Annotated in this window: 47 protein-coding genes; 29 read left to right on the top strand and 18 right to left on the bottom strand. The window is 62.4% G+C overall.

Annotation, left to right across the window (positions count from 1 at the left end):
* Both mutL and EOC93_RS08490 read right to left on the bottom strand, forming a co-directional pair.
* Positions 1-316 (bottom strand): DNA mismatch repair endonuclease MutL (mutL, locus tag EOC93_RS34710; protein WP_245461409.1); only part of this gene is annotated, 316 nt, incomplete at its 3' end.
* Positions 317-400: 84 nt separating this feature from the next.
* Entirely contained in the window at positions 401-1,303 is a 903-nt protein-coding gene (locus EOC93_RS08490; protein ID WP_127204363.1) for a LysR family transcriptional regulator, read from the bottom strand.
* 104 nt (positions 1,304-1,407) lie between these two features.
* Here EOC93_RS08490 and EOC93_RS08485 point away from each other — a divergent pair, with 104 nt between their 5' ends.
* The gene (locus EOC93_RS08485; protein ID WP_126106984.1) at positions 1,408-2,397 is read left to right on the top strand and encodes a zinc-dependent alcohol dehydrogenase family protein; all 990 of its coding nucleotides are present in this window, start codon (positions 1,408-1,410) and stop codon (positions 2,395-2,397) included.
* A gap of 21 nt (positions 2,398-2,418) precedes the next feature.
* Here EOC93_RS08485 and EOC93_RS08480 read toward each other — a convergent pair whose 3' ends face one another.
* Positions 2,419-3,327, bottom strand: a complete 909-nt coding sequence (locus EOC93_RS08480; protein ID WP_126106983.1) for a LysR substrate-binding domain-containing protein — start codon at positions 3,325-3,327, stop codon at positions 2,419-2,421.
* A gap of 91 nt (positions 3,328-3,418) precedes the next feature.
* Between EOC93_RS08480 and EOC93_RS08475 the strand changes: the two genes are divergently transcribed.
* From EOC93_RS08475 to EOC93_RS08455, 5 genes are all read left to right on the top strand, one after another.
* Complete coding sequence (locus tag EOC93_RS08475; RefSeq protein WP_127204362.1) at positions 3,419-4,969, top strand: trimethylamine methyltransferase family protein; 1,551 nt, start codon at positions 3,419-3,421, stop codon at positions 4,967-4,969.
* Between the two features lie 42 nt (positions 4,970-5,011).
* Positions 5,012-6,661, top strand: coding sequence for an ABC transporter substrate-binding protein (locus tag EOC93_RS08470; RefSeq protein WP_127204361.1), 1,650 nt, complete (start codon positions 5,012-5,014; stop codon positions 6,659-6,661).
* 120 nt (positions 6,662-6,781) lie between these two features.
* Positions 6,782-7,261, top strand: a complete 480-nt coding sequence (locus EOC93_RS08465) for a DUF3828 domain-containing protein (RefSeq protein WP_127204360.1) — start codon at positions 6,782-6,784, stop codon at positions 7,259-7,261.
* Between the two features lie 4 nt (positions 7,262-7,265).
* On the top strand, positions 7,266-7,826 hold the full coding sequence (locus EOC93_RS08460) for a hypothetical protein (RefSeq protein WP_127204359.1): 561 nt from the start codon (positions 7,266-7,268) through the stop codon (positions 7,824-7,826).
* A gap of 10 nt (positions 7,827-7,836) precedes the next feature.
* Positions 7,837-9,021 carry a mandelate racemase/muconate lactonizing enzyme family protein gene (locus tag EOC93_RS08455; protein WP_127204358.1) on the top strand — a complete coding sequence of 395 codons (1,185 nt, stop codon included), beginning with the start codon at positions 7,837-7,839 and terminating at the stop codon, positions 9,019-9,021.
* 23 nt (positions 9,022-9,044) lie between these two features.
* On the opposite strand, the gene queF is transcribed toward EOC93_RS08455, so the two are convergent.
* On the bottom strand, positions 9,045-9,506 hold the full coding sequence (gene queF, locus EOC93_RS08450) for a preQ(1) synthase (RefSeq protein WP_127204357.1): 462 nt from the start codon (positions 9,504-9,506) through the stop codon (positions 9,045-9,047).
* A gap of 113 nt (positions 9,507-9,619) precedes the next feature.
* On the opposite strand from queF, the gene EOC93_RS08445 reads away from it, so the two are divergent.
* Positions 9,620-11,665, top strand: coding sequence for an NADH:flavin oxidoreductase (locus EOC93_RS08445; RefSeq protein ID WP_127204356.1), 2,046 nt, complete (start codon positions 9,620-9,622; stop codon positions 11,663-11,665).
* 143 nt (positions 11,666-11,808) lie between these two features.
* On the opposite strand, the gene EOC93_RS08440 is transcribed toward EOC93_RS08445, so the two are convergent.
* Entirely contained in the window at positions 11,809-12,216 is a 408-nt protein-coding gene (locus EOC93_RS08440) for a hypothetical protein (RefSeq protein WP_127204355.1), read from the bottom strand.
* Between the two features lie 121 nt (positions 12,217-12,337).
* Here EOC93_RS08440 and EOC93_RS08435 point away from each other — a divergent pair, with 121 nt between their 5' ends.
* A complete protein-coding gene (locus EOC93_RS08435) occupies positions 12,338-12,766 on the top strand; it encodes a MarR family transcriptional regulator (protein ID WP_127204354.1) in 429 nt (142 codons plus the stop codon).
* A gap of 26 nt (positions 12,767-12,792) precedes the next feature.
* On the top strand, positions 12,793-13,035 hold the full coding sequence (locus tag EOC93_RS08430) for a type II toxin-antitoxin system Phd/YefM family antitoxin (RefSeq protein WP_126106975.1): 243 nt from the start codon (positions 12,793-12,795) through the stop codon (positions 13,033-13,035).
* 14 nt (positions 13,036-13,049) lie between these two features.
* Here EOC93_RS08430 and EOC93_RS34705 read toward each other — a convergent pair whose 3' ends face one another.
* From EOC93_RS34705 to EOC93_RS08420, 3 genes are all read right to left on the bottom strand, one after another.
* The gene (locus tag EOC93_RS34705; RefSeq protein WP_245458057.1) at positions 13,050-13,406 is read right to left on the bottom strand and encodes a hypothetical protein; all 357 of its coding nucleotides are present in this window, start codon (positions 13,404-13,406) and stop codon (positions 13,050-13,052) included.
* Between the two features lie 35 nt (positions 13,407-13,441).
* Positions 13,442-13,672: a polysaccharide deacetylase family protein gene (locus EOC93_RS34700; protein WP_245461413.1), complete on the bottom strand. Its 231-nt coding sequence runs from the start codon at positions 13,670-13,672 to the stop codon at positions 13,442-13,444.
* Positions 13,673-13,853: 181 nt separating this feature from the next.
* The gene (locus tag EOC93_RS08420) at positions 13,854-15,926 is read right to left on the bottom strand and encodes an EAL domain-containing protein (protein WP_126106974.1); all 2,073 of its coding nucleotides are present in this window, start codon (positions 15,924-15,926) and stop codon (positions 13,854-13,856) included.
* A 277-nt stretch (positions 15,927-16,203) separates the two neighbouring features.
* On the opposite strand from EOC93_RS08420, the gene EOC93_RS08415 reads away from it, so the two are divergent.
* Both EOC93_RS08415 and tdh read left to right on the top strand, forming a co-directional pair.
* Positions 16,204-17,391: a glycine C-acetyltransferase gene (locus EOC93_RS08415; RefSeq protein WP_095485679.1), complete on the top strand. Its 1,188-nt coding sequence runs from the start codon at positions 16,204-16,206 to the stop codon at positions 17,389-17,391.
* A gap of 52 nt (positions 17,392-17,443) precedes the next feature.
* Positions 17,444-18,478, top strand: coding sequence for an L-threonine 3-dehydrogenase (tdh, locus tag EOC93_RS08410; RefSeq protein ID WP_126106973.1), 1,035 nt, complete (start codon positions 17,444-17,446; stop codon positions 18,476-18,478).
* A 199-nt stretch (positions 18,479-18,677) separates the two neighbouring features.
* Here the strand turns inward: tdh and EOC93_RS08405 are convergent, their stop codons facing one another.
* Positions 18,678-19,160: a MarR family transcriptional regulator gene (locus tag EOC93_RS08405; RefSeq protein WP_126106972.1), complete on the bottom strand. Its 483-nt coding sequence runs from the start codon at positions 19,158-19,160 to the stop codon at positions 18,678-18,680.
* A gap of 145 nt (positions 19,161-19,305) precedes the next feature.
* On the opposite strand from EOC93_RS08405, the gene hmgA reads away from it, so the two are divergent.
* Genes hmgA through EOC93_RS08375 form a run of 6 tightly spaced genes read left to right on the top strand, consistent with a single transcriptional unit; the run spans position 19,306 to position 23,691 of the window.
* Positions 19,306-20,619, top strand: a complete 1,314-nt coding sequence (hmgA, locus tag EOC93_RS08400; protein WP_127204353.1) for a homogentisate 1,2-dioxygenase — start codon at positions 19,306-19,308, stop codon at positions 20,617-20,619.
* Positions 20,616-21,518, top strand: a complete 903-nt coding sequence (locus EOC93_RS08395; protein ID WP_127204352.1) for an MBL fold metallo-hydrolase — start codon at positions 20,616-20,618, stop codon at positions 21,516-21,518. Before hmgA ends, EOC93_RS08395 begins: the two co-directional genes overlap by 4 nt.
* On the top strand, positions 21,515-22,528 hold the full coding sequence (locus tag EOC93_RS08390; RefSeq protein ID WP_127204351.1) for a fumarylacetoacetate hydrolase family protein: 1,014 nt from the start codon (positions 21,515-21,517) through the stop codon (positions 22,526-22,528). Before EOC93_RS08395 ends, EOC93_RS08390 begins: the two co-directional genes overlap by 4 nt.
* Before the next feature lie 4 nt (positions 22,529-22,532).
* Positions 22,533-22,826 (top strand): hypothetical protein, encoded by a 294-nt coding sequence (locus EOC93_RS08385; protein ID WP_127204350.1) that lies wholly within the window; start codon positions 22,533-22,535, stop codon positions 22,824-22,826.
* A gap of 36 nt (positions 22,827-22,862) precedes the next feature.
* On the top strand, positions 22,863-23,150 hold the full coding sequence (locus tag EOC93_RS08380) for a hypothetical protein (protein ID WP_127204349.1): 288 nt from the start codon (positions 22,863-22,865) through the stop codon (positions 23,148-23,150).
* A gap of 1 nt (position 23,151) precedes the next feature.
* On the top strand, positions 23,152-23,691 hold the full coding sequence (locus tag EOC93_RS08375) for a DinB family protein (RefSeq protein ID WP_127204348.1): 540 nt from the start codon (positions 23,152-23,154) through the stop codon (positions 23,689-23,691).
* Here EOC93_RS08375 and EOC93_RS08370 read toward each other — a convergent pair whose 3' ends face one another.
* The 3 genes from EOC93_RS08370 to hppD all read right to left on the bottom strand — a co-directional run bounded on the left by EOC93_RS08370 (position 23,692) and on the right by hppD (position 25,476).
* Positions 23,692-24,066 carry a type II toxin-antitoxin system VapC family toxin gene (locus tag EOC93_RS08370; protein ID WP_095485688.1) on the bottom strand — a complete coding sequence of 125 codons (375 nt, stop codon included), beginning with the start codon at positions 24,064-24,066 and terminating at the stop codon, positions 23,692-23,694.
* Positions 24,063-24,290 (bottom strand): type II toxin-antitoxin system prevent-host-death family antitoxin, encoded by a 228-nt coding sequence (locus EOC93_RS08365; protein WP_095485689.1) that lies wholly within the window; start codon positions 24,288-24,290, stop codon positions 24,063-24,065. Before EOC93_RS08365 ends, EOC93_RS08370 begins: the two co-directional genes overlap by 4 nt.
* A gap of 70 nt (positions 24,291-24,360) precedes the next feature.
* Complete coding sequence (gene hppD / locus EOC93_RS08360; RefSeq protein WP_126106966.1) at positions 24,361-25,476, bottom strand: 4-hydroxyphenylpyruvate dioxygenase; 1,116 nt, start codon at positions 25,474-25,476, stop codon at positions 24,361-24,363.
* Positions 25,477-25,618: 142 nt separating this feature from the next.
* On the opposite strand from hppD, the gene EOC93_RS08355 reads away from it, so the two are divergent.
* Positions 25,619-26,086, top strand: coding sequence for an Lrp/AsnC family transcriptional regulator (locus EOC93_RS08355; protein WP_126107527.1), 468 nt, complete (start codon positions 25,619-25,621; stop codon positions 26,084-26,086).
* Here EOC93_RS08355 and EOC93_RS08350 read toward each other — a convergent pair.
* The 4 genes from EOC93_RS08350 to aztA form a co-directional block, all read right to left on the bottom strand.
* Positions 26,083-26,421, bottom strand: a complete 339-nt coding sequence (locus tag EOC93_RS08350) for a TIGR01244 family sulfur transferase (RefSeq protein WP_126106965.1) — start codon at positions 26,419-26,421, stop codon at positions 26,083-26,085. The two genes, EOC93_RS08355 and EOC93_RS08350, sit on opposite strands and share 4 nt — an antisense overlap.
* Before the next feature lie 234 nt (positions 26,422-26,655).
* Positions 26,656-27,576 carry a zinc ABC transporter substrate-binding protein AztC gene (aztC, locus tag EOC93_RS08345; RefSeq protein WP_127204347.1) on the bottom strand — a complete coding sequence of 307 codons (921 nt, stop codon included), beginning with the start codon at positions 27,574-27,576 and terminating at the stop codon, positions 26,656-26,658.
* A gap of 22 nt (positions 27,577-27,598) precedes the next feature.
* Entirely contained in the window at positions 27,599-28,474 is an 876-nt protein-coding gene (gene aztB, locus EOC93_RS08340; protein WP_126107526.1) for a zinc ABC transporter permease AztB, read from the bottom strand.
* The gene (gene aztA / locus EOC93_RS08335; protein WP_127204346.1) at positions 28,474-29,292 is read right to left on the bottom strand and encodes a zinc ABC transporter ATP-binding protein AztA; all 819 of its coding nucleotides are present in this window, start codon (positions 29,290-29,292) and stop codon (positions 28,474-28,476) included. Before aztA ends, aztB begins: the two co-directional genes overlap by 1 nt.
* A 216-nt stretch (positions 29,293-29,508) precedes the next feature.
* On the opposite strand from aztA, the gene EOC93_RS08330 reads away from it, so the two are divergent.
* A complete protein-coding gene (locus tag EOC93_RS08330; protein WP_095485694.1) occupies positions 29,509-29,853 on the top strand; it encodes a RidA family protein in 345 nt (114 codons plus the stop codon).
* A gap of 165 nt (positions 29,854-30,018) precedes the next feature.
* On the opposite strand, the gene hutC is transcribed toward EOC93_RS08330, so the two are convergent.
* Complete coding sequence (gene hutC / locus EOC93_RS08325; RefSeq protein ID WP_127204345.1) at positions 30,019-30,765, bottom strand: histidine utilization repressor; 747 nt, start codon at positions 30,763-30,765, stop codon at positions 30,019-30,021.
* The gene (locus EOC93_RS08320; RefSeq protein WP_127204344.1) at positions 30,762-32,114 is read right to left on the bottom strand and encodes a formimidoylglutamate deiminase; all 1,353 of its coding nucleotides are present in this window, start codon (positions 32,112-32,114) and stop codon (positions 30,762-30,764) included. The genes hutC and EOC93_RS08320 overlap by 4 nt, the downstream gene beginning before the upstream one ends.
* Positions 32,115-32,213: 99 nt before the next feature.
* Here EOC93_RS08320 and hutI point away from each other — a divergent pair, with 99 nt between their 5' ends.
* The 10 genes from hutI to EOC93_RS08265 all read left to right on the top strand — a co-directional run.
* Positions 32,214-33,449, top strand: a complete 1,236-nt coding sequence (gene hutI / locus EOC93_RS08315; RefSeq protein ID WP_127204343.1) for an imidazolonepropionase — start codon at positions 32,214-32,216, stop codon at positions 33,447-33,449.
* On the top strand, positions 33,446-34,981 hold the full coding sequence (gene hutH, locus EOC93_RS08310) for a histidine ammonia-lyase (RefSeq protein ID WP_127204342.1): 1,536 nt from the start codon (positions 33,446-33,448) through the stop codon (positions 34,979-34,981). Before hutI ends, hutH begins: the two co-directional genes overlap by 4 nt.
* A 220-nt stretch (positions 34,982-35,201) precedes the next feature.
* Positions 35,202-36,020: an N-formylglutamate deformylase gene (gene hutG, locus EOC93_RS08300; protein WP_127204341.1), complete on the top strand. Its 819-nt coding sequence runs from the start codon at positions 35,202-35,204 to the stop codon at positions 36,018-36,020.
* A 39-nt stretch (positions 36,021-36,059) separates the two neighbouring features.
* On the top strand, positions 36,060-37,730 hold the full coding sequence (gene hutU, locus EOC93_RS08295) for a urocanate hydratase (protein WP_095485699.1): 1,671 nt from the start codon (positions 36,060-36,062) through the stop codon (positions 37,728-37,730).
* Positions 37,731-37,738: 8 nt separating this feature from the next.
* A complete protein-coding gene (locus EOC93_RS08290; RefSeq protein ID WP_127204340.1) occupies positions 37,739-38,326 on the top strand; it encodes a HutD family protein in 588 nt (195 codons plus the stop codon).
* A gap of 246 nt (positions 38,327-38,572) precedes the next feature.
* Positions 38,573-47,134, top strand: coding sequence for a glucoamylase family protein (locus EOC93_RS08285; protein ID WP_127204339.1), 8,562 nt, complete (start codon positions 38,573-38,575; stop codon positions 47,132-47,134).
* 360 nt (positions 47,135-47,494) lie between these two features.
* A complete protein-coding gene (locus EOC93_RS08280; protein WP_127204338.1) occupies positions 47,495-49,267 on the top strand; it encodes a glucan ABC transporter ATP-binding protein/ permease in 1,773 nt (590 codons plus the stop codon).
* A 97-nt stretch (positions 49,268-49,364) separates the two neighbouring features.
* On the top strand, positions 49,365-50,126 hold the full coding sequence (locus EOC93_RS08275; protein ID WP_127204337.1) for a heme ABC transporter permease: 762 nt from the start codon (positions 49,365-49,367) through the stop codon (positions 50,124-50,126).
* Positions 50,127-50,342: 216 nt separating this feature from the next.
* Positions 50,343-51,023 (top strand): outer membrane beta-barrel protein, encoded by a 681-nt coding sequence (locus EOC93_RS08270; protein ID WP_095485704.1) that lies wholly within the window; start codon positions 50,343-50,345, stop codon positions 51,021-51,023.
* Between the two features lie 56 nt (positions 51,024-51,079).
* A partial coding sequence (locus EOC93_RS08265) for a sulfotransferase (RefSeq protein ID WP_127204336.1) occupies positions 51,080-52,596 on the top strand: 1,517 nt, incomplete at its 3' end.

The following is a 52,596-nucleotide window of genomic DNA, read 5'->3' as shown; positions in this document are numbered from 1 at the left end:
GCCGCGCCACCGAGCCGATCGACGGCAGCGCCTCGCCGCGAAAACCGAGCGAGCGGATGTCGTGGATGTTGTCGGCGAGTTTCGATGTGCAATGGCGCGCGATCGCCAGCGCCAGTTCCTTTTCCGGGATGCCCGAGCCGTCGTCGGTGACGCGGATCAGGTTGAGCCCGCCGCCGGCGGTGACGATCTCGACTCTGGCAGCGCCCGCGTCTAGCGCGTTCTCGACCAGTTCCTTGACCACGCTTGCCGGACGCTCGATGACTTCGCCGGCGGCGATCTGGTTGATCATCGTTTCGGAGAGCTGGCGAATGGGCATGAGGGCACTATAGGCGGATTCGCGGCCCATACGGGAGAGGTAGAATTAAGGAATCCGCGGCTTACCGCGAACGGACCGCGCTCTTCACGTCATGAGCCTGGGCAATCCAGCCGCCAGCGCGTCGACGGCAAGACGGACCTTCAGCGGCAAGTGAGGCGTCTGCAGCCATAGCGCATAGGCGTCGTAAAGAAATCCCGGCTGTTCCGGCAGCAGCGGGACAAGTGCGCCGGCCTGAATGCGCTCACGAACCAGCCAGTATGGCAGCCAGGCAAGCCCCATGCCGGCGGCCGCGACATCGGCGATCGCATCGAGGTCGTCGAGCCGCAAGCGGCTGACCGGCATGACCTCCAGCGCAGGCTGGCCATTGCGCGGAAACAGCCATGGTTGAACGACACGGCCCGAACGGCGGTAGATGATGGCCTGGTGGCTGCCGAGATCCCCTATCTGCTGTGGCCACCCGTGCATCTCCAGATAGGATGGCGACGCGCAGACGACCATGCGCTGTCGCGCGATGCGACGCGCCATCACGCCGGCCTGGTCTTCCAGATTGCCGGTCCGGATGGCAAGATCGCAGCCATCCTCTGCAAGATCGGCGAGGGGGTCGCTGAACGACAGGTCGAGTTCGAGCGAGGGATATTGCTGCGCCAGTTCCAGCAGGATCGGAGCAACGCAGCGCCGGCCGAAATGCACCGGCATGATGACGCGCAGCTTTCCGCGTGGTTCGGAAAGTTGATCGGCCGCGAGCGCATCCGCGGCCTCGGCTTCAGCGATTACCATTCGGCAACGCTCATAATAGGCGCGCCCGAAGTCTGTCAGGCTCTGGCGGCGAGTGGTCCGGTTGATGAGGCGCACGCCCAGACGCTCCTCGAGAAACCGAACATGCTTGCCGACCATCGGTCCGGACAGATCCAGAGCGGCAGCGGTCGCCGCGAACGAGCCCAGATCGACGGTTTTGACGAACACGGCCATGCTCGTAAGGCGATCCATATTCAAAACTCCCAGTTTCTACTGTTCTGTCCAAGCAGCTATTTATCTGCCAGACGGCCGCTGGCATAGCCTATTCGGTTCAAATACTTTGGAGTTATGACCGGATGGCACGTGTTGTTCGTTTTCATGAGCATGGTGGTCCCCAGGTTCTGCGCATCGAGAATGTCGATATTCCTGGGCCAGGTCGGGGCGAGATCCAGATCCGGGTCAAGGCGTTGGGGCTCAACCGGGCCGAGGCGCTGCTGCGTTCGGGCACTTATATCCAGACGCCGCCATTGCCTTCCGGTCTTGGCCTTGAGGCAGCGGGTGTCGTCGAAGCGGTCGGCGAAGGCGTGCACGGTTTTGCGCCAGGTGACGCCGTCAGCGTCGTGCCGCCACAATCGATGTCCTGCTGGCCCGCCTATGGCGAGATTGCCACATATCCCGCCAATCTCGTGGTCAAGCACCCGCCGTCGCTCAGCTGGGAAGAGGCGGCGGCCGTCTGGATGCAATATCTCACCGCCTATGGCGCATTGATCGACATTGCCAAGCTCAGCAGGGATGATTTTGTCGTCATCACCGCAGCATCGAGCAGTGTCGGACTTGCAGCGATCCAGATCGCCAACATGGTTGGTGCGACCCCGATCGCGGTCACGCGGTCATCTGCCAAGAAGCAGGCCTTGCTCGAGTTCGGCGCAGCCCACGTCATCGCTTCAGCGGACGAAGACCTGGAGGCCCGGCTGAAGGAAATCGCCGGCCCGGACAACATCCAAGTGGTGCTCGACGCGGTCGGCGGCCCGATATTCGAGCCGCTGACGGCGGCGATGGCACGCGGCGGCATTCTCATCGAATATGGCGGCTTGAGCCTCGAGCCGACGCCGTTCCCGCTGTTCGCCGTGCTGGCCAAGACGCTGACGCTGCGCGGCTATCTCGTCCACGAAATCACTGGCGATCCGGCGAAGTTGGAGGCTGCCAAGGCGTTCATCCTCGACGGATTGATGTCGGGAGCGCTAAAGCCGGTAATCTCCAGGACCTTTCCGTTCGACCAGATCGTCGAGGCGCATCGCTTTCTCGAATCGAACGAACAATTCGGCAAGATTGTCGTGACGGTTTGACCGGGCACTATCGGGATGGCCTCATGCCTGCGCGGCCAGCCAGTCCCGAACCTTGCGGGCATTGTCGCTGAGTTCGCGGTTCTTCGGCCAGATGATGTAGAAGCGCGTGCCGGTTCTCATCACATGGCTGGTGGCGCTCACCAGCAGGCCCGATGCCAGCAGTCGCTCGGCCAGATGCCGCCAGCCGAGCGCGATGCCTTGCCCCTCCATGACCGCCTGAATCACCAGCGCATAGTCGTTGATGCGCAAGCCTCGCCCGGCGTCGGCCTCCTTCAGGCTGGCCCCGGCGGAGTGGAACCACTCCTCCCAGCTCGCCGCCTCGCGAAACGGCTCCTCGAGATGGATGAGGCGGTGTGACGCCAATTCCTCGACGGTTTGCGGCAGGCCGAACTTCGCCACATAGCTGGCGCCGGCAACGGGAAAGATTTCCTCGTCGGCCAGCGGCAGGCAATGATAGTCCGGCCACTCCCGGGGCTCGCCACCGCGCACAGCGAGCGGAATGCCCTCGGCGATAATGTCGAGGTCGCGGTCAGCGGTCTGGATACGCAGGTCAATGCCCGGCAATTCGTCGCGGAACTGCTGCAGGCGCGGCATCATCCAGAACGAGCCGAAGGCGGTCGAAGCGGCAAGCGTAACATGGCCGCCGGTCGCCTGCTGGCGCAGGTCCTCGGCCGACTTGCGGATATGCGAGAGGCCGAGCGAGACGTCGGCGTGGAAACGCTCGCCGGCCTCGGTCAGGCTGACCTGCCGGTGGCGCCGCTGGAAGAGTTTGGCGCCGAGCTTTTCCTCCAGCCCGCGCACCGCATAGGAGACGGCGGCCTGCGTCATGCCGAGCTCGCGCCCCGCGGCGGTGAAGCTCGACAGCCGCCCGGCGGCCTCGAAGACGATCAGGCTGCCGGCCGATGGCAATAGGTGGCGCAGGCTTCGCATAAGCAGAGCTTATACAAGAGATCAGGATTTTCCAGCGTCACAGTCATATTTCGTCTCGCTAAGTTGAGTGCCTGGGGAGGATGGAGTGGTCATGAACGCACCGGCCGTTGAAGTGAGCGAACACACGAACCGCCGCAGCGGCGGCCGCCTGGGGCGCAAGGCGCTGCGGGGAACTCCCATGGCGTCATTTCCAACCTTGGTCCGTAAGATTCCGGTATATCAAATGGTCCCGGATGAGGCGGTGGAGCTGATCCACCAGGAGTCGCTCTCCATCCTCGAAGAAGTGGGATGCGAGTTCCGTGACGACGAGGCGATCGCGTTGTGGAAGGCGGCGGGCGCCGATGTCTCCGAGACACGTGTCCGCATCGACCGCGCTCTTCTAATGGAACTCGTCTCGAAGGTCCCGCCGGAATTCACGCTCAATGCGCGCAACCCCGAGCGTTCGGTTCGCGTCGGCGGAAACAACTCCATATTTGTGCCGATGTATGGGGCGCCTTACGTGCGTGACCTCGACAACAACAGGCGCTACGGCACACTCGCCGACCTCAACAATTTCCACAAGCTCGCCTACATGGCGCCTGCGCTGCACTCGTCGAGCTCGGTCATCTGCGAGCCGATGGAAATTGCCGTGCCGAAGCGTCACCTCCACATCATCCATTCAGCGCTGAAGCACTCCGACAAGCCGTTCATGGGCATCGTGACCTCCAGGGAACGAGCCGAAGACACGATGGCGATGGCGGGCATCGTGTTCGGCGAGGACTATGTCCGAGACAATCCGGTGCTGGTGTCGATCACCAACTGCAACTCGCCGTTGGTCTGGGACGCCACCATGCTGGACGCGATGAAGGTCTATGCGCGCCACAACCAGCCGCTGATCCTGGCGCCCTTCGCGCTTTGCGGCGCCTCGACTTCGGCATCGGCCGTGGGAGCGGTCGCGCAGGTCAATGCGGAAGCGCTGGCAGGTATCGCCTTCACACAGCTCCTGCGTCCGGGTTCGCCGCAGATCTACGGGCAGTTCATGGTCACTGTCGACATGAAGACTGGTGCCCCCATGGGCGGCACGCCGGAGGCCGCCCAGATGATGTATCTGATGGGGGCACTGGCGCGGAAGTACCGGCTGCCCTGGCGCACGTCCGGATTCCATGTCGGGTCGAAGCTGAACGACGCCCAGGCGGGCTACGAGGCGAACATGCTGATGCATGCCGCCATCCTTGCCGGCGCCAACTACATCTGGCACTCCGCCGGCTGGCTCGAGGCCGGCCTGACCTGCGGCTATTCGAAATTTGCCACGGACTGCGAACAGCTTGTCGGCTGGTACAAATATGCTGGCGGTCTGCCGTTCGACGATTTCAAGGAGGCGATGGCAGCGATCCGCGAGGTCGGGCCGCAGGGCCATTTCCTCGGCACCCAGCACACGCTCGACCATTTCGAGTCTGCCTTCTTCATACCGAGCATCATGGACTTCAATTCGTTCGAACAGTGGAAGGCCGAAGGGGCAAAGGACCACGATACCCGGGGGCGCGAGAAAGCGCGCAACATGCTCGCCGATTATGAGGAGCCGAAGCTCGATGAGGGCATCGCCGACGGCTTGAAAGATTTCATCGCGCAGCGCGAGGAGCGGCTGCCGGACAGCATTAGTTGATGCAACGGGCGAAGACCCAACGGGAACCACAGGGAGAAAAAAATGGCCTTCTTCAGAAGCAACGGTGATCGCGTGCCGAATGCGATCGAGGCGATGGGTGAAGATGTTCGCGCCGGCCGGATGGACCGGCGCGAATTTCTGGCGCTGGCAAGCGCCTTTGGGGCATCGACGGCCCTTGCCTATGGCATGATCGGCCTTGCCGTGCCGGAGCGGGCCTTGGCCGAAGAGCCGAAGAAGGGCGGGACGCTGCGCGTTTCGATGTCGGTGAAGGCACAGAAGGACCCGCGCACTTACGACTGGGTGGAGCTTGCGAACATTTCGCGCTGCTGGCTGGAGCCGCTTGTCCGCTACACGCGCGAATTCACTTTCGAGCCGGTCTTGCTCGAGAGCTGGGACGTCAACGACGACGCCACCGAATATGTGCTGCATGTGCGCAAGGGCATCACCTGGAACAACGGCGATGCTTTCAACGCCGATGACGTTGTCTACAATCTGACGCGCTGGTGCGAGAAGGAAGCCGCCGGTAATTCAATGGCCGCTCGCGTCGGTGCGCTGATCGACGCAAAAACCGGCAAGGCCAGGGAAGGGGCAATCACCAAGGTCGATGACAACACGGTCAAGCTGAAGCTGAACGAACCTGATATCTCGCTGATCCCGAACTTCACCGACTATCCGGCGCTCGTGGTCCATCGCAAATTCGATGCCGACGGCGCCGATCCGATCGCCAAGCCGATCGGCACCGGGCCTTTCGAACTCGTGTCTTATTCGGTCGGCCAGAACGCAATCGTCAAGCGTCGTGAGAATGGCAAATGGTGGGGCGGTGAAGCGCCGCTCGACAGTGTCGAATTCGTCGACTACGGCACCGACTTCAACGCCTCGGTGAATGCATTCGACTCCGGCGAGATCGACGTCAATTTCGAGACACCCGCCGACTTCATCGACATCCTCGACAAGATGGGGCTGGAGAAATCGGAGGTCGCGACAGCGACGACGCTCGTTGCCCGAACCAATATCACGCACAAGCCCTACGATGACCAGCGAGTGCGCAATGCCCTGCAAATGGCCGTCGACAACAATGCCGTGCTTCAACTTGGCTACGCCGGGCGAGGCACCCCAGGTGAAAACCACCACGTCAGCCCGATCCATCCGGAATACTACCCGCTGCCCAAAAAGACGCGCGACGCGGCGGGCGCCAAGAAGCTGATGGCCGACGCCGGACAGGCCGACTTCGAGCATGAGCTGATCACTGTCGAGGACGATTGGCAAAAGAACACAGGCGACGCGATTGCCGGCCAGCTGCGCGAAGCCGGGATCAAGGTGAAACGCACGGTGCTGCCGGGGTCGACCTTCTGGAACGACTGGACGAAGTACCCCTATTCCATGACCATCTGGTACATGCGTCCGCTCGGCGTTCAGGTGCTGGCGCTCGGCTATCGCACCGGCGAGGCCTGGAACGAAACGGCGTATTCGAATCCTGATTTCGACGCCAAGCTCAAACAGGCCCTCTCGCTCATCGACGTGGAGAAGCGCCGCGAGGTCATGAAGGATGTCGAGCAGATCCTGCAGGATTCGGGCGTCATCATTCAGCCGTTCTGGCAGAAGCTGTACAGCCACATGAACAAGAAGGTGAAGAATTACGCTGTGCACCAGACTTTCGAGATGGATCTCCAGAACGTCTGGCTGGACGCCTGAGGTAACGCCCAAAGCGCGCCTGAGTTAACGCCCAAGGGGAATTCATGGGCCGCAAAAAAGCCGGGATGCAGGATTCGTGGTATTGAACGGTTCCCACCACGAAAGCCTGGAGATTATCGGATGAGACTGACTGCGCTTGCCGCCGCCCTCTCGATCGCAGCGCCTGCGGCCGCTCTGGCCGGGCCGGCATCCAATGCGGTGAAGTTCTTCTACATGCCCGAGGTCAAATTCGAGGCGGACGCGCAATACCGCGACCGCTTCACCGAGCCGGTGACCAAGCTGTTCGACCTCAACGACCAGGCAAAGAAGAACAAGCCGGACGAGGTGCCTTGCATCGACTTCGCCCCCGGTCTCGACGCCCAGGATTTCGACGAGAAGACGGTCGCCGAGACGTTGAAGCTGTCTGAAGCAGTGGATGGCGATAGCGCCGAGGTGACGGCGACGTTCAACCTTTTCCCGGAAGGTGATGAATCCAAACGCGAAATGGTCTGGTCGCTCAAGAAGATCGACGGCCAGTGGAAGATCGCCGACATCACCTCGAAGACCAACGGCTGGACGCTGAGTGCGCTCGAATGCCTGGCTGGCCAGACTCCGGAGTGATGCCATGGCCCGCGCCCTGGCTCTGGCGACTGTGTGCCTGCTGGCGGCGGGGTTGAGCAGCGCCGCTGCTCAGGGCCTGTTCGGCGCGCCGCCCGCGAACGCGCCGGCCGACAATGCGGCACCTGCAACCTCGCCGGCCGCGTCTCAGCCGACTGACAGCGCCGCGGCCGCGCCGGTGCAGCCGGGTTCGCCAACGGCGGTGGTGAAGCCGTTTTACGAGCATGTCGGGCTCGAGCTCGATCCGGCCCAGCGCAGCCACTTCGCCGATCCGGCGAAATCGGTGCTCGACAAGAGCGATACGCTGCGGAAGTCGGGGCAGGGCGAATGCCTCGATCCCAATATGGCGCTGGATAATGCGGCGTACGACAAAGCCGAGATCGACAGGAGCCTGAAGACCATCGAAGCTGTCAATGGCGACGAGGCCAAGGTCGTCGTCGCTTTCGTTGTCGAGGGCAACCCCCACCGGCTGGAATGGAAACTCAAGAAGATCGACGGCGACTGGAAGATATCGGACCTTCTGTCGGTGACCGGCGAATGGGCGCTCAGCCAATACCAGTGCGAGTGAGAGGTAAGCGATGAAGATCACCAACGTTCGCGTCACCCATGTCAACGTTCCGCTAGACGCGCCGTTCTGGTGGACGGCCGGGCTTTATGGCGGCGCCTCGAAGTCGATCATCGAGGTCGAGACCGAGGAAGGCGTGGTCGGACTGGGCGAGGCGCCTTGGTGGCATTTCGGCGAAGTGATCAAGGCCGAGATCGCGCCGGCGCTGATCGGCGCCGATCCGCTCGACATCGCCGACTGCGAGGCGCGCTGCGTGCCGCCCTGGCAGATCACCGCCAACACCGGCGAGAATGCCGCATCCGTGGCGTTCGGAGCCGTCGAGCTGGCATTGTGGGACATCAGAGGCAAGGTGTTCGGCATGCCGCTCTACAAGCTGCTTGGCGGCGCGGTCCGCAAGGACATTCCGTTTTCGGAGTATTTCGCCTTTCGTCCCGCACAGGACGGGGCGGGCGGCGAGATGACGCCCGAAGCGATCGTCGACTACTGCCTGAGGATGCGCGAGCAGCATGGCTCGACGATCTTCGAAGGCAAGTTGATCATGGGCGATCCCGAGCTTGAGATCCGGACGGTGCGGATGTTGCGCGAGGCGCTCGGCGAGAAGGCACAGATCAAGCTCGATTCCAACATGCAGTGGTCGCTGACCACCGCGCGCTGGGTGCTGCGCGAGATCGAACCGTTCAACATCCGCAATTACGAGGATCCGGTCGCGACCTTCGAGGAGATGGCAGCGCTGCGCCAGCATTCGCGCATTCCGTTCTCCACACACATTCCCGATCTCAGACGAGCGGTCGCGCTTGGCGCGCCGGATTACTTCGTCTGCAACTTCGCAGCACTCGGCGGATTGTCGAGAACCCTGAAATTCATCGCCGCCTGTGAGGCGATGGGCAAGGGGTTCTGGTGCTACTCGAACGATCTCGGCATCATGACGTCAGCCTATCTGCATGTCGTGGCGGCGACGCCGTGGATCACCGAAGCATCGCAATCGCTGTTTCGCTGGCAGATCGGCGATGTCATCAAGGATGGTCCTTTCCGGCAGACCGGCAACACGGTGCGCGTGCCGGAGGGCGATGGACTGGGTGTCGAACTCGACCCAGCCGCGATGAAGCGCTGGGCGGGGCACTTCGCCGAGCACGGGCCCATGGGCCATTTCAGCGACCCGAACAATCTCGGCCGCTACCGGCGGCTGCCGCTCAACTGATGCGAGATCGATCGTTTCGAAACTCACCCGCGCCCGCGATAGGGTGCGACACCGGTGTCGGGCAGCCACGCGCCTTCCGGCGGCGCGCCGGTCTGCCAGAACACGTCGATGGGAATGCCGCCGCGCGGATACCAATAGCCGCCAATGCGCAACCACAGTGGTTTGGTCGCGGCGATAATGCGGCGGCCGATCATAACGGTGCACTCTTCGTGGAAGGCGCCATGGTTGCGAAACGAGGCCATGAACAGCTTGAGCGACTTCGATTCCACCAGCAGCGTGTCGGGTGCATAGTCGATGACGATATGGGCGAAATCCGGCTGGCCGGTTACCGGGCAGAGCGTGGTGAATTCCGGGCAGGTGAAGCGAACGATGGCTGGCGGCCCGTCGCCGCGCGAAAATGGCACGGTTTCAAGGACTGCCGCTTCAGGGCTCCGTGGCGCCTCGACGTTGGTGCCGAGCTGAGTAAGGTTCTTCGTATCGGTCATGGGCGGTTTCCTTACTGCATGTCGCCCAAAACTGCGCAGCGGTTTTAGGATAACGACAGGCGAAAAACAAAAATTTCCCGCTCATTAGCACAATTTGAAACAGCAGGGCCACGATGACCAGCAACGATCCGCTTCTCCAGCCTTATCAGCTCAAACATTTGACGCTGAAGAACCGGGTCATGTCGACCAGTCACGAGCCGGCCTATTCCGAGGATGGCATGCCGAAAGAGCGCTACCGGCTCTACCACGCCGAAAAGGCCAAAGGCGGCATGGCGCTGACCATGACCGCAGGCTCGGCGATCGTCTCGCGCGACAGTCCGGCCGCGTTCGGCAATCTGCACGTCTATGACGACCGCATCGTGCCGTGGCTCACTGAACTCGCCGATGCCTGCCACGAGCATGACTGCAAGGTGATGATCCAGATCACCCATCTCGGCCGCCGTACCGGCTGGAACAAGGCCGACTGGCTGCCGGTGCTTTCAGCTTCCCCGGTGCGCGAGCCGGCGCACCGCGCCTTCCCGAAGACGATCGAGGACTGGGACATGGAGCGCATCATTGCCGACTATGCCGCGGCCGCCCAGCGCTGCCAGGCTGCCGGCCTCGATGGCTTCGAGTTCGAGGCCTATGGCCATTTGATGGATGGCTTCTGGTCGCCGGCCACCAACCAGCGCGATGACGATTTCGGCGGCTCGCTCGACAACCGCTTGCGCTTCACCGGCATGGTGCTCGACGCCGTGCGGTCGGCGGTCGGCGAAAAGTTCGTCGTCGGCATTCGCATGGTCGCCGACGAGGATTTCGAAAAAGGCTTGTCGAAACAGGAAGGCGTCGAGATCGCCAGGCGGCTGGCCGGCTCCGGCAAGGTTGATTTTCTCAACATCATCCGCGGCTCGATCGAAACCGATGCCGCGCTGACTAGGGTCATCCCCGTGACCGGCATGCGCGCCTCGCCGCATCTCGACTTCGCCGGCGAGGTGAGGGCGGCGACAAAATTCCCGACCTTCCATGCGGCGCGCATTTCCGATGTCGCCACCGCCCGCCATGCCATCGCCACCGGCAAGCTCGACATGGTCGGCATGACGCGCGCCCACATCGCCGATCCGCATATCGTCAGAAAGGTGATGGAGGGCCGCGAGCACGAGATCCGGCCTTGCGTCGGCGCCACCTACTGCCTCGACCGCATCTATGAGGGTGGCGAGGCGCTGTGCATCCACAATGCGGCAACCGGCCGCGAGGCTGATATTCCGCACATCATCCCGAGAACCGAGGGACCGAAACGGAAGGTGGTCGTCGTCGGCGCCGGTGCAGGCGGCCTGGAGGCGGCGCGCGTCGCGGCCGAGCGCGGGCATGAGGTCACGGTGCTGGAAGCGTCGAGCCAGGCCGGCGGCCAGGTGCGGCTGGCGACACAGAACCCGCGCCGCAAGGAGCTGATCGGCATCATCGACTGGCGGCTGGCCGAGCTCGACCGGCTCGGCGTTGAGATCCGCTACGACACCTGGGCGGAGAAGGACGACGTGCTGGCGCTGTCCCCCGACGTGGTGGTGGTCGCCACCGGCGGCCTGCCGCAAAACCCACCGCTGGTGGCAGGCGATAGCCTCGTCACTTCCAGTTGGGACATCATGGCCGGCAGCATCAAGCCGGCCGAAAACGTGCTGCTCTACGACGACAATGGCGGCCATCAGGGCATGGGCGCGGCAGAGCTGATCGCGACCGCGGGTTCGAAGCTGGAGCTTGTTTCGCCCGAGCGCTTCTTCGCCCCGGAAATGGGCGGCATGAACCACGTGCCCTATATGCGCGCCTTCCAGGAAAAGGGCGTGACCATCACCATCAACACGCGGCTGCGCTCGGTGCGGCGCGAGGGCAATCAACTGGTCGCCGCGCTTGCCTCCGACTTCGCAGACGGCTGGCGCGGCGAGCGGCGGGTCGATCAGGTGGTGGTCGAGCACGGCACGCTGCCGCTCGACGATCTCTATCTCGCACTCAAACCGCTGTCGAAAAACGGCGGCGCGGTCGATTACGAGCGGCTGGTCAGTGGTGGCGACATTTTTCCGGCACGCAATCCGCAAGGCGGTTTCGTGCTTTTCCGCATCGGCGACGCGGTCGCCTCGCGCAACATCCACGCCGCCATTTATGACGGCATCCGGTTCGGCCTGCGGATCTGAGCGTCGCTGGATTGAATGGTGGCGCGCAGCCGAACCCTTCGCAGGGAGAGCCACCTTCCGCTTAGGCCCGGTGCGCGCCGCGCACGCCGCCGGCTGGAGCCGGGCACCGTACGATCTCGTGAATTGGATCGCGGTAGCGCCGCTCAAAACATCCTGGCGGTGGCCATGCAGAACACAGTGATGACCAGCAGCCCGCCGGCGATGCGTTCGCCTCGTGTCATCTTCGCGCGCAAATGGGTTTGCGTCGCGGCGTCGGCGCCGGCCAGTTGTCTGCTGGCGGAGCCGACGAGCACGCCCTGAACACCGGCGGCAATCAGGGCCGTCGCGATACCCAGGGCCAGAACTTTCTCCATCGAGCCGAAAACGCCTTCATGGAAAAAATACCAGAGCAGTATGCCGGTGAGGAACACCATGCCGGCCGCGCCCATTTGCGGCCGAAAGAACCGTTCCGCCCGGATGTCTGGGTCGCGGCCAACCGCGATGGTGGTGCCGGCCCAGAACACGCCCGCCATGACGTGAAGGCCGAGGACGACGATGTAGACATATTGCATGATCGCTTTTCCTCCTGTGCCCGCCGCTGCTGCCCTAAAGATTAGATATCAAATGATTAGATGTCAATGTATAAGACATGGGCCAGTTCCATCGACCTTTCCCTTGCTCTAGTGTCGGATCATGACGCCATTTGACCGCCCGCCAGTCGGCATGAATCTCGCGCGCACCGCCAAGGTGGTCGCTCAGGCCTTCGACGCCGCCTTGGTCGAGGCAGGCGGCACGCTGCCGGTCTGGGTCACTCTGTTGTCGGTCAAGTCGCGCGAACTGGCCAACCAGCGCGAGCTCGCCGGCATGATCGGAATCCAGGGCGCGACGCTGACCCATCATCTGAACGCGATGGAGACGCAAGGCTTGCTGAACCGGCGCCGCGATCCGGAAAACCGCCGGGTTCACCAGGTCGAGCTGACCGAGGCCGGCGAGGCGCTGTTCCTGAAGTTGCGCATCGCCGCGTTCGCCTTCGACAAGCGGCTGCGGAAGGGGCTGTCCGACGACAGGCTGGCGGAGTTTGCTGCGGTACTGGCGGCGTTGCGGGCGAATGTTGAAGGTTAGGAACGGACAGGCCTAAGGACAATGCCATGCGCGAAATTCAGTTGAAGGATGCCAGTGCTACGCTTTCAGCATTGGTCGATCAGGCGGTCGCGGGAGAACCCGCCATCATCATGCGACATGGCCGCAGGCAGGCCGTGATCCTGTCATTCGAAGAATACGAACGGTTGGCGCGTATGCCGAGCTTCGGACAATTGCCGGCGACTTTTCCCGGTGATGACGACGATGTTCCGCCTCGTTCCGGCAAGCCGGCTTGCAATACTAGATCATAACGAGGAGAATCTGCTCAGCCGTCATAATCGGAGATCGCGCCGAAAGTGTAACCGCGCAGCTTCAGCGCTTTGATCAGGGCCGTCAGGTTCGCCTTGCCGTCGAACACGTTCTGGAACATCTCGTCATGCATCAGCAGGATCAGCTTGCCGGGTTTGACGAAGCGGCCGTAGTCGAACAAATGATCGATCTCGCTGACCAGATGGTCGACGGTCCGCACCGGCTTGCCGCTGTTTTCGTGAACCCATTCATGATCCCAGCCGTAGAGATAGAAGCCAGACGCGGCGACGAACTCATAGTCGGGATCCTCACGGCCCTCTTCGGCCAGTCCGAGTGAAGTGTCGTTCTTCGACATCGAGAGCAGCCTGAACACGTCGCGCCCCGGCAGCCGTGCATGGACCGACGGTTTCAGCCCAGCGCCGCGTTGGCCCGCAGCATGTCGGCGACGACCCCTTCGGTGTCCCCATAGAAGTGCCGGTAGTGATTGTATGCGTGGCTGTAGCTGTGGTTGCCGATCGTCACCAGCGGCATCCTCTTGGCGCGCTGCACCAGCGCCTTGTTGAGCGCGCTCGCCTGCGCATGCATGCCAACCATAAAGAGCGTCGCCGGAACCTGCTCGGCCTCGAGCACATCGAGAATGTTATTGGTGCAGGTCAGCGGGCCATCATCGAAGGTGAGATAGATGGTGCGATCGGCGGCGCCTGCGGGGCAAAAAACAGCACGATCAGCACGGCAAAGCGAAGCGGCACCAGCATCCGGAATATCCGTTTCCGATCATGACAAGCGGCCATTTCTGAGGAGGCTTGTCAAGGTTGGCGCCTTACGCCAGGCTTCCCCGTAGCACCGTCAGCCTGGCTTTCTTCGGTGCCCGCGCGACCAGCCATTCGCGTGCCTTGTCCTGCGGCATCGGGAAGGCGATGGAATAGCCCTGCACCTGGTCGCAGCCGATCGCCATCAGCGAGTCGAGCTCGGCTTCGGTTTCGGCGCCCTCGGCGACAATCGAGATGCCGAGGCCACGGGCGAGTTCGGTGATGGCTCTCACGATCTTGGTATTGTCGCCGTTCTCATTGATGTTCTGGACGAAGCGGCGATCGATCTTCAGTCGGTCGATCTCGTTCGGGTTGACGTGGCTGAGCGACGCGTAGCCGGTGCCGAAATCGTCGAGCTCGAGATGGACGCCCGCGGCGCGAATATGCCGAAGCTTTGCCGCGATGCCGGTCTTCTCGTCGTCGAGGATGACGGATTCGACGATTTCCAGCGACAGTTTTTGTGGCGGCAGGCCGGCCTTTTCAAGCGTATCGAAGAGAAACGCGTCGAAATCGGGCTCACGCAGTTCGGAGCCGGACACGTTGACGGCGAGCCGTCCGAAGGCAACACCGGCGCGGTCCCACTCGGCCGCCTCGCTGATTGCCTTGGCGATAACGATGCGGCCGACCGCGGACATGAGGCCGCATTTCTCAGCGACGGGAATGAACTCGCCCGGTGCGATCATACCGCGCTCGGCATGTTTCCAGCGAACCAGCGCTTCGATGCCGCCGATCGTGCCGTTCGACAACGAAACCTGCGGCTGGAAGTAGACCTGGAACGCCTCCTCCGAGATTGCGATCCTGATGTCGCGCTCGAGCTGCTTGCGGTAATCGAGTTCATGCCGCAACTCCTCGGAGAAGAATGAGAGACTGCCGCCGCTTTGCTTCTTGGCGGCGTGGAGCGCGAGGTCGGCATGGACGAGCAGATCCTGCGCATTGTCGGCGTCGACCGGATAGACGGCTACGCCGGCGCTGGCGCCCGGAAGGATGGTAGTGCCCCGAAAAACGATCGGCTCGTTGATCTGCGTCAGCACGCGCCTGGCGACCATGTTGATATCCTCGGTGCCGCCGGCACCATTGAGGATCATCACGAACTCGTCGCCGCCGAGACGCACGCAGAGATCCGACGCCCGGCAGGAATCGCGCATCCGCTGCGCCGTCACCACCAGCACATAGTCGCCGGCAGCGTGGCCGAGAGTATCGTTGATCTGCTTGAATCGGTCGAGGTCGAGCTGGACCGCCGCAAGCCGTTCTCGCCGACGTTGCGCACCCTTGATCAGCGCTTCGAAATGGTCGGTCAGGAAGGTGCGGTTGTGCAGGCCGGTAAGGCCGTCATGCACGGCGATGAAGGCCATCGAATTGCGGGCATCGATCAGTGCGTGCGTCTTGCGCAGAATGGTGTTCGACATCGGCCTGAAGATGAAAAGTGCTACCAGCACGATGACGCCGATGGTGGTGTAGAACAGCGTTCGATGGAGATCGAGAAGTGTTTCCGATCGTGCGTCGGCATGGGCGCTGATGCGCTGGCCGAGTGCCGCATAGCCCGACAGGGTCGCATTGGCGATGGAAGCGTCGAGGTTGACGCGTTCGCCGCCGCCTTTGTAGCCGCCATTGTCGGCCATGCCGAATTGTGATTCAAACGCCGAAACCAGTCGTTCGCCGTTGGCGATGAGCCCGACCGAGAAGTAATCGAGATGAAACGGCTTGGTGAAAAGTACGCTTTCGACTGATTTTGGATCGAACCTTGCCGGTGACGCCGGGTCGGCGACGACCCGCTCGAGCAGAAGGTCGTAGTTCCTCTCGAACTCCGCCGTTGCCTGTTTGAACGCGGTGACCAGAGCCGGTTGTTGGTCACGCGAAGCAGCACCTGCCGCGTTGGCAAGGAAGACAATGCGTTGCGACAGCGTCTTTTGCATGCCGACAATGTCGAGCAGCGTGTCGTTGTGCCGTTGGGCAGCCATCATTTGCTGGAGAAGGATGAAGGAGGCCATCACCATGGCGGCAATGATCAGCAGCGCCAGCCAATAGCCGGCCTTGATCAACAGGACGAGCCTGCCCGAAATGGTTTGCGCCGGTTGCTGCGACATTTTCTGGGGCGGTCCCTCTCGCCGACAGATTTTTGGGTGCGAGAACCATTGGCTTGAAAATGTTAACAGCTTTGGAAGTCGACAGAGCGGCGATAGCGGTAGCGGTGGAAAGCTCGCGAAATGGTTATCGCGTTCTTTCGCGCCGCACACGCATTTGAGCATCCGCCGTTGGCGGCATTCTGGCCACTGGCCGTCGCGTCACCGAAACGGTCGCTTTTGCGGTGGATTTTTCGCCCGCGTGGGGCGACAGTCCATTCAATCTCAACAGGGCCTAGTCATGAGCGCGGCATTCCTCTCCCATATCGATAGCGAGCTTCAAGGGCTGAAATCTGCCGGCCTCTACAAATCCGAGCGGGTGATCACCTCGACGCAGTCGGCCGAGATCGAGGTGGGCGGCGAGAAGGTGCTGAATTTCTGCGCCAACAACTATCTCGGCCTCGCCGATAGTGCCGAATTGCGCGATGCGGCCAAGCAGGCACTCGACCGCTATGGTTATGGCATGGCGTCGGTGCGTTTCATCTGCGGCACGCAGGAAGAGCACAAGCAGCTCGAGGCGACGATTTCTGGCTTCCTCGGCATGGAGGACACGATCCTCTACGGCTCCTGCTTCGATGCCAATGGCGGCTTGTTCGAGACGCTGCTCGGCGAGGAGGATGCGGTCATCTCCGACGCGCTGAACCACGCCTCGATCATCGACGGCGTGCGGCTGTCAAAGGCGAAGCGCTTCCGCTACGCCAACAACGACATGGCCGATCTGGAATCGCGGCTGAAGGAGGCAATGGATTGCCGTTTTCGGCTGATCGCCACCGACGGTGTATTTTCCATGGACGGCATCATCGCCAATCTAAAGGGCGTTTGCGATCTCGCCGAGAAATACGACGCGATGGTGATGGTCGACGACAGCCATGCGGTCGGCTTCGTCGGCAAGAACGGCCGCGGCTCGGCCGAGCATTGCGGCGTCGAGGGCAGGGTGGACATCATCACCGGCACGCTCGGCAAGGCATTGGGCGGCGCATCTGGCGGCTACACATCGGGCAAGAGCCAAGTGGTCGACTGGCTGCGCCAGCGCTCGCGGCCCTATCTGTTTTCCAACACGCTGATGCCGGCGATCGCAGGCGCCTCGATCCGGGTTTTCGAACTGATCGGCAATGGCGATGCGCTGCGTCAGCGCCTCTATGCCAATGCGGCACGCTTCCGGTCTGAAATGGGTAAGCTCGGCTTCACGCTGGCCGGCGCCGACCATCCAATCATCCCCGTCATGCTGGGCGATGCGACACTGGCGCAAGAAATGGCGGCGCGCATGCTGAAGCGCGGCATCTATGTCATCGGCTTCTCGTTTCCGGTAGTGCCGAAGGGCCAGGCGCGCATCCGCACGCAAATGTCGGCCGCCCATTCCAGCGCCGACATCGACCGTGCGGTCGAGGCGTTCGGCGCGGTCGGGCGCGAACTCGGTGTGATTTCCTGAACGGCCGGAACCGAAAAGCGCTTCCAGATCAATAGATTCAAGGGACAAAAGAATGTCGAACATGATGAAGGCGCTGGTCAAGGCCAAGGCCGAGCCGGGCATCTGGATGGAAGAAGTGCCGGTGCCGGAAATCGGCCCGAACGACGTTCTGATTAAAATCAAGAAGACCGCGATCTGCGGCACCGACGTCCACATCTACAATTGGGACCAGTGGGCGCAAAAGACCGTGCCGGTGCCGATGGTGACCGGTCACGAATTCGTCGGCACGGTCGCCGACTTCGGCGCGGCGGTGACCGAGTACAAGGTCGGCCAGCGCGTTTCGGGTGAAGGCCACATCGTCTGCGGCCATTGCCGCAACTGCCGGGCGGGCAGGGGGCATCTGTGCCGCAACACACTCGGCGTCGGTGTCAACCGGCCGGGCGCCTTCGGCGAGTATCTGGCAATCCCTCAGCACAATGTCGTGCCGATCCCCGACGACGTGCCCGATGAGATCGCCGCGATCTTCGATCCTCTGGGCAATGCCGTGCACACGGCATTGTCCTTCGATCTCGTCGGCGAGGACGTGCTGGTCACCGGCGCCGGGCCGATCGGTATTATGGGTGCGCTGGTGGCGCAGTGCGTCGGCGCGCGAAAAGTGGTCATCACCGACATCAACCCGGTGCGGCTGGCGCTGGCGAAAAAACTCGGCGTCCAGCATGTGGTCGACGCGTCGAAGGAAAAGCTGCGCGATATCATGCCGGCACTCGGCATGACCGAAGGTTTTGACATCGGCCTCGAAATGTCGGGTGCGGCGCCCGCCTTCCGCGACATGATCGACACCATGAACAATGGTGGCAAGATCGCCATTTTGGGCATTGCGTCGACCGGCTTCGAGATCGACTGGAACAAGGTCATCTTCAAGATGCTGCATCTCAAGGGCATCTATGGCCGTGAGATGTTCGAGACCTGGTACAAGATGATTGCGCTGGTGCAGGGTCCGCTCGACGTCAGCGGGTTAATCACCCACCGCATCGGCATCGACGACTTCCAGACCGGGTTCGATGCGATGCGCAGCGGCAATTCGGGCAAGGTGGTGATGGACTGGTGAGCACCTAGCTAGAGGCGTTGTGATCCTTCGCGCCCCCCTCTGTCCTGCCGGACATCTCCCCCACGAGGGGGAGATTGGAGGTCGCGTCTGCCTTCGCCAATCACCTACGTTGGAAGAGAGGCGGCGAAGACGAAACTGCCGATCTCCCCCCAAGTGGGGGAGATGTCCGGCAGGACAGAGGGGGGCGCTGTCCCGCGTATCAACGGTTTGGTGGCCTATCCTCGCCCAACGCCCCCTCCAGTGCTGCCACCCCGCTGACAACCGCCGCCCGTTCCTCCGTGCTTAGCCTCGTCAGCAATTCCAGCTCGAATGCCTTCGCCAGCGGCACCATTTCGCGATAGGCGGCATGGCCGGCCTTGGTCAGCATCAGATGCTCGATCCGGCGGTCTTTTTCATCAGGTGTGCGAGTCAGCCACCGCCGCCGTTCAAGCTCGGCGACGGCGCGCGAAACCTTGGTCTTGTGCATGGCCGACTGCTCACCGAGCGCTGTCGCGGTCATGGTCCCGTGCTGTCCGAGCCCGGCCAGCGTGCGCCATTCGGGCCGCGTCAAGCCGTGGCGATCTTTGTAAATCCTGGAGAATTCGCGGCTGACGGCGTCGGCAAGGCGATAGAGCCGGTAGGGCAGGAAGCTTTCAAGTTCGAGGATTTCCGGTTCGTTAGAGATCTCGCGCTTGGTTGTCATTTTCGCAGTCGCCGCATCTCTTAAGTCAGTTGATGGTTACATTTTCAATGGTTACAAATGAAACCAGTTTGGTCAATCCAGAGCGGCCGCGCGTCCTCGTGGACGCGCAAAGGCCGCTCTGGCACTGTGGATTCGGGAGGAAACCATGGCCTTTTCCTACATGCCGGGGTTCGGCAACGACTTCGAAACCGAAACCCTGCCAGGTTCGCTGCCGCAAGGGCGGAATTCGCCGCAGCGACCGGCCTACGGCCTTTATGCCGAGCAATTGTCCGGCTCGCCCTTCACCGCTCCGCGCGGCACCAATGAGCGTTCCTGGCTCTATCGCATCAGGCCGAGCGTCAGGCACACCGGCCGCTTCAAGCCGGCGAGTTATCCGCTGTGGAAGAGCGCGCCCAATCTCGGCGATCACGAGCTGGCGCTTGGTCAATATCGCTGGAATCCGGTGCCGATGCCGAAGGAGCCGACCGACTTCATCGCCGGCATGCGCAGCATCACCACCGCCGGCGACGTGCTCGGCCAGACCGGCATGGCCGCCCATGTCTATGTTGCCAACCGTTCGATGGTCGACGATCATTTCTTCAACGCCGATGGTGAGTTGCTGGTCGTGCCGCAGATCGGCAGCCTACGCCTCGTTACCGAGATGGGCGTCATCGAATTGCGACCGGGCGAGATCGCGGTGCTGCCGCGCGGCCTCGTGTTCAAGGTCGAACTGGTCGATGAAACAGTGCGCGGCTATGTCTGCGAGAATTACGGCGCCAAGCTGACGCTGCCGGATCGTGGCCCGATCGGCGCCAATTGCCTGGCCAATCCGCGCGATTTCAAGACGCCTTGCGCCTGGTTCGAGGAGAAGGAAACGCCCTGCCGGCTGATCGTGAAATGGTGCGGGCAGTTTCATGTCACCGAACTCGATCATTCGCCGCTGGATGTGGTGGCGTGGCACGGCAATTATTCGCCCTATAAGTATGATCTTGCAACGTTTTCGCCGGTCGGCGCGATCCTGTTCGACCATCCCGATCCGTCGATCTTCACGGTGCTGACCGCGCCGAGCGGCGAGGAGGGCACCGCCAACATCGACTTCGTCATCTTCCCGCCGCGCTGGCTGGTCGCCGAAAACACGTTCCGCCCGCCCTGGTATCACCGCAACATCATGAGCGAGTTCATGGGCCTGATCCACGGCCAGTACGACGCTAAGGAGGAGGGCTTCGTTCCAGGCGGCATCAGCCTGCACAATCTGATGCTGGCCCACGGGCCCGACGCGCCTGGCTTCGAAAAGGCCTCGCGTGCCGAGCTGAAACCAGTCAAGCTCGACAACACCATGGCCTTCATGTTCGAGACCCGATTCCCGCAGATGCTGACCCGCTACGCCGCCGAGGTTGAAACCCGGCAGGAGAATTACATCGACTGCTGGGCCGATCTGAAGAAGCGCTTCAACGGCACGCCCGAGGGCGACTGGTCTTGAGCGCTGATCCGACGCGGGATCGGCTGGTGCTGCTGGGCTCGAAGGGCGGCCCGGCGCTCCGGCCGGGTGGGCCGTGGCCGAGTTCGTCGCTGCTGGAGATCGGCGGCCGCAACATCGTCGTCGATTGTGGGCTTGGCGTGACGCGTGGGCTGGCCGACGCCGGCTCCAGCTTGAAGACGCTGGACCTGATCTTCATCACGCATCTGCATTCCGACCATGTGCTGGAACTCGGTCCGCTGATCCACACCGCTTGGACGGCGGGTCTGGCGACACCGGTCACTGTGTTCGGCCCGCCCGGCACCGGCCACTACTGGCAGCGCTTTTGCCAGGCGATGGAATTCGACATCGAGATCCGCATCGTCGACGAAGGCCGGCCCAATATCGCAGACATCGTTTCGATCGTCGAATTCGGCGAAGGCCGGGTGATGGAGGAGCGCGGCCTGAAGGTTTCAGCGCTGCGCGTCGACCATCCGCCGGTGACCGACTGCTTTGCATTGCGCTTCGAGCATGCCGGACAAAGCGTGGTGTTCTCCGCCGATACGGCATTCTTTCCGCCATTGGCCGATTTCGCCAGAGGCGCCGCCATCCTCGTCCACGAAGCCATGCTGGAAGAAGGCATCGAGCGGTTGGTTGCTCGGACCGGCAACGGCGCACGGCTGAGAGAACATCTGCTTGCGAGCCACAGCTTCGCCGAGGAGGCTGGACGCATCGCCAGCGATGCCGGAGTGAAGAGGCTTGTGCTCAATCACCTCATTCCGGCTGACGACCCCGAGATCGGCGAAGCCGATTGGGTCGCCGCTGTCAGGAAAACATGGGCTGGCGACTTGACGATTGCCCGTGACGGCCTTGTTGTGGGCTTAAGCAGCGAGAAAACTGTACCAGGAGAGGAAACCGCATGAAGCTTGCCACATTGAAGGACGGATCGCGTGACGGAAAGTTGGTCGTCGTCTCGCGCGACCTGACGCGGTTCACCGATGCCTCGTTTCTGGTGCCGACGCTGCAGGCGGCACTCGACGACTGGAGCCGGATCGCGCCGCATCTGGCCGCCATGGCGGAATCGCTGGAGAACAATGCGGTGCCGTCAGCGCGCTTTCACGAGCATGACGCCCAGTCGCCGTTGCCGCGCGCCTATCAATGGGCGGATGGCTCGGCCTATGTGAATCATGTCGAGTTGGTGCGGAAGGCGCGTGGCGCCGAGATGCCGGCAAGCTTCTGGACCGATCCGCTGATCTATCAGGGTGGTTCCGACAGTTTCATCGCGCCGCGTGATCCGATCCGGGCGACCGACGAGGCTTTTGGCGTCGACATGGAAGGGGAGGTCGCCGTCGTCGTCGATGATGTTCCGGTGGGGGCAAGCCTGGATGAGACGCGGGCGGCGATCCGGCTGGTCATGCTGGTCAATGACGTCACGCTGCGCTCCCTTACCGCGCCAGAGCTTGCCAAGGGCTTCGGCTTCTTCCAGTCGAAACCGTCCTCGGCTTTTTCGCCCGTCGCGGTGACGCCGGACGAACTGGGCGAGGCCTGGGATGGCGGCAAGGTCAGCCTGCCGCTGCTGGTCGATCTCAACGGCAAGCCGTTTGGCCGGGCGAACGCCGGTGTGGACATGACCTTCGATTTTCCGGCGCTGATTGCACATGCCGCGAAAACCCGGCCGCTGGCCGCCGGCACGATCATCGGTTCTGGCACCGTCTCCAACAAGCTCGACAGCGGCCCGGGCAAGCCTGTCTCGGCAAGGGGCGCCGGCTATTCCTGCATTGCCGAGTTGCGTATGATCGAGACCATCGAGGCTGGCGCGCCGAAAACGCCATTCCTTCGCTTTGGCGACACTGTGCGCATCGAGATGAAGGACAAGGCCGGCCATTCGATCTTCGGCGCGATCGAGCAGAAGGTCGAGAAATACGAGAGCTAGGACAATGACAGGCACGTCTTTCTATATGCTGTGCGGTGTCTGGGCCCTGGTCATGCTGGCGATCTTCATCCACGCGATCCGGCTGAGCTATCGCATCGAGGCGCGCTCCCCCGACCTGACCAACCGCAGCGGCTTTCCGCGCAACGCGATGATGTTCCACACCGTCACCAACATGAACGTCGCGCGGGATCAGGAAACGCAAGCCATGCGGCGGCGCATGAACCGGCTTCTGCTGATCGTTCTCGCCGGATTTGCGCTTCTGTGGGCGGGCGTGTCCTTGGTCCAGTCAGTGGAGTGATCTAGCTTAATCGTTCCAAACGCGGGGGGACCCAAGATGCCTTACACCGCTACTTACCTTTGGTTCGTGGGAATTTGCAGCATCGTTACTGCCTGGCTTTTGATTTCGGCGATCCGGCTCTGCCGGCAGATCGAGGATCGATCTGAAAGACTGCGTAACTTCAGTAGCGTGGCGCGGCTGCCGAAGCTTGTTAACGTCGCTATAAATCGGGACGTTGCGAGCGATGTTGAAACGCAGGCGCTGCGCCGTGGTATGATCGCTCGTCTGCTAGCCATAGGTGCTATCGGTATCGCCGTGAATTTGGTTGCCTGGACTGGTGTGTGACGTGGACCTGCTCGACTATCTCCGCCGCATGGCGCGCAACAATCTCTGGTCGAACGACCGGCTCTATCGCGCTGTGCTGCAGCTTCAGCCCGGTGAATTCGAAGCCGAGCGAACCAGCTTCTTCCCTTCGATCAAGGCGACGCTCAACCACATCCTGGCGGTCGATCATCTCTATCTCGATTTTCTCGAAGAGGGTGGCGTTGGCGCCGCGGCCCATGACGATTTCGCGCCGTTCGATGAACCACAAGCGCTGTTTACCGCCCAAGCGGCGGCCGACCGGCGGCTGATCGCTTTTTGCGACCGTCTGTCGCCGGACGATCTCGAGCGGCGCGTCATCACCGACCGGCGCGAGGACGGAAAAATACCGGAGCGCATCGGTGACCTGCTCGCCCACCTCTTCATCCACGATATCCATCATCGCGGCCAGGTGCACGCAATGCTGTCCGGCACGTCGGTGAAGCCGCCGCAGCTCGACGAGTTCTTCCTCGACTATGATCTGAAGCTGCGGAAAGCGGAGGTCGAGCGGCTGAACCTGGAATGATCAAACCAAAGCAACGTCATAGGCTGAAAAATGCCGATCCGCAGTGACCAACGTCAGGCCTTCAATTTGAGCCTGCGCGATGAGCAGACGGTCGAAAGGATCGCGGTGATGGAGCGGCAAATGCTCAAGCCTCGCCGCGTGTAGTTCATTCACACTGAGGATCGGAATGCCGTTCGATCGCAAGATTTCCACTATGTTGCCTGTCAGCGTGACTTTGCCGAGCGATTTCTTGATGGCGATCTCTGCTACCGAGACGGCGCTGACGACCACATCCTCGCCCGCAAGAAAGATGTCGCGATGGTGGTCCGAAAGGCGTGAGTCTGCGTTGAGTACCCAAAGCAGAATATGAGTATCCACCAGATATTGGTGGCTCATTTAGTGTACTCGTCCCATTCGGGACCGAGTTCATCAAAATCATCCGATATCCGAATTTGGCCTTTCAGGGCCCCAAAAAGGCCCTTGCTCCCGCCAGCCCGGGCGGGCGCGCTCAAGGTCGCCACCACCTCTCCATGCCGCGTCAGATGGATCTCTTCGCCGGCCTGGGCGCGTTTCACCAACTCGGAGAGTTGGGCCTTTGCTTTTGCCATCGGAACATTCATGGTCAGACCTCTTATGACCAGAATTTAGGTCATAACTGATCAAATCACAAGGCACCCTCGGCCGAACTGGCTACGCCGCCTTGCCGTCCACCTTGATCACACCGCGCTTGATCTGGTCCTGCTCGATCGATTCGAACAAAGCGCGGAAATTGCCTTCGCCAAAACCTTCGTCGCCCTTCCTCTGGATGAATTCGAAGAAGATCGGGCCGATCACGGTTTTTGAAAAGATCTGCAGCAGGATCTTGGTCGTGCCGCCATCGACCACGCCTTCGCCATCGATCAGGATGCCGTGCTTTTTCATGCGCTCGATCGGCTCGTCATGGCCGTGCACGCGGGCATGGGACATATCATAATAGGTTTCCGGCGGACCGGGCATGAATTTTAGCCCGTTGGCGGCCAGCCTGTCGGTGGCGCCGTAGATCTCGTCCGTGCCGACGGCGATGTGCTGGATGCCTTCGCCATTATACTTCTTCAGATATTCGGCGATCTGGCTGGTCTCGTCCTTGGATTCGTTGAGCGGGATGCGGATCTTGCCGCAGGGCGAGGTGATGGCGCGGCTGACCAGCCCGGTGATCTTGCCGTCGATGTCGAAGAAATGGATCTGCTTGAAGCCGAACAGGTCGCGGTAGAAGTCCCACCATTTGTCCATGTTGCCGCGATAGACATTGTGGGTGAGGTGGTCGAGATAATAGAAGCCGACGCCTTCCGGCTTCGGGTCGCGCGCGCCCAGCCAGTTGAACTCGGCATCATAGGCCGAGCCCTTCTCGCCATAGACCTCGATGAAATAGAGCAGCGAACCGCCGATGCCGACGATTGCCGGCACGTCGAGCGCCTTGTCGGTGCCCTCATAGGGGGTGGCGCCTTTGGCAATGGCGTGGTCGAACGCATGCTTGGCATCGACCACTCGCCAGGCCATCGAGGCCGCGCAGGGGCCGTGCTTGTCGGCGAACTTCATTGCATGCGAGCCGGACTCGGCATTGACGACATAGTTGATGTCGCCCTGCCGCCAGACGGTGATTTTCTTTCTGCGGTGCTTGGCCACCGGCACGTAACCCATGCGGGTAAAAAGCTCGGCGAGCTTTTCCGGCTCAGAATGGGCGAACTCGACGAATTCGAAGCCGTCTGTGCCGGCGGGGTTGGCCTTGCTGATCTTTGCGGGCGGTGCATCGTGCGGGAAGGGACCCATGGCATTGTCCTCCAAAAAGCTTGGCGTGGCCGGAAAGGCCATTTCGGCGCTATTATAGCGCGGAGCAGCTGCATGGTGCTTGCATTCAAACGCTTGAAATGATCAGATTATGCGGGAATTGTGCATGATCGAAGGAAACTTTATGGATGACGCGCGCGTTGATCAGTTTGACCGCAAGATAATGGCTCTACTGCAGAGCGACGCGCGGCTGACTAACAACGATCTATCGGAACGGGTGAACCTGTCGGCGTCGCAATGTTCGCGCCGCCGCCAGAGGCTGGAGGAGGACGGCTATATCAGGGGCTACAGGGCTTTGCTCGACCGCGACAAGCTCGGCTTCTCGCTGGTCAACGTCATCTCGGTGACGCTTGCCACCCACAACCGCGACAATGCACAGCGGTTCGGCGAATTGGTGGCGCGGCTGCCGGAGGTGCAGGAGGCGCACGCGCTGACCGGCGAGATGGACTACATCCTGAAAGTGGTGACGCCGGACCTGAAGTCGCTGTCAGAATTCGTCAACGGCGTGCTTCTGCCGCACGAATCCGTGCAGCATGTGAAGACGGCGATCGTGCTCGAAACGCTGAAGGAAACCGGCGCGCTGCCGATTTAACCCTTCGATTGCTGGATCAGCCCATAAAGGTTGGTGCAGCGTGCGCCGGAACGGCAATAGGCGAAGATCGGGCCTTCGAGTTCGTCGAGCGCCTCGGCTTGATCCTCGACATTCTCATGCGTGATCTGGCCGCTGATGACCGGGATGTAGCGGAAAGCGAGCCCGGCGGCTTCGACCGCCGCCTTGACACTGTCCGCCGAAGGCTGGCCGGGCTGCTCGTCATCAGGTCTGTTGCAGATGACGCTCTTGAAGCCGGCGGCCTTGATGGCGGCGACTTCTTCGGGTTGGATCTGGCCGGAGACCGAATAGTCCTCGCTGATCTGACGATATTCCATGATGGCGTCCTCGCAATGTTCGATGCCTGCTGGCCAGGGGCGGAGTCTTGCCGCTCCCAGGCCTGGGCGGCAATCCGCGCAGAAAGAAATCCCTCTGCGCAGATAGACATTCTCATGCGGGAAATCCAGCCGGGCTACCTAAGGCGCCGTGCGTCCTTTGGATGCGCAAAGGACGCTGTAGCACTTTGTTGCCCGCACGTGCGCAAGCCCCACCGAGCGAACGGCGTCGACCGCTCAGCTTCCGAGGATCGCGCCTTTGATCTGGGCGATGTTGTTGTGCATCAGGTCGATATAGGTCGAGGCCGGGCCGTCGGGTTGCGACAGCGCGTCCGAATAGAGCGTGCCGCCCACCTTGATGCCGGTCTCGCTGGCGATCTGCTCGATCAGCCGTGCGTTGGTGATGTTCTCGATGAAGACTGCCGCCGCCTTATCCTGCTTCACCTGGCTGACCAGCTTGGCGACGTCGGCGGCTGAGGGCTCCGATTCGGTCGAGACCCCTTCGGGAGCCAGGAAAGTGAGGCCATAGGCCATCTCGAAATAGCCGAAGGCGTCATGCGAGGTGATGACGACGCGCTTCTCTTCCGGGATCGACTGGATTGCCGCCTTAACTTCGCCTTCGACCGCATCAAGCTTCGCTGTGTATGCGGCGGCATTGGCCTTGTAGCTGTCGCAACCCTCAGCGTCGGCCGTGCAGAAGGCATCGGCGATGTTCTTCACATAGATCTTGGCATTGGCGATCGACTGGAAGGCATGTGGATCGGTGTCTGCACCTTCAGCGGCGTCGGCATCGGCGAATTCGGGTTTGAAGTTGATCGGCGTGACGTCCTTGGTCAGAACGGCGATTGTCGCCTTGGTGGCGCTGGCGTCGACCAGGCGCTGCAGAAAGCCTTCGAAATGCAGGCCGTTGACCAGCACCACGTCCGCCCCAGCCATTGCCACCGCGTCCGCCGGGCTCGGCTCGTAGACATGGGCATCGCCATCCGGCCCGACGATGGTGGTCAGATTGATGCGGTCGCCGCCGACATTTTTGGCGAAATCGGCGATGATGGTGAAGCTGGCGACCACTTTCAATGGCTCCGCGAGAGCCGCCGATGCGCCAAAGGCGGTTAATGTTATAACGCTCATTGCCAAAGCGGCGCGGATCGATTTCAGCATGGACGGGTCTCCTTCGTTGGGATCAGGCGGTTCTGTGGCGGTGATGGATGATACGGGCGCGCAGGATGCCGCGCGTGCCGAACAGGATCGAGGCGAAATAGACGACGCCTGCAGACAGGATGATCGCCGGGCCGGAAGGCAGCGACACGTGATAGGACAGAAGCAGCCCGGCGACGCAGGAGGCAAAGCCGATCAGCACCGCCAGCGCGCACATCGGCTCGACGCGCATGGTCCAGAAGCGGGCGGCGGCTGCAGGCAGCATCATCAGCCCGACCGACAGCAAAGTGCCGAGCGCCTGGAAGCCGCCGACAAGATTGAGCACGACGAGGCCGAGGAAGATGAAATGCACCGGGCTGCCCAGCCGGCTGACTGAGCGCAGGAACAGTGGATCGAGGCATTCGGCGACCAGTGCCCGCCAGAAGATGGCGAGGCTGACCAGCGTGACCACGACGATGCCGCCGATCAGTGTCAGCGCTTCATTGTTGAGTGCCAGAACGGTTCCGAACAGCACATGCATGAGATCGACGCTGGAGCCGCGGATCGACACCATCAGCACGCCGATAGCCAGAGAAATCAGGTAGAAGGCCGCCATCGAGGCGTCCTCGCGCTGGATGGTGAAGCGCGAGACGGCGCCGGCGCCGAGTGCGACGATGATGCCGGCGATCAGGCCGCCGATGGTCATCGGCAGGATCTCCAGACCATAGAACAGGAAACCGGCCGCAGCGCCCGGCAGGATAGCGTGGGCCATGGCGTCGCCGGAAAGGCTCATGCGCCGCAGCATCAGGAACACACCGACCGGGCAGGCGCCGAGCGACAGCATCAGCGACCCGAAAAGCGCGCGCTGCATAAAGGCGAAGTCGGCGAACGGAGCGATGAGAAGACCGTAGAGCGTCTCCATCATGCCGCCCTCGGCCCGGAACCGTGATGATGGTGGTGCCCGTGGTCGTGCCCAGGGTCGTGAACGTGACCACCGTGCTTGTGGTCGTCGGGCTCGCACCAGGGCGCGTTCTCCTCCCAGGCCTCGTGGAAGCGGCGCGCGCGCAACAGGTTTTCCGGCCGCAGCGTTTCCTTGGTCTCGCCCCAGGCGATCGGCTGGCGTGCCAGCAGCAGCGTCTCGGGGAAATTCTGCCGCACCAGATCCAGATCGTGGACGACGACCATGATGGTGCGCTCCTCGCCATGCCAGCGCTTGATCATCGCGATCAGATCGCCGACCGTCTTGGTGTCGACGGCGTTGAACGGCTCGTCCAGCAGGATGAGGTCGGCATCCTGCAGCAGAACGCGGGCAAACAGCGTGCGCTGTAGCTGGCCGCCCGACAGCGTGTCGATCGGGCGCTTCTCGAAGCCACCGAGGCCGACGGCCATGAGCGCCTGGCTGACCGAATCGCGATCTTCCTTGGTATGGCGGCCGAGCAGCCCGCGCCGTGGCCACAGCCCGAGCGAAACCAGGTCGACAACCCTGGCCGGAAAGGAGCGGTCGAGTTCCGACTGCTGCGGCAGATAGGCGGCGCGCACGCCGGGCGCGCGGACAACCGTGCCGGCCATCGGCTTCAACACGCCGACGATACCCTTCATCAGGGTCGACTTGCCCGAGCCATTGGCGCCGACGACGGCGGTCAGCGATCCCCGGCGGATCGTGCCGTCGAGATGATGGATCGCCGGATGGCTGTTGTAGCCCAGCGTCAGGTCGCGGAAGGTCAGGCAGGTTTTGGTCATGTGACGATCCGTGGGGGCACGACTGGTACGGCGGCGGCGATTGGATATGTGATGTTATTACATTAGTCAACAAGTCAATCGGGCGGAATTGCGGCGACCGAGGCAATTTGCCCTGTGCTCTTTGGCGGTTGGCTCAAGAGGATTCGCTCGTGCAACCTTGCCCCCGGCGGACCGCGACTCTAAAGAGGCGCGACCCACAAAGGAAGGAAACGTCCCATGAGCATTCGTCGCATCGATGTAGGCCCGCGCATGAGCCAGATCGTCATCCACGGCAACACCGTCTATCTGGCCGGTCAGGTCGGCCAGCCGGGCGGAAACGTCGGCGCCCAGACACGTGACATTCTGGCGGCCATCGACGAATTGCTGGCCAAGGCCGGCACCGACAAGACCAAGATCCTGCAGGCGATCATCTGGCTGGCCGACATGAGCACGTTCGCCGAGATGAACGCGGAATGGGACAAGTGGGTGCCGCAGGGCCACACCCCGGCCCGCGCTACCGGCGAGGCCAAGCTTGCCGGACCGGAATATCTGGTCGAGATCATTGTTACCGCTGCGATTTGAGGCAGAGCGCTTTACCCTCCCCCTTGAGGGGAGGGTCGGCGAGTAGTCGGAGCGAAGCGTAGATTGCGAGACGGGGTGGGGTCGGTGGGTTGCACCGACCCCACCCCGCGTCACAAAGTGCCGCCATGCGGCATTTGCTCCGCGACCCTCCCCTCGAGGGGGAAGCTAGCCCTGCGAGGGCGTGAACCGTGCGACCAGCGCGTGGCTCTCGGCCGCATAGGTGAACCGGACATGGGTGACTGGGTGCTCGGCGCTCCATGTCCGTCGCTCGACCACCAGGCACGGCGCACCGGGCTCGATGTCGAGCGCGGCCGCAATGTGCCTGTCGGCGGCGACTGCGCGAATACGGTGCTCGGCGGCACTCCACGGCACGCGGGCAATCAGCCACGGCCCGGGCGCGATGGCATGAAATTCCTCGTCGGCGGCCTCGGCCACGGCGGCCAGGTTGATCAGCCGCTGTTCGTGGGCGAACGGCCGCTTGCCGGCGAAATGCCGGCATTCCAGCGCCAGCACTGGTCCGGCGGAAGCGAGCTCCAGCAACGCGCGATCCTCCGTAGTGCTGCGCCTTCTATGTCGCGCCACACGCTCGTAACGATAGGGCAGACCAAGCGCCTCGACCTCGATCCTGATATCGTGGATTTCCAGTACCGCGGCTTGTGACTGCGGCCGCCGGACAAAGCTGCCGGAGCGGCGACGGCGCTCGATCAGCCCGGCCTTGGCAAGCTGCGACAGCGCCTTGTTGACCGTCATGCGCGAACATTTGTACTCGGCCGTCAGCTCGTGCTCGAACGGAATGCGGTGGCCGGGCGCCCAGGCGCCGGACAGGATCCGTTCGCTGATGTCGGACAGGATGCGCTGATGCAGCGAGACAGACTCGCCAACGTCCACATCCACTGCCTCGATTGTGCTCATGCCGAAAGCGCCGTCATCACCTTGCGAAAACGCTCGGCAATGGCATCGCGCCTTGCATGCCTGCCGCCGCTGACCAGTTTCTTGCCATGCACCCAGGCGCAATCGACCTTGGCGCCGTTGGCGAAGATCCAGGCGTCGAGCAGCGCATCGCCCGTCTTGCCGGCCAGCGAAGGGTGCTTGCCATCGAGCGAGACGAAATCGGCTGAGGCACCAGCGGCGATCCGCGAGGGGCCAGCACCAAGGGCGGCACTGCCGCCGTCGAGCGCTGCATCGAACAGCGCGCGGCCGGTCGAGCCGCCGGCGACCGCAAGCACATTGCGGGCGTGATGGGCGAGGCGCTGCGAGTATTCAAGCTGTCGCAATTCGTCCGGCAGGCCGATCAGCACGTTGGAATCGGAGCCGATGCCGAAGCGGCCGCCATGTCGTTTGAATAAGGGTGCTGCAAAGGTGCCATCGCCGAGATTGGCCTCGGTGATTGGGCAGAGACCGGCGATTGCCCCGCTTTTCGCCATGCCAATCGTTTCCGCATCGGTCATGTGGGTGGCATGGATCAGGCACCAGCGCTCATCGACCTTGGTGTTGGCGAGCAGCCATTCGACCGGTCGCGCCCCCGACCAGGCAAGGCAGTCCTCGACCTCCTTCACTTGCTCGGCGATATGGATGTGGATCGGTCCGCCGGGCACCATTGCCGCGATGTTTTCCAATTCTTCCGGTGTCACGGCGCGCAGACTGTGTGGTGCGACGCCAACGACGCCTTGATTCAAGGCGCGAACGGATTCGCGGCATTTCTCAACAAGCCGCGAGAACCGATTCACATCGTTGATGAATCGCCGCTGGCCTTCATCCGGCGTAGCGCCGCCGAAAGAGGAATGCGCATAGAACACCGGCAGCAGCGTCAGCCCAATGCCGGTGTCAGCAGCAGCGGAAGTGATGCGTTCGGCCATTTCGGCGATGTTGGCATAGGGCTGGCCGTCACGATCGTGGTGGAGATAGTGAAACTCGCCGACGCGCGAAAAGCCGGCCTCCAGCATCTCGACATAGAGCTGCGCGGCGACCGCCTCGACCTGATCCGGCGTCATCGACAGCGCGAAACGATACATCACCTCGCGCCAGCTCCAGAAACTGTCGGCTGAAGGGCCACGCAGCTCGGCAAGGCCGGCCATGCCGCGCTGAAAGGCGTGGCTATGCAGGTTCGGCATGCCTGGCAGCAGGATGGCATGGCGTTCGTCGCCGGGCCGAGATGTGGTGTTCGGCTCGACCGTGGCGATGCGGCCATCACTGACGATGATCCGGGCATTGGAATGCCAGCCGTCGGGCAGAAGCACCTGTTCTGCAAAGATTGCCGTCACGTTTTTCTCCAAAATCCCATTTGGCAGTATGATCATAGCACTTGCAGCGCCTTTCAATATGTATATACATAATCGCCATCGATTGAAACGGAAAAGATCATGGCTGGAGAGAGCAAAAGCCGGGCAGGGGAGGTTCGCCTCTGGCGCAATGCGCGTCTGGCGACCATGGTTGAAAGTGCTACCGGACTGGGCATCGTCGAACACGGCGCGATCGCAGCACGCGATGGCCTGATCGTCTATGCCGGCCCGGAGGCCGACATGCCGGCAGCACTTTTCCAAGACGCCGAGATTGTCGATTGCGAAGGCCGCTGGATCACGCCCGGCCTGATCGATTGCCACACCCATCTGGTCCATGCCGGCAACCGCGCCAACGAATTCGAGATGCGTCTGGCCGGCGCCACATATGAAGAGGTCGCCAAGGCAGGCGGCGGCATCGTCTCGTCGGTCAGGGCGCTGCGCGCTGCCAGGGAGGACGAGCTGGTCGCCCAGTCGCTGCCGCGCCTCGATGCGCTGATCGCCGAAGGCGTCACCACCATCGAGATCAAATCGGGCTATGGCCTCGATCTCGAAAACGAGAAGAAATCGCTGCGCGCCGCGCGGCTCCTGGGCGAACATCGTCCGGTAACGGTGAGGACGAGCTTCCTCGGCGCCCATGCCCTGCCGCCCGAAGCGAAAGGCGACAAGGAAGCTTTTATCGATCTGGTCGCAAAGGAGATTTTGCCGGCGGTCGCTGCTGAGGGCTTTGCCGATGCCGTCGACGGCTTTTGCGAAGGCATCGCCTTTTCGCCCGAGCAGATTTCTCGCGTGTTCGACGCGGCGAAAGCAGCAGGCCTGCCGGTCAAGCTCCATGCCGACCAGCTGTCCAATCTGCACGGCGCCGAACTCGCGGCACGCTATGGCGCCCTGTCGGCCGACCACCTCGAATACACCGACGACGCGGGTGCGGCGGCGATGGCGAAGGTAGGAACCGTGGCGACGATCCTGCCCGGCGCCTATTATTTCATACGTGAGACCAAAAAGCCGCCGATCGGTCTGTTTCGCCAGCACGGCGTCAGGATGGCGGTCGCCACCGATTGCAATCCCGGCACCTCGCCGCTGACTTCGCTGCTGCTGACCATGAACATGGCGGCGACTTTATTTGGCCTGACCGTCGACGAATGCCTGGCCGGTGTCACCCGTGAGGCCGCCCGCGCGCTCGGACTTCTCGGACAAACCGGTACGCTGGAGGTCGGAAAATCGGCCGACCTGGCGATCTGGGATATTGGGCGCCCGGCCGAGCTCGTCTACCGCATGGGCTTCAACCCGCTGCATGCCCGCATCTGGAGAGGACAATGAGCCAACTCAAACTCAAGCCGGGCAACACAACCCTGGCCGACTGGCGCGAAATCTATCGTGGCGCCGTGCCGAAGCTAGACGCTGCCTGCCGACCGAAGATCAAGGCCAGCGCCGAAGCGGTGGCGCGCATTGTTGCCAGGGGTGAGCCGGTGTATGGCATCAACACCGGTTTCGGCAAATTGGCCAGCGTCCGCATTCCCGCCGCCGACCTCGAGACCCTTCAGCGCAACATCGTGCTGTCGCATGCCGCCGGTGTCGGCGAGCCGATGCCGGTTGCTGTTTGCCGGCTGATGATGGCGCTGAAGCTGGCCAGCCTGGCGCAGGGTGCCTCGGGCGTGCGGCCGCAGACTGTCGAACTGTTGGAAGCGATGCTGGCCAACGACGTCATCCCGGTGGTGCCGGCGCAAGGCTCCGTCGGCGCCTCCGGCGATCTCGCGCCGCTGTCGCACATGACGGCTGTCATGATCGGCGTCGGCGAGTGTTTCACCCCGCATGGCCGCTTCCCGGCCAAGGTCGCTTTCGTCTCGCACGGACTGGAGCCGGTGACACTCGGCGCCAAGGAAGGCCTGGCGCTGCTCAACGGCACGCAGTTCTCGACTGCCTATGCGCTGGCCGCCCTGTTCGATGCCGAAGTTCTCTATCAATCGGCGCTGGTTGCCGGCGCGCTGTCGACCGATGCTGCGAAAGGCTCCGACGCCCCATTCGATCCACGCATCCATCTCTTGAGAAAGCATCCTGGCCAGATCGAGACGGCAGAAGCGCTGCGCAACCTGATGGCCGGCAGCGCCATCCGTGAGTCGCACCGGCTCGGCGACGAGCGCGTGCAAGATCCGTATTGCCTGCGCTGCCAACCGCAGGTGATGGGCGCGGCGCTCAGCGTCCTGCGCCAGGCCGCCGAGACGCTGGGCACCGAGGCTAACGGCGTCACCGACAATCCGCTGATCTTCGCCGAGGACGACACAGCGCTATCCGGCGGCAATTTCCACGCCGAGCCGGTGGCCTTCGCCGCCGACATGATCGCGCTCGCCGTCTGCGAGATCGGCTCACTGTCGGAGCGGCGCATCGCCATGCTAGTCGATCCGGCACTGTCGGGCATGCCGGCCTTCCTGACGCCGAAGCCCGGCTTGAATTCCGGCTTCATGATCCCGCAGGTGACGGCGGCAGCACTCGTCTCGGAAAACAAGCAGAAGGCCTATCCGGCTAGCGTCGATTCGATCCCGACCTCGGCCAACCAGGAAGACCACGTCTCGATGGCAGCACACGGCGCGCGCCGGCTGATCGGCATGGTCGAGAATGCGACGGCCGTCATCGGCATCGAATTGCTGGCCGCCGCGCAAGGTTGCGATTTTCATGCACCGCTGGCGTCGAGCGCAGCACTCGAGGCAGTGCGCAGGCTGGTCAGGGCTGAGGTGCCGCATCTCGACAATGACCGGCATTTTCACCCCGACATGGAAAAGGCCATCGCCATGGTGCGCAGCGGCGCGGCAGTGAAGGCGGCGGGCAAGGTGGCGCTGCCGGGAATTGCGTCATGAGAGCGCACACCTCGATAGGTCGCGATCCTTCGCGCCCCTCTCTGTCCTGCCGGACATCTCCCCCACTTGGGGGGAGATCGGATGTCACACCGGCTTTCGCCAATCGCCAAGGTTGCAGGGTTGAGCGGGGCGCCAAAGCTGCCAATCTCCCCCCAAGTGGGGGAGATGTCCGGCAGGACAGAGGGGGGCGCCGTAGAACTCCAACCCGCGGAGATCTCTCATGACGTCATCCTCCTGGCTCACAGTCACTCAGGGCACGGCACCCCTGCTGGTCTCGATCCCGCACACCGGCATCGATCTCGCCGGTCTTGAGAACCGGCTGGTGTCGCCCTGGCTCGGCCGCCGCGACGCCGACTGGTGGATCGACAAGCTCTATGATTTCGCCGAAAGCCTCGGCGCGACGGTGGTGCACACGGCGATCTCGCGCACCGTCATCGACGTCAATCGCGACCCGTCGGGCGCCTCACTCTATCCCGGCAAGGCGACGACAGGTCTCTGCCCGACCGAGACCTTCGATGGCGATCCGCTCTATCGCGCCGGGGAAGAGCCGGGACCATCGGAGGTCGATGAGCGCCGCGAAAAATACTTTGTGCCTTACCATGCCGCCTTGCAGGCCGAGATCGACAGGCTGCGCGCCTTGCACCAGAAGATCGTCCTCTATGACTGCCACTCGATCCGCTCGGTGCTGCCACGCCTGTTCGAGGGAACGCTGCCGGTGTTCAATCTCGGCACCAATGACGGCAAAAGCGCCGACCCGGCCTTGCAGGCAATGGTCGGCCAGATCCTAGCCGAAACCGGGGAGACCTTTGTCATCAACGGCCGCTTCAAGGGCGGCTGGCTCACACGCCATTTCGGCCAGCCGCAAAACGGAGTTCATGCGTTGCAGATGGAACTGTCCAACCGCGGCTATATGCGCGAGCCCGAAGGCAAGGGTGCGCCGGACAATTGGCCGGTATCCTACGATGCCGATTTTGCCGCGCCGATCCGCGTCACGCTGAAAAAGATCCTCGAAAACGCGATTGTCTGGGCACACGGCTGAACGCGCAACGCCGCATCTCATTCGAAAGGGACTGACGCCATGACCGATCCTCGCCACAACATCCGCGAAGTCCGCAGCCCGCGCGGCAGCGAGCTCAACGCCCGCTCATGGCTGACGGAAGCGCCGTTGCGCATGCTGATGAACAATCTCGATCCCGACGTCGCCGAAAACCCCAACGAACTGGTCGTCTATGGAGGCATTGGCCGGGCGGCGCGCACCTGGAACGATTTCGATCGCATCGTCGCCTCTCTGAAGACGCTTGGAGATGACGAGACGCTCCTGGTGCAGTCCGGCAAGCCGGTCGGCGTGTTTCGGACGCACACCGATGCGCCTCGCGTGCTGATCGCCAATTCGAACCTCGTGCCGCACTGGGCGACATGGGAGAAATTCAACGAGCTCGATAAGAAAGGCCTGATGATGTACGGCCAGATGACGGCCGGCTCGTGGATCTACATCGGCACGCAAGGCATCGTGCAGGGCACCTATGAGACCTTCGTCGAGGCCGGCCGCCAGCATTATGGCGGCAATCTTAGGGGCAAATGGATCCTGACCGGCGGCCTCGGCGGCATGGGCGGCGCCCAGCCGCTGGCCGCGGTCATGGCAGGCGCTTGCTGCCTGGCGATCGAATGCGATCCCGACCGCATCGATTTCAGGCTGCGCACCCGCTATGTCGACGAACGCGCCGACACGCTCGACGAGGCGCTGGAAAAGATCGAGCGCTGGACCAGGGCCGGCGAGGCGAAATCAGTCGGCCTGGTCGGCAACACCGCCGACATCGTGCCGGAACTGGTGCGGCGCGGCGTGCGCCCCGACTTGGTCACCGACCAGACGTCGGCGCATGATCCGCTCAACGGCTATCTGCCCAAGGGCTGGTCGCTCGCTGAATGGCGCGAGAAGCGCACCAGCGACCCGAAGGCGGTCGAAAAGGCAGCGCGCGCGTCGATGCGCGAGCATGTCGAGGCGATGGTGGCGTTCTGGAACGCCGGCGTGCCGACGCTCGACTATGGCAACAACATCCGTCAGGTGGCGAAGGAGGAAGGGCTCGAGAACGCTTTTGCTTTCCCGGGTTTCGTGCCGGCCTACATCCGACCGCTGTTTTGCCGCGGCATCGGCCCGTTCCGCTGGGCAGCCCTCTCAGGCGATCCCGAGGACATCTACAAGACCGATGCCAAGGTCCGCGAGCTGACACCTGGCAACACCCATCTGCACAACTGGCTCGACATGGCGCGCGAGCGCATCGCGTTCCAGGGTCTGCCGGCGCGCATCTGCTGGGTCGGTCTCGGCGACCGCCACCGGCTCGGCCTCGCCTTCAACGAGATGGTGGCGAAGGGCGAGCTCAAGGCGCCGGTGGTCATTGGCCGCGATCATCTCGATTCCGGCTCGGTTGCCTCGCCGAACCGCGAGACGGAATCGATGAAGGATGGCTCGGACGCCGTATCCGACTGGCCGCTGCTCAATGCGTTGCTCAACACCGCCTCCGGCGCAACCTGGGTGTCGCTGCATCATGGCGGCGGCGTCGGCATGGGCTTTTCGCAACATGCCGGCATGGTCATCGTCGCCGACGGCACACGCGAAGCGGCCAAACGCCTTGAGCGCGTGTTGTGGAACGACCCGGCGACCGGCGTCATGCGCCACGCCGATGCCGGCTATGACGTCGCCATCGACTGCGCCAGGGAGCACCAACTTAACCTGCCAGGCATCCTCGGCTGAGCCGCGCCTTGCGCATCCTCCGAGCAGCCGAATACCGGTCTATGCCCTGGAAGAACGGCGGCGGGGTGACGACGGAGATCGCCGTCTCGCCCGCAGGTGCTGCGCTCGATGATTTCGACTGGCGCGTCTCAATGGCGCGCGTCGAAAGCGGCGGGCCATTCTCCGCGTTTGCCGGAGTGGACCGAACCTTGGCCGTGCTGGAAGGTGAGGGGATTATCCTTGATATCGCCGGTCGCCCGGCGGCCACGGTGACCAAGGTTTCCGCCCCGCTTTCCTTTCCGGCCGATGTACCGACGCAAGCGGCGCTGATCGCCGGCCCGATCACCGATCTCAACGTCATGACGCGGCGCGGACGGATGACCCACACTGTCGAGCGCGTGGTGATTTCGGCCCCGACGGACATCCACTCAGCGGCCGATGCGACCCTCATCCTGTGTTTTGACGGCGAGATCACAATGGCCGGCGCGGCGCCTGTCCGCATCGGACCGCGCGACACGCTGTTGCTCAGTCCGGACGCCCTGAAACGGCGCCTGGAGCCTGCCCGAACGGCGACGCTGTTCGTGATCCGCATCGATCGCGTTGTTGCAAACGATTAACGCCTGTTTCGAAACATGATCGCAGCACCGGCGAAATATACCGTAAGCTCAAGTCCACATCACGAAAAAGCCCGAATCCTTCCGTCGATCAAGTCCCGACGGGAGCGAAGGGGTGAACGTCTGAAAGTTGTGGTGCGAAAACAAACTTTCGGCCCGTGTTTCGATGCAACCAATTGCATTTGAATCGGTTTTAGGGACATTGCCGTGGCGGTGACGCCGCTATGCGTCCCCCATACGGAATTTTCAATGAATATCCAGACGAACCCCACCCAAATGGAAAAGACGAGCGCGAGCTTCCCGGCCATCACCGAAGAGCCGATACGCTCCAATTTCCTGCCGGAAGAGCGCCTGCGCACGCTGGGTACAAGCCTCGCCGAGGGTGACGTCAAGGATCTGTTCGGCCTGGAGCCGTTCGATTTCCAGCCACGCGTCCGCGACAGCGCCAGCAAGATCCTCGAAGTCTACCGCTCGACCAATGCCGCGCAGGCGAGGGGCGAGACGATCACGCCGGCGGCGCAATGGTTGCTCGACAACAACTATCTGGTCGAGGAAACCATCTTCCAGGTCAAACGCGACCTGCCGCGCCGTTTCTATCGGCAGTTGCCGACCCTGAAGCTGTCCGACGGCGCCAGCGTGCCGCGCGCCCTTGCGCTGGCCTGGACGTACGTCGCCCATTCGGACAGTTCCGTCTCGGCGACCATGTTCAAGGCGATCGTCGAAGGCTTTCAGTCCGTCGAGCCGCTGAAAATCGGCGAACTCTGGGCGCTGCCATCGCTGCTGCGCTTCGTTCTGATCGAAAATCTTCGCCGGATCGCGGTCCGGGTCAATCGTACCCGGCAGATGCGCCAGATTGCCAACGAGGTTGCCGATCGCGTGCTGGCGATCGACGACAACGCCGACCGTCAGGCGATCCTGTCGAACTACGTAGCCCATGCGCAGGACACCACCTTCGCCACCCAACTGCTCTACCGCCTGCGCGACGGGTCGCAGAATGCCGGCAGGGCGCTGGAATGGCTGGAGGGCGAGCTTGAAGAGTCCGGCTCCGATGCCGAGGAAATCATCATCAGCGAGCATCGCACGCTGTCTGGTGGCAATGTAACCACCGGTAACATCATCCGCGGCCTCAGACTCATCAACGATATCGACTGGACGGTTTGGTTCGAAGGCGTCAGCCGCATCGACACCTTGCTGCGCGAGCGCACCGATTTCGCCGCGCTCGATTTCTTCTCGCGCGACCAGTACCGGACCGCGATCGAGGAATTGGCGCGCCGCTCCGATCGTTCCGAATTCCGCGTCGCCGAAAAGGCGATCGAACTTGCCGGCCACGCCGCTGTCGCCGATACTTCCGGCACCGGTCCGACCGCTCACACCGACGTCGGGTTCTTCCTGGTCGGCCCGCGCCGGCTGGAACTGGAAAAGGCGATCGGCTATCGGCCGACCGTCAGCGTCACGACCAAACGGGCGTTCCGCAAAACCGGATGGTTGGGCATTGTCGTGCCGGTGTTCGCGCTGACCGTCCTGCTTCTGCTCGTCTCCGGCAATGCCCTTGCCAATCTCGGCCTGTCCGTGCCGTCGATCGCCTTGATGCTGGCGCTGTTTGCCGTGCCGGCCAGCGAAGGCGCGCTTGCCTTCTTCAACACTGTCGTATCGTTGTTCCTCAAGCCGACGCGCCTCGTCGGCTACGACTACAGACGCGGCATGCCGCCCGAGGCGCGCACGCTGGTGGTGGTGCCGTCGCTGATCGGCTCGCGCGACGACGTCGAGGAAAACATCCGCAACATCGAAGTGCATCACCTGGCCAACACGGCGGACGAAATCCATTTCGCTCTGCTTTCTGACTGGCCGGACTCGAAGACCGAAATCGATGCCGCGGATATTGAGATCCTCCAATATGCTCGCGACGAGATCGCGCGGTTGAACGCCCGCTATCCCAGCGAAGGCGCGCCGCGTTTCTACGTCCTGCACCGCCGGCGGCTCTACAATGAATCCCAGGGCGCCTGGATGGGCTGGGAACGCAAGCGCGGCAAGCTGCACGAACTGAATCTTCTGCTGCGCGGTGACAGCGACACCACCTTCCTGCCGCTGGATGTGCCGTTGCCGGAAAACGTCATCCATGTGATGACGTTGGACGCCGACACACGCACCACCCGCGATGCCGTCGCCAGTTTGGTTGGCAAGCTTTGCCATCCGCTCAACCGCCCGCATTTCGATGTCACAAAGCGCCTTGTCACCGCCGGCTACACCATCCTGCAGCCGCGCATCACCGCATCATTGACCAGCGGCGACGACGCATCCTTCTTCCAGCGGGTCTTTTCCGCCAATCGCGGCCTCGATCCTTACGTCTTTGCCGTCTCGGACATCTACCAGGATGTCTTCGGCGACGGCTCCTTCACCGGCAAGGGCCTCTATCATGTCGACGCCTTCGAAGCGGCGCTGAAGGGCCGCATCGACGAAAACACCATCCTCAGCCACGATCTGCTCGAAGGGGCATTGGCCCGCGCGGCGCTGGTCACGGACGTCGAACTGGTCGAGGACTATCCGACCCGCTATTCGGTCGACGCATCGCGCCACCATCGTTGGGCACGCGGCGACTGGCAGCTTCTGGGCTTTCTTCTTGATCCGCGCTCTGGCGTGCCGGCGCTGTCGCGCTGGAAGATGGTCGACAATCTGCGCCGCTCGCTGACGCCGATCTTCTGGGTGATGGCGGCGATCGCCGGCTGGACGCTGCTGCCCTTCACACAGGCCGCGCAATGGCAGGCGCTGCTGATCCTCACATTGTTCATGGCGCCAACGTTCGACATCATCCACGCCATCCTGCCGAAAAGCGGCGACCAGACACCGCGCGGCCATTTCTCGGCACTGGCACGCGATGTTGTCTTCGGCACCGCCCTGGTGGCTCTGAAGATCGTGCTGATGGCGCATCTGGCCTGGATGATGGGCGACGCTATCATTCGCACGCTCTACCGCTTGTTCGTCAGTCGGCAGAACCTGCTCGAATGGCGCACGGCCTCGCAGGCGCACAAGAACGGCGACAATGATCTCGGCTCCTACTACGGCATGATGTATGGCGCGGTGATTATCGGCGTCGTCGGCCTTGCAATTCCCGTTCTGGCCGATTCCACCGGAGCTTTCGTCGCTTTCTTCTTCGCGCTGTTCTGGATCGGCTCGCCGGCCTTCGCCTTCTGGATCAGCCGCTCGGCCGAAACCGAGGATCGCTTGCGCATATCGGCGGCCGACATCCATGCGCTGCGCACGGTCGCGCGGCGCACATGGCACTATTTCGAGACTTTCGTGACGGCCGAGCATCACAATCTGCCGCCCGACAATTTCCAGGAAAGTCCGGCGCCCGTCGTTGCGCCCCGCACCTCGCCGACCAATATCGGGGTTTATCTCCTGTCGGTGATTTCGGCGCGCGATTTCGGCTGGATAAGCCTGTCCGACGCCACCACCCGCATCGACGCCACGATGTCGACCATCGAGAGCATGCCGCGTGAACGCGGCCATCTCTTCAACTGGTATGACACGACGACGCTGAAGCCGCTCTATCCGCTCTACATTTCCGCCGTCGATAGCGGCAATCTCGCCGGCCATCTGGTGGCGGTGGCAGCAGCCTGCGCCGAATGGGCGGAAGCGCCTGCGGTCCACCTTCAGGGCGATTTCGAAGGCATCCTCGATACGGTGACGATCCTCGACGAAAGCCTGGCGGAGTTGCCTGACGACCGCCGTCAGTTGCGGCCGTTGCGCCAACGGCTCGCCGATCGCCTCGACGGCATGCGGCGGGCGGTCGAATCGATCAAGGCACAGCCCGAGATGGCATCGATCCGCACCATCAACCTGGCCGTTCTGGCCGGCGAGATCCGCAAGCTCGCCATCGCCATCCATACCGAGGCCGCATCGACACAGAGCGACACCATCGCCGACTGGGCGGCAAGGCTGGAAGCCACCTGCGAGGCGCATGTTCATGACGCGCATAGCGACGACAATGCCGTCGAAGCCTTGCGGGCCAAGCTTCTTTCGTTGCGCGAGCGCACGCGCCGCTTCGCCTTCGAGATGGATTTCTCCTTCCTCATGCGGAAGGAACGCAAGCTCCTGTCGATCGGCTACCGGGTCGAGGAGCATCAGCTCGACGAAAGCTGCTACGACCTCCTGGCTTCCGAGGCGCGGCTGACCAGCCTGTTCGCCATCGCCAAGGGCGATCTGCCGACCGAGCACTGGTTCCACCTCGGCCGGCCGATCGTCGAGATCGGGTTCAAGGGCGCGCTGATGTCCTGGTCCGGCTCGATGTTCGAGTATCTGATGCCGCCGCTGGTGATGAAGGAGCCGCAAGGCTCGATCCTCAACCAGACCAGCAAGCTTATCATCAAGCGCCAGATCCAGTACGGCCGCTCGAAGAACGTGCCCTGGGGGATTTCGGAAGCGGCCTACAACGCCCGCGACCGCGAGCTGACTTACCAGTACACCAATTTCGGCGTGCCTGGGCTCGGCCTGAAGCGAGGTCTTGGCCAGAACACGGTGATTGCGCCTTATGCGACCGTGCTGGCGGCGCAGTTCACCCCGCGTGAATCGGTGCAGAACCTGGCCAGGCTGAGGCAGCTCGGCGCCCTTGGCCGGCACGGCTTCTACGATGCGGTCGATTTCACGCCGCAGCGCGTGCCGGAGGGCACCGATCATGTCGTCGTGCTGAACTACATGGCCCACCATTCCGGCATGTCGATCGCCGCCGTTGCCGACGCCATCTTCGAAGGACGCCTGCGCGATCGCTTCCACAGCGATCCGGTGATCGAGTCGGCCGAGTTGCTGCTGCAGGAAAGGGCGCCGCGCGACATCCCGACCGCCACCGTCAGGACCGAGGCCGACGAACGGTCGAAGGACGAAACGGAAGTCGAGAGCCCCGATACGCGCATCGTGCTCAACCCGCTCAAGGCGCTGCGTTCGACCAGTGTCATGTCCAATGGCCGCTACTCGGTCATGGTCACCGCGACCGGCTCTGGCTATAGCCGCTGGGGCGAGCTTGCGATCACGCGCTGGCAGCCGGACCCGACCGAGGATCGGCTTGGCTCTTATATCTTCCTGCGCGACGCCGGCACCGGCGACTGGTGGTCGGCCACCGCCGAGCCGAAGCGTGCCACCGGCGAAGAGGTGCAGACGCTTTTTTCGGATGACAAGGCGAGCTTTGTCAAATCGGTGGGATCACTGCGTTCGGAGGTCGAATGCATCGTCATCTCGGAAGGAAACGGCGAAGGCCGGCGGGTGACGCTTTACAATGACGGCCCGGTCGACCGGCATATCGAGGTGACCTCCTTTGCCGAACTGGTGCTGGGCTCAGAGGCATCCGATAACGCGCATCCGGCCTTCTCGAAAATGTTCGTGGAAACCGAGATCGCTGCGAATAACGGGGCGATCTTCGCCACAAGACGCAAGCGGGAAACGGACGAGCCTGACGTCACCCTGGCGCATTTCGTTACCGACCCGTCTGGGTCGACGCGCGACGCCGAGGCCGAAACCGACCGGCGCGCCTTCATCGGCCGCGGCCGCACCATTGTCGAGGCTGCCGCCTTCGATCCCGGCGCCAAGCTTGGCGGCCATTCTGGCTTCACGCTGGATCCAGTCGCAGCGCTTCGCCGACAGGTGCGCGTGCCGGCCAACAAGAAGATCTCGCTGACCTTCTGGACTGCCGTTGGCGCCAACCGCGCCGAACTCGAAGACGCCATTGCGCGGCTCGATCATCCGGAAGCCTTCGCCCGCCAGGCGATGCTCGCCTGGACCCGCTCGCAGGTGCAGACCCGTCATCTCGGTCTCAGCCTTGCCGATGCCGCCAATGTGCAGAATCTGGCGCGCTATCTGATCTATCCTGATCCGTTCCTGCGCCTTCCGGCCGAATCGATCGCTTCCGGGCTCGGTAAGCAGTCCGGCCTGTGGCCGACCAGCATATCCGGCGATTTTCCGATTTTCCTGGTCAGGATCGGCGATGTCGCCGACCTCGAGATCGTCGCCCAGGCGCTCCGCTTCCAGGAATATATGCGCGCCCGCGGCATGATGATCGACTTTGTCGTCGTCAACGAGCAGGCTTCATCCTACGTCCAGGACCTGCAACGGGCGGTCGAGACGCTGTGCGAAAACAGCCGCCTGCGCGGCAAGGAGCTTGGACCCCGCCAGCACATCTTCGCGGTGCGCCGCGACCTGATGGACGAGACGACCTACAAGACGCTGCTCGCCGTCGCCCGCGTCGTCCTGCACACGCGCAACGGCACCATCTTCGATCAAATCGAGCGCGCCGAGGCCGCTGCGCTGCAAGCGCGGGACGCCTTGCAACCAGCGGATGCAGCAGCGCTTCGTGAACCGTCTTCGCCGGCCCCGCAGGCGTTGGCTGCCCAAGCCTCGATCGAAGGCAGTGCCGACGGCAGCGGGCTCAGCCAGTGGAACGGTTTTGGCGGCTTCGAGGGCGACGGACGCCACTATGTCGTGCGCCTTGCAGGGCGGCTCACGACGCCGCAGCCCTGGATCAACGTCATTTCCAACACCTCGTTCGGTTTCCATGTTTCGGCTGAAGGCGCTGCCTTCACCTGGAGCCGAAACAGCCGCGATTATCAACTGACGCCGTGGGCGAACGACCCGGTCACCAACCGGCCCGGCGAGGGCATCTATATTTACGATCATGCCAGCGGCCGGGCGTTCTCGCCGTTGGCCGCCGTGGTGCGCGATCCTGCCATGACCTACGAAACATGGCACGGGCAGGGTTTTTCGACCTTCCGTTCGACGCGCGGGCCGCTGTCGATGGATCTTACCCATGTGGTCGATCCTGTCGATCCGGTGAAAATCTCCCGATTGCGAATCCAGAATTCCGGTTCGGTGCCGGCGCGCCTGCGCGTCTATGCCTATGCGGAATGGGTCCTTGGCAGCCATCGTTCGCGCACGGCGGCGACCATCGTTCCGTCCAGGGATGCTGAGACCGGCGCGTTGCTGGCGCAAAATCCCTACGGACTCGACTTCAGCGAGCGGGTCGCCTTCCTGGCCGCCGACAGCGCGGCTCATTCGGTGACGGCCGACCGCGGTGAGTTCATCGGCCGGCACGGCACCAGCGAACTTCCGCATGCCGTGCTCAACGGCGCCAGCCTATCGGGCCGCGTCGAGGCCGGCGATGATCCTTGTGCTGCAATTGCACGCGACATCGACATCCCTGCCGGCGGCGACGTGACGCTGCTCTGGCTGCTCGGCGATGCAGCTTCTGCCGAGGAAGCCAGCGCCCTGGTGCAGCGCCATAGCAGCAAAGATTTCGATCAGCGGCTGGCTGACAATGAACGCACGTGGCGAGGGTTTCTCGACACCATCCAGGTCGAGACGCCGGACAAGGCGCTCGACGCCATGGTCAACCACTGGCTGCCCTATCAGAGCCTTGCCTGCCGCATCCGCGCCCGCTCCGCCTTTTACCAGGCGAGCGGCGCCTTTGGCTTCCGTGATCAGTTGCAGGACACGCTGGCCCTGCTTGTCCATGATCCGAAACTGGCGCGCGACCAGATACTCAACGCGGCGCGGCGGCAATTCCCCGAAGGCGATGTGCAGCACTGGTGGCTGCCGCGCACCGAGGCAGGCGTCCGCACTATGATTTCCGACGACGTGGTCTGGCTCGCCCATGCCACGGCACGCTACTTGCTGGTGACCGGCGACACCGCGATCCTCAGGGAACAATTGCCCTTCATCGACGGGCCGCCGCTGGAAGAAGGCGAGCATGATGCCTTCTTCACCCCGGAGATCTCGAAGAAGACCGCTTCACTCTATGATCATTGCGCGCGTGCACTCGACCTTGCCATCAAGCGCAGCAGCCCCGCCGGACTGCCGCTGATCCTCGGTGGCGACTGGAACGACGGCATGAACCGTGTCGGCGAGCACGGCAAGGGCGAGAGCGTCTGGCTGGGCTGGTTCCTGCTGAAGACGCTGGGCGACTTTGCGCCTGTCGCCAAGTCGGAAGGCGACACCAAGCGCGCGCAAGCCTGGACAAAACACGCCGACGTGCTGAAGCGAGCGCTGGAAAGCACGGCCTGGGATGGTGAATGGTATCGTCGCGGCAGCTTCGACGACGGCACGCCGCTGGGGTCGCGCGGCTCACAGGAGTGCAAGATCGACTCGATTGCCCAGTCGTGGAGTGTGCTGTCGGGCGAGGGCGATCCAGCGCGGTCGACGACGGCGATGCAGCAGGCGATGAAGATGCTTGTCGACGACGAGCTCAAGATCGTCAAGCTTTTCACCCCGCCCTTCTCCAAGACGGAAAGGGACCCGGGCTACATCAAGAGCTACCCGCCGGGTGTCCGTGAAAACGGTGGCCAGTACACCCATGCGGCGTCATGGTTCGTCATTGCGCTCGCCGAAATGGGGCGCACCGACGATGCCTACCGTTGTTTCTCGATGCTCAACCCGGTCAACCACGCGCTCGACGAGGCCGCTGCCGAGCACTACCGCGTCGAGCCTTACGTGGTCGCCGCCGATGTCTATGCCGGGCAAGGCAAGGGCGGCCGCGGCGGCTGGACCTGGTATACCGGCTCGGCCGGCTGGCTTTATCGCGCGGCGGTCGAAGGCATCCTCGGCATTGAGCGCAGGGGAGCGCGCATCCAGTTCAAGCCGAAACTCCCCAGCCATTGGGATGGTTATGCGGCAACCCTCAAGGTGCTTGGGGCCGAGCTCAGGGTTCGCGTTGTCCGTGACGCCAAGGTCAAAGCCATCTCTCTTGAGATAGATGGTAAAAAGACGAAGGCTTCGTCTTTCGAACCGAAAGCCGGCGACAAGGCCGAAGTGGTCGTCAGGATACCGGCGTAGTTTCAAGGATTTGGAGCGTCTTTACACATCTTGGGGACGCGCGTTGTTTAAGGATGTTCTAGCAATTCTACCGCGCGTCAGCTTTCCGAAAAGCCGATGCAGGCTTTAGAAACTCATACATAACCATTTGCTGATTAAAATTGCGGCAGTGCTTGCAGCCTGCCATGATTTTGCCGTAAGGCTGACATTTTACCTTTTTTCTCAAACTGTTAGGTGATCACGACAGATTTCGCAGCGTCGCCATCTTTTGTTCGCGAATTGGGAACTGAAGGGGTACACGAGCATTGTTTCGCGACACGTCAACGGGTACGAGTCAGAAAATGATGCAGTGCACAATAACAATTTGCCGGAGTAGCTGAAGTGTCCCTTCTGCAAATCTACTGGAGAGCGCTCGGTTATCTCGCTGCCGACAGGAAACGCGTGGCGTTTATCTGCGGGGCGAACATCGCGCTTGCCATTATCGCCATCCTTGAGCCGATCATGTTCGGACGGGTGATCGATGCTATTTCGGACGGCGGCTCGGTCTTTTCGACGCTCGGCGTGTGGGCCGGTATCGGCGTCTTCAACGTCGTCGCCTTCGTTCTGGTGGCGCGCGGCGCGGACCGCTTTGCCCATGCACGGCGCAGCGAGGTCCTTTGCCAGTCATTCGAGCGCGTGATCACCATGCCGCTTGCTTGGCATCATCAGCGCGGCACCTCCAATTCCCTGCATACGCTTCTGCGCGCGGTCGAGACCTTGTTCAGCCTCTGGCTCGAGTTCATGAGGCAGCATTTGTCCACTGTTGTCGCGCTGGTTCTGCTGGTGCCGACGGCGATCAGCATGGATATTCGCATGTCGATGGTCCTGCTGGCGCTGGGTGCGCTCTACGTCGGAATCGGGCGGCTGGTGATGCGTCGTACCAAGGAAGGCCAAGCGTCCGTGGAGCGGCACTTTCACAAGGTGTTCGCGCATGTGAGCGACTCGGTCAGCAATGTCGCCGTGCTGCAGAGCTACAATCGCATCGGCCACGAGACCGACGCCTTGAAGCGTTATGTCAAGAATCTGCTTGATGCCCAATATCCGGTGCTTGACTGGTGGGCATTGGCCAACGCCCTGCATCGCCTGTCGTCGACCATTTCGATGATGGTCGTGCTGTTGATCGGCTCCTATCTGGTCATGCATGGCCAATTGCGTATCGGTGACGTCATCGCCTTTACCGGCTTTGCCACGCTGCTGATTGCCCGGCTCGACCAGATGTCGGCCTTCGCCAATCAGATTTCGGAAGCCAGGGCCAAGCTCGAGGAATTTTACCGCCTCGAGGACTCGGCGGCCGACGCCGCCGAGCCGGACGGGTTGCGTGACCTCGGCAACGTCACGGGTCATGTGCGTTTTAAAAACGTCAGCTTCGAATTCGCCAATTCGGGCCAGGGCGTGAACGACGTATCGTTCGAAGTTCTCGCCGGCCAGACCGTGGCCATCGTCGGTCCGACGGGCGCAGGCAAGACCACGCTCATAAATCTTTTGCAGCGCGTCTTTGCGCCGTCCAGCGGCCGCATCCTGATCGATGGCATCGACACCCGCACGGTGACCCGCAAGTCGCTGCGCCACTCGATCGCCACGGTGTTCCAGGATGCGGGCCTGCTCAACCGCTCGATCGAGGACAATATCCGCGTCGGGCGCGCCGAGGCGACCTATGATGAGGTCCACGCTGCCGCCAATGCCGCAGCCGCGCAGGATTTCATCCTGTCGAAGAGCAATGGCTATGACACGGTCGTCGGCGAACGCGGCGGACAGCTTTCGGGCGGCGAGCGCCAGCGTATCGCGATCGCGCGCGCCGTGCTGAAGGATTCGCCCATCCTGGTGCTCGACGAAGCGACCAGCGCGCTCGATGTCGAGACGGAAGACCGCGTCAAGGAAGCGATTGACGAATTGCGGCGCGGCCGCACCACCTTCATCATCGCCCACCGCCTGACCACCGTTCGCGATGCCGATCTGGTCGTGTTCATGGACAAGGGCAAGGTGGTCGAAATGGGTGGGTTTGCCGAATTGTCGATGCGCAATGGCCGCTTCGCCAGCCTGCTGCGCGCCGGCGGCTTGCTCAACGACGAGGAAGTCCGCCGCCTCAGCCGCACCATCACGGACGAGGCCGCCTGAGTTCTTTCCCTTCTCCCACCTGTGGGAGAAGGGAAAGCCCGCCTGCGACACCACCGCTCGATTGCCCCAAACGCGTCGCCGGTTTATGTAAAGCCGCATGAGTGACCTGACTTCACGCCTCAGCGGCTGGATGGATTTCGCCAACCCGACGCGCTTTGTCGGTTTGGCCGACAGGGTAGTGCCATGGCTGGCGACCATCGCCACACTCCTCCTGACCGCCGGACTCTATATGAGCTTCGCGGCGCCGGAGGATTTCCAGCAAGGCATCACCGTGCGCATCATGTATATCCATGTGCCCTTCGCCTGGCTGGCCATGATGTGTTTCACGCTGATGGCGGTTTCCGCGTTGGGCACGCTGGTATGGCGCCATCCGCTGGCCGATGTCGCGCTGAAGTCGGCGGCACCCATCGGCGCCGTCTTTACAGCGCTCGCGCTGATCACCGGTTCGATCTGGGGCAAGCCGATGTGGGGCACCTGGTGGGTGTGGGATGCGCGGCTGACCTCGGTCTTCGTGCTGTTTCTGATGTATCTCGGCATCATCGCGCTGACGCGGGCACTCGACGATGCGGCGCGCGCCGCCTGGGCCGCCGCAATCATCACCCTGGTCGGCTTCATCAACATCCCGATCATCAAATTCTCGGTCGACTGGTGGAACACGCTGCATCAGCCGGCTTCGGTGTTCCGGCTCGGCGGGCCGACCATCGATCCCAGCCTGTTGCGGCCGTTGCTGGTGATGGCTCTGGGCTTTACCGTGCTGTTCTTCGCGCTGCATCTGATGGCGATGCGCACGGAAATCCGACGTCGCCGTGTCATTTCCATGCGCCGCGTTGCGGCCCGGCAGGCCGATAAACACCATTAGAGGCGCCTGACTTGGCCGTCATTTCACTCTAATTCGCCGACAACCACGTGTCTGCCGTCAACATTGTCTGTGACTGGCCGAAGTAGGCATGTTGCAATGCTGCAACAGCGATCTCTATAACTTCGATCCCACCCCGTTTTCACTGTTGACAGCTAAGCCATGCACCGGAAGTGATGCATTATATTTGCCTGTTAATTGTCGTGGGGGATTTTGTCGATGAAAGTGCGTCTGCTTGCCGGTGTCTCCGCAATAGCCTTGACGCTTGGCTGGAACTCAGCCAATGCCGCCGACGCGGCGGTCGAAGTTCCGGCGGCCCAGGATCTCTGGTATGTCACACTGTTTGGTGGCGCCAGCTTTCCGAATGACGTGAAAACGCATTCCGACACCTACAACAATGACTTTTCGATGGACTTCGACACCGGCTTCGTGATCGGCGGCGTCGTCGGTAAGCGGCTCAACGATGTGTTCCGCGTCGAAGGCGAACTGTCCTATGCGCGATACAAGGCGAGTACGTATGACGAGGGTATCTTTCACGGGTATCCGGCTGACGGCGATTTGTCCGCCACCTATCTGCTCGCTAACGTCTGGGCCGACGTTGCTCATTTTGGAGATGCCAAGCTCTATGTCGGCGGCGGCATCGGCGCCGCCTATGTGACCGCCGACACAACCTGGGGCGGTCACGAATATGGATACGGATCTGGTGGGTGGGGTTTTGCCGGCCAGGTGGGAGCCGGCGTCACTTACGCGCTGGCGCAGAATATCGACCTCGATTTCGGCTACAGGTTCAAGGCCGTCTCCGCCGTCGACTTCGATTCCTCCCGCGAAGGCGATGCTGTATTCTCGGACGGGAAGTTGAATTCCCACAATCTGCAGCTCGGCGTTACATTCAAATTCTGATTGCTTCGAATTCTTGCTGAAGGCTGACTGCCGTTGCAGGCGATTGGGGGTGAAGCATGCCGCTCTTGCCACGCCGGCAGCCTGTCGGTCTACCGGCCATGGTCCAGGACTTTCTCCCGGCCGCCGGCGAGTCGGCGCCGGAGACGTTGCAGCGCGGTATCGACCTGCAGCGCCGTAAGCGCTTTCGCGAAGCCGAGTTCTGCTATCAGACCGTGCTTCGCCGGCAGCCCAAAAATGCCATGGCGCTCAATCTGATGGGTACGCTGGCGATCGAGGCCCAACGAATTGAGACGGCCATCGACTTTATGAAGCGTGCGGTCAAGCTCGAACCGGGCAACGCCATTTTCCGCAACAATCTCGGCAACGCCTACAACCTGGTCGGCAACATCGAGCAGGCGCGCAAACAGCTGAAAAAAGCGATCGAGCTCGACGGGCGGCTTGTCGAGGCCTTATGCAATCTCGGCAAATCCTACCGGAGCCAGCTCGAGGGCGACATCGCCGAGGGTTTCTATCGCCGTGCACTGGCGGTCGACGGCCAGTCGCTGACAGCGCTTGTCGGCATGGGCGAGTTGCTCACCGACATGGGCCGGCAAGCCGAGGCGGTCGAATGCTTTGGCCGCGCCATCGCCATCGACAAGGCGAATGTCGAGGCGCTGTCCGGGCTGGCGCTCGCGCGTCGGGCCGTCAAGGGCGATCCAGCTCTGGCTTTGGTGCGGGGCCGCCTCGAACTGTCGATGACCACCGATCGCGAGCGGGTTATCCTGCATCACGCCGCCGGAAAAATCCTCAACGACCAGCGCGAGTATCGCCTGGCTATCCACCATTTCGCCCGGGCCAAGGCAATCTCCGGCAATGATTTCGACATTGCCCTGCACACGCGGCTCTATGACAGTTTCATCGAGACTTTCGACGCCGGTTTTTTCGAAGCGCGGCCAAAATTCGGCAATCCGTCCGAACGGCCGGTCTTCATTGTCGGTATGCCACGTTCAGGAACGACGTTGACCGAGCAAATATGCGCCAGCCATCACGATATCCATGGTGCCGGTGAACTGCCGACCATCCGTTCATTGGCCGGCGAACTTGGATTCGACCAGCTTGATCCGGCGATTTTCGCCAAGGCCATGGCGGCGCTCACACCGGCGAAGGCGAGGGAGCTTGGCTCGAAATATCTCGACCATCTCAACAAGCGCAACGGCAAGGCGGCGTGTGTCGTCGACAAGATGCCGCATAATTTCGAGCTGCTGGCTTTCATCAGCCTGATTTTGCCGAATGCCCGCATCGTCCACTGCAGGCGTGACCCGATGGACAATTGCACGTCCTGTTTCATGCACAATTTCTCCGATACCCACGGCTACAATGCCGATCTGACCAAGCTTGGGCAGTATTACCGGCAATATGATCGCCTGATGCGCCATTGGGCCAAGGTCGTGCCGCTTGCCATCCACGACATGCCCTACGAAAAAACGGTGGCTGATTTCGAGACCCAAGCCCGCGGATTGATCGGATTCCTTGCCGTCGAATGGGACGATGCGTGTCTTCGTTTCCACGAAACCGAGCGCACGGTGCGCACGCC

This window comes from Mesorhizobium sp. M6A.T.Ce.TU.002.03.1.1, assembly GCF_003997275.1.
GTDB classification, from domain to species: Bacteria; Pseudomonadota; Alphaproteobacteria; order Rhizobiales; family Rhizobiaceae; genus Mesorhizobium; species Mesorhizobium mediterraneum.
Note: the sequence above shows the minus strand (reverse complement) of the source record. Positions and strands in the feature narration are given on the sequence as shown.

Excerpts from the sequence above, each read along its gene's own strand:
- EOC93_RS08365 (WP_095485689.1), bottom strand. The coding sequence starts at position 24,290 with ATGAATGTTCCGATGGCAAAAGCAAAGGCCCAACTCTCCGAGTTGGTG.
- EOC93_RS08480 (WP_126106983.1), bottom strand. The coding sequence starts at position 3,327 with ATGCGAAGCCTGCGCCACCTATTGCCATCGGCCGGCAGCCTGATCGTC.
- EOC93_RS08485 (WP_126106984.1), top strand. The coding sequence starts at position 1,408 with ATGGCACGTGTTGTTCGTTTTCATGAGCATGGTGGTCCCCAGGTTCTG.
- EOC93_RS08490 (WP_127204363.1), bottom strand. The coding sequence starts at position 1,303 with ATGGATCGCCTTACGAGCATGGCCGTGTTCGTCAAAACCGTCGATCTG.
- aztB (WP_126107526.1), bottom strand. The coding sequence starts at position 28,474 with ATGGAGACGCTCTACGGTCTTCTCATCGCTCCGTTCGCCGACTTCGCC.
- hppD (WP_126106966.1), bottom strand. The coding sequence starts at position 25,476 with ATGGGTCCCTTCCCGCACGATGCACCGCCCGCAAAGATCAGCAAGGCC.
- EOC93_RS08465 (WP_127204360.1), top strand. The coding sequence starts at position 6,782 with ATGAGACTGACTGCGCTTGCCGCCGCCCTCTCGATCGCAGCGCCTGCG.
- aztA (WP_127204346.1), bottom strand. The coding sequence starts at position 29,292 with ATGACCAAAACCTGCCTGACCTTCCGCGACCTGACGCTGGGCTACAAC.
- hmgA (WP_127204353.1), top strand. The coding sequence starts at position 19,306 with ATGGCCTTTTCCTACATGCCGGGGTTCGGCAACGACTTCGAAACCGAA.
- EOC93_RS08470 (WP_127204361.1), top strand. The coding sequence starts at position 5,012 with ATGGCCTTCTTCAGAAGCAACGGTGATCGCGTGCCGAATGCGATCGAG.
- EOC93_RS08430 (WP_126106975.1), top strand. The coding sequence starts at position 12,793 with ATGCGCGAAATTCAGTTGAAGGATGCCAGTGCTACGCTTTCAGCATTG.
- hutG (WP_127204341.1), top strand. The coding sequence starts at position 35,202 with ATGACGTCATCCTCCTGGCTCACAGTCACTCAGGGCACGGCACCCCTG.
- EOC93_RS08285 (WP_127204339.1), top strand. The coding sequence starts at position 38,573 with ATGAATATCCAGACGAACCCCACCCAAATGGAAAAGACGAGCGCGAGC.
- EOC93_RS08355 (WP_126107527.1), top strand. The coding sequence starts at position 25,619 with ATGGATGACGCGCGCGTTGATCAGTTTGACCGCAAGATAATGGCTCTA.
- EOC93_RS08275 (WP_127204337.1), top strand. The coding sequence starts at position 49,365 with ATGAGTGACCTGACTTCACGCCTCAGCGGCTGGATGGATTTCGCCAAC.
- EOC93_RS08270 (WP_095485704.1), top strand. The coding sequence starts at position 50,343 with ATGAAAGTGCGTCTGCTTGCCGGTGTCTCCGCAATAGCCTTGACGCTT.
- EOC93_RS08380 (WP_127204349.1), top strand. The coding sequence starts at position 22,863 with ATGCCTTACACCGCTACTTACCTTTGGTTCGTGGGAATTTGCAGCATC.
- EOC93_RS08475 (WP_127204362.1), top strand. The coding sequence starts at position 3,419 with ATGAACGCACCGGCCGTTGAAGTGAGCGAACACACGAACCGCCGCAGC.
- EOC93_RS08390 (WP_127204351.1), top strand. The coding sequence starts at position 21,515 with ATGAAGCTTGCCACATTGAAGGACGGATCGCGTGACGGAAAGTTGGTC.
- EOC93_RS08460 (WP_127204359.1), top strand. The coding sequence starts at position 7,266 with ATGGCCCGCGCCCTGGCTCTGGCGACTGTGTGCCTGCTGGCGGCGGGG.
- EOC93_RS08455 (WP_127204358.1), top strand. The coding sequence starts at position 7,837 with ATGAAGATCACCAACGTTCGCGTCACCCATGTCAACGTTCCGCTAGAC.
- EOC93_RS08415 (WP_095485679.1), top strand. The coding sequence starts at position 16,204 with ATGAGCGCGGCATTCCTCTCCCATATCGATAGCGAGCTTCAAGGGCTG.
- hutU (WP_095485699.1), top strand. The coding sequence starts at position 36,060 with ATGACCGATCCTCGCCACAACATCCGCGAAGTCCGCAGCCCGCGCGGC.
- EOC93_RS08385 (WP_127204350.1), top strand. The coding sequence starts at position 22,533 with ATGACAGGCACGTCTTTCTATATGCTGTGCGGTGTCTGGGCCCTGGTC.
- hutC (WP_127204345.1), bottom strand. The coding sequence starts at position 30,765 with ATGAGCACAATCGAGGCAGTGGATGTGGACGTTGGCGAGTCTGTCTCG.
- queF (WP_127204357.1), bottom strand. The coding sequence starts at position 9,506 with ATGACCGATACGAAGAACCTTACTCAGCTCGGCACCAACGTCGAGGCG.
- aztC (WP_127204347.1), bottom strand. The coding sequence starts at position 27,576 with ATGCTGAAATCGATCCGCGCCGCTTTGGCAATGAGCGTTATAACATTA.
- tdh (WP_126106973.1), top strand. The coding sequence starts at position 17,444 with ATGTCGAACATGATGAAGGCGCTGGTCAAGGCCAAGGCCGAGCCGGGC.
- EOC93_RS08405 (WP_126106972.1), bottom strand. The coding sequence starts at position 19,160 with ATGACAACCAAGCGCGAGATCTCTAACGAACCGGAAATCCTCGAACTT.
- EOC93_RS08420 (WP_126106974.1), bottom strand. The coding sequence starts at position 15,926 with ATGTCGCAGCAACCGGCGCAAACCATTTCGGGCAGGCTCGTCCTGTTG.
- hutH (WP_127204342.1), top strand. The coding sequence starts at position 33,446 with ATGAGCCAACTCAAACTCAAGCCGGGCAACACAACCCTGGCCGACTGG.
- EOC93_RS08370 (WP_095485688.1), bottom strand. The coding sequence starts at position 24,066 with ATGAGCCACCAATATCTGGTGGATACTCATATTCTGCTTTGGGTACTC.
- EOC93_RS08435 (WP_127204354.1), top strand. The coding sequence starts at position 12,338 with ATGACGCCATTTGACCGCCCGCCAGTCGGCATGAATCTCGCGCGCACC.
- EOC93_RS08445 (WP_127204356.1), top strand. The coding sequence starts at position 9,620 with ATGACCAGCAACGATCCGCTTCTCCAGCCTTATCAGCTCAAACATTTG.
- EOC93_RS08330 (WP_095485694.1), top strand. The coding sequence starts at position 29,509 with ATGAGCATTCGTCGCATCGATGTAGGCCCGCGCATGAGCCAGATCGTC.
- EOC93_RS08350 (WP_126106965.1), bottom strand. The coding sequence starts at position 26,421 with ATGGAATATCGTCAGATCAGCGAGGACTATTCGGTCTCCGGCCAGATC.
- EOC93_RS08440 (WP_127204355.1), bottom strand. The coding sequence starts at position 12,216 with ATGCAATATGTCTACATCGTCGTCCTCGGCCTTCACGTCATGGCGGGC.
- hutI (WP_127204343.1), top strand. The coding sequence starts at position 32,214 with ATGGCTGGAGAGAGCAAAAGCCGGGCAGGGGAGGTTCGCCTCTGGCGC.